Origin of the sequence: Allobosea sp. RAF48, from assembly GCF_052114025.1 — a bacterium.
Lineage (GTDB): Bacteria > Pseudomonadota > Alphaproteobacteria > Rhizobiales > Beijerinckiaceae > Allobosea.
This window is the reverse complement of sequence record NZ_JBFRDZ010000011.1, coordinates 57334-115004: the sequence shown is the minus strand read 5'-3', so window position 1 is coordinate 115004 and position 57671 is coordinate 57334. Positions and strand designations below refer to the sequence as shown.

The window sequence follows — 57671 nt, the reverse complement described above, 5'->3', positions numbered from 1 at the left end:
TTTTTCCAGGACCTCTTTCAATTCATTTTTGTCGTGAGGGGGCTTTGGCGATGGATAATCGACCTTCTCCTCTTCGTTTCGTCGCCGCAAATAAGGATGAACCATATCGCCTTGGATCGGACCAGGTCGGACGATCGCTACTTGTATGACGAGGTCGTAGAATTCCCGAGGCTTCAGCCGCGGCAGCATGTTCATCTGGGCGCGGCTCTCGACCTGGAAGACACCGAGCGACTTGCCCTCGCAGAGCATGTCGTAGGTCGCCTCGTCGCCATCCTTGAGGTCGGCGAGCGCGTAATCCTTTCCCCCGTTCGCCTTGATCAGATCGAAGGCCTTGCGGATGCAGGTCAGCATGCCCAGCGCCAGCACATCGACTTTCATCAATCCGAGCTCGTCGATGTCGTCACGGTCCCATTCGATGAAGGTGCGGTCGTCCATTGCGGCGTTGCCGATCGGCACGGTCTCGTCGAGCCGCCCGCGCGACAGGACGAAGCCGCCGACATGCTGCGAGAGATGGCGCGGATAGCCGAGCAGGCGGGTGGCGAAATCGACGGCGCGGCGGATCGTCGGATTGGTCGGATCGAGCCCGGCCTGACGGACGCGGGCATCGCCGATCTCGCTGCCCCAGCTCCCCCAATTGGTATCGGCGATGCGGGCGGTGACGTCCTCGGTCAGGCCCAGGACCTTGCCAGCCTCGCGAATGGCACTGCGCGGCCGGTAATGGATCACGGTCGCGGCGATGCCGGCACGCTCACGGCCATAGAACTTGTAGATCCACTGGATCACCTCCTCGCGCCGCTCGTGCTCGAAATCGACGTCGATATCGGGCGGCTCCTTGCGCTCGGTGGAGATGAAGCGCTCGAACAGCACGTCATTCTCGTCCGGGTCGACCGCAGTGATGCCGAGCACGTAACAGACGGCGGAATTGGCGGCCGAGCCGCGGCCCTGGCAGAGAATGCCCCTGCTGTTAGCGAATTCGACGATCTGGCGGATCGTCAGGAAGTAGCGGGCGTATTCGAGCTTCCCGATCAGATCGAGTTCCTTCGCCAGCAGCTTCTCGACCTTCTCCGACACGCCGTCGGGATAGCGGATCAGGCAGCAGCGGCGGACCAGTTCCACCAGCCAGTCCTGATCCTTCCAGCCGGGCGGGATCGGCTCGTCCGGATATTCGTATTTGAGCTGTCGGAGATCGAACTCGATGCGGGAGAACAGGGCTTGCGTTTCGGCGATCGCCTCGGGCGCGTCGCGGAAAAGACGGGCCATTTCCTGCGGCAGCTTGAGATGGCGCTCGGCATTGGCTTCCAGCAGACGCCCGGCCCGCTCGATGGTGGTGCCCTCGCGGATGCAGGTGAGCACGTCCTGCAGGTCGCACTGCCCGATGGAATCGTAGAGCGCATCATTGGTCGCGATCAGCGGCGTGCGAGTCGCTGCCGCGATCACCTTCAGGCGCGCAAGGCGGCGGCGGTCGTCGCCGCGCCGGTGCATGCTGGCGGCGAGCCAGACAGCGCCGGGCGCAGCATCGTCCAGCTTGGCGAGCAATGCAGACAGGCCATCGAGGCTGCGCGCAGGCATCAGGATCAGCAGCAGGTCGCGGGCATCGTTCAGGAGGTCGTCGAGAACGAGATGGCACTCGCCCTTCTTCACGCCGTCCTTCAGGTTGCCATGGCTGAGCAAACGGCAAAGGCGGCCCCAGCCGACGCGATTGGCGGGATAGACGACGATGTCGGGCGTGCCGTCGGCGAAGACGAGACGGGTGCCGGTCGCGAGCTTGAAGCCATCGGCCTTCGCTTTCATCTCCTCGGGCGTGAAGGGCAGAGCGGCGAATTCGGGGTTCTCGGCCCAAAAATACTCCCCTGGGCTGCCGCCTTCCCTGACCTTGTCGGGCGCCGGCAGACCGTACTCGCGCACTTGCTTCAGTGCCGCCCAGGCGCGCACGACGCCGGCCACCGTGTTGCGGTCGGCGATGCCGATGCCGGAATAGCCGAGCAGCAGCGCCGTCAGCACCATATGCGGCCCCGGGGAGGCTCCGCGCAGGAAGGAAAAATGCGTGGCGGCAACAGGTTCGGCGAAGGCATTCGCAATCTGATTCATGCGAAGAGCCCGTGCAGGAACCAGCGCGGCGGGGCGCTGTCGGCCTCGTAAAAGCCGGTGCGATAGAGCCAGAAGCGACGGCCTTCGGCGTCTTCGACGCGGTAGTAATCGCGCATCGGCTCGTCGCTGCCGTCGCGCCACCATTCGGGCGCGATGCGCTCCGGCCCCTCGGCGCGGGCGACGTCATGGATGAGGCGGCGCCAACGGAAGCGGATCGGCGGGCCGTCCGGCACTTCCGCGATGGCCTCGACCGGCTGCGGCGGTTCGAAGAGCTGGAGCGGACGGGCCGGCGGCTCCGCCGGCTCGGGCTCGGGCCAGATCGCTTCCGGCAGAGGCGCGGCGGCCGAGAGCGCTTTCGCAGCGCGGACGGGATGGTGCGTGTCCTGCACCGCGAAGCGCAGCACCCGGTCACGGCCAAAGCGGGTGACGAGCCGGTCGACGAGATCGGCCACGGCCTCCTCCTCGACGGCGCGGCCATCGAGGCTGTGTTGCGGCGTGTTCAGCGGTTCGCAAACGGGCACGGCGAGCTTGATCGCATCGAAACCGAAGCCCGGGTCCAGCGGATCGGCCAGCGTCTCGACACGCTCGCGATAGAGCCGCAGCAGCGCCTTGGCGTCGCGCGACGGGCGGCCGGTCTCGATGGCGAGACGGCGGACAGCGCCGTCGCTGCGGAAGAAGCCGATCTCGAAGAGGCGCCCGCCTTCGCCACGTGCCTCCAGCACACGAGCCGCCTCCCCTATCAGGCGGATGACCACCGCCTCGAGGCTCGCAGTATCGGCGAAAGGCTCGGCGAAATGGCGCTCGACCACGCAGTCCGGCGGCTGGCGCAGGGGTGTGATGCGCCGATCCTCGCGGCCGAGGATGCGCCTGAGCTTCGTCGCCAACGCCTCGCCGAAGCGGGAGGACAAGGTTTCAGAGGGGCGCTCCGCGAGATCGGCCAGGCTCTTCAAGCCGGCGCGGGAGAGTGCAATCACGGTCTCTGCTTCTGCCTCCAGAGCCGCGACCGGTAGCGGGCGAAGCGCCGCTTCGTCCCGCCCCGGCGGGATAATGCCGCCCCGGGCGAAGCGGGCGCAGGCGCGGGCGGCGTCGGGCGTGCCTGCGATGGCGGCTTTCAGGCTCAAGCCCATCCGGTCCATCACCCGCCGCACAAGGCCGACCATCCCCTCCTCGCCGCCGAAGAGATGGGCACAGCCGGTGATGTCGAGCATGAGGCCATGCGGCTCGTCGCGCGCGACCAGCGGGGTGAAACGGTCGCAGAAGGCAGCGAGCGCCTCGATGAATGCGCTGTCGACCTGCGGCTGCGCCTCCAGCGCGACGAGATCGGGGATGCGGGCGCGGGCATCGGCCAGCGTCATATCTCGCGTCAGGCCGAGATCTATGGCGCGCTTGTCGCAATCGACCAGGCGCAGCGCGTTATGCTGCGTCTCGACCAGGACATACGGCTTCTCAGCCGGCGCGCCGAAGGCCGGAATCGCGCCCATCCGCCGCAACCTGTCCGTCGCCAGGAAGGGAAACCAGAGGGCGAGATAGCGGCGCGGCATGGTCTGTCCGGGAAGCCCGTCTGTCGGATCGGTCGAAAAGGCTGCGTTCCGCGAAAGATCGTCGGTCACGGTCCCACTCCACACGCCACTCACGTTCCGCCGCGCCGCCGCGCTGGCGCAGCAATCTCACCGCAAAAGCCGGGGCACCCGGGGCATTGGCCTCCAGCGCCCGCGATGCGAGCGCCCGGACCTGCCAGCGCGTGCGCGCCGCGCTCGGCGCCTCGGCCGCCGCCACGCGCAAAAGCAGAACCGGCACGCCCGAGCTCTCCGCCGCCAGGGCGAGGCGGCGGCTCGCCGTCAGATCGAAGGAGCGCGGCTCGCCCCAGGGTTCGATCAGCACGGCACCGAGCGCGGGGCAGCGCGCCGCCTCGGCGCCGGCCCGTAGCGCGCTTTCGCCGTCGCGCGCCCGCACCAGGAGCAGGCGCGCCGGATCGAGGCCGAGCTCGTTCAGGCCCGGTGCATGGAGCCGCCCAGCCTCGGCATCGACGAAATCCTGCCGCGCCCAGAGGATGGGGCCTCCGCCTCCCTTCCATTCGATCCGCCCCGCCCGCAGCGCGAGGCCGAGCGCGAAACCGGTCGCGGCGGCGAGATCGGCAACCTCAGCGGCGTAGACCTCGTGCAGCGCCGCCCGCGCGAGCCCGCCATTCAGGGCCTCGTCCAGCGAAGCCACGCCCAGACCGATCCGCGCCTGCGAAGCCGGGCCGGCGCGCAGGGCCGCCTCGGCAAGACTACGGCGCAGATCGGACAGGGTCGGGGCGGTGGTTACGGTCATGGGATGATGCAATTGTTCTCTCTTTGTTCTTTTATAGACCTCTCCCCGTCGGAAGGCGAGTCGAGTCTCGCCGCCCTCCGTCTCGCCCCTGTGTGCCAACACACGAAGTTTGTCGGCACGAGCGGGTAGTGTGTCGGCATTGGTAGCCAAAATGTGTCGGCAGCCGCTGCTCCACTTGATCTGAGCCCTTTCATCAGGTGAGTGAGAACGGGGTAGCGCGCACAACCCGGCCCAGCGCCCGCGTCGTTGACCTGACCGCGACATCGCTCGACGCCCAAGCTTTCTACACAGGTGCATATCTAACCGACCTGGAGCGAGCCGTGCGCGTTCGCTTGGCCAGCCAGATCGCAACCTCTCGGGCGGACGCTGAGCGTAGGACAGCCGAGCAAAAGGCCAATGAGGAGAGGGAACGCGCCGACCGCCAGGCCAGGCTGGAGAAGGAAAGAGCCGAACGGGAGGCCGCTGCGGCGCATGCCGAGGCGCAGCGGATAGAGGCCGAGACCCGTGCCAAGGCTGCTCGGGCCGAAAGGACCGAGCTCCTGGAGAAGACCCGAGACCTTATTCGGACGAAAACACTCGCCTGCATCGGCAAGGAAGGGGCGACGATGCTCTTAACCGACGAGAAGGCGGAAGTTGTCGCGAAGGCGGCCATGATCTTCTGCCAAAACGACATCGACGCGCTCGTGAAGGTCACCACCGAGCTGGTGGAAAACGAGTCCGGTGGGCCGTCAGATCGCTCATTGGTTCGGAAGATCGCGGAGGATCGTGTCCGGGAGGTCGTCACCGCTTATGTCATCCGGTCACGCGGCGATCTGATCGGGAAGAACCTGAAGGAGCAGCAGACGCCTTCGAAGCCAGCCGAGAGTTCCAGAAATTCCCCCACCCTCTAGCTCGGCGACCGCGGCTGCCTGTGCAGGCCGGTGGAAAGGACGCTTCATGGGATTCAGGTTTCGGCGTTCCGTTCGTCTCTTTCCCGGCGCAGGGTGAACTTCAGCCTCAGCGGTGTGAGCGTGAGCGCCGGCGTGCCGGGAGCGATGATCAACATCGGCCCGCGCGGCAGCCGTCTGACCATGGGCCTGCCCGGCACTGGCATTTCCTACACTCGCAATCTGAGTTCGCCTCGCCCCGTAAGACGAGCGTCGACCCCAGCTGAGGTCTATCTGGAGCCACCGGTTCCACCCGAGCCGATGCACCCGGACCAGAGCCGCAGCCAGGGCCCTTGGTCGGGGAGATCAAGAGCGCCGAGGTGGCGAGCCTGACCAGCCCGGACCTCGGGGGCCTAAAGCAGTTGATCAACAATGCGGCGCACCAGAAGGTCTTGCTCCAGTCGGATCTTAACGAAGCGGTCGCAGATCGGCGTCGCGCCTGGCGGAAACTGCGACGTCGCGAACAGTTGCCACTTCGCGTTGTGATGAAGTCGTCCATCCCGACCGCGCGCGTTGCTTTCGAGGAAGCGGAAGAGGAGGCCTTGAAGGTCGCGGCAGCGATCATCGCGACAGAGATCAAGGTGGAGATCGATCTCAACGATCAGACATGGGCGGCGTGGGCTGAAGTGACGAAGACGTTCGATCGGCTCTCCCAGGCCGCGAAATTCTGGGATGTCACATCATCCGTCGCTGTTGACCGCTTCCGCACCCGGTCCGCCGCTCACGAGCCATCCGCCGGAACCGATCGATCGACCAGTTCGGGAGGAAGACCGAGACGACCCGTGTCATCGCATGCCTCCAATTCGAAATCCGCGCTCTCGCCCGCCCTGGCCCTGATCAGTTCAACAAGCCAGCGCGGTCGTCCCATTCCAGGCACCGGCAACACTGTCGATGGCAGAACCGAGACGCGCCATCGGGTCATCGCCGCCGTGGGCTGACCGAAATCGGAGGCATCGACCTCTCGTCGCCATCGTCGCAGCGCGATGCCGATAGCACCTGTCCCCTCCGCAGCCAGCTGAAGGCGACGTGACGCCGTCATGGACAAGCGGGCTACCTCGCCGACGACGGAGCCCAGCCCGCCATGGCGCAGGCCCTCTTCCATGCAGGCGAGCACCGTCTTGTCATCTCCTGCCTCGACATAGATCACGCGGTCAGGGATCAGCCCCGCCTGCGCCATCGCCGGCGCGAAAAGATCGGCTCGGGTGAGACACCAGAGCACCTTGCCACGACTCCTGGCGGCAACTCCGGCGCTAAACAAAGCCGCTGCCGCACCATCAATCGCCCCATTTCCGCCGCCGGCGACTTCATGGAGTGCCCCCAGCGTTAGGCCTCCACCAGGCAAGCGCGAATCAAGCGTCGCGATTCCGAACGGCAGCACAGTCCGACCGCGGGCGCCTCGGCCCTCGATCCGCTCAATCTGGTCGCGGAGCGACTGAAATACCGGCTGTGGCCGCAACGGGCTTTACCTGCCAGAACGATGCCTGATGTTCCCTTTATGTTCTCGTTGACAGACCAAGAGTCAAGCTCGGTGTTTGGCGGGAACACAGCGACACGACGGGAGGTTGCCGAGGCACAGCCTCTTCCTCCAAGCAGGAGTACTGATGATCTCCGATGATCCAACCGAAATCGTTGAGCAGTCCTACGAGGTCGTCGCTTGGCGAGGGCTGGCACTGGCACTTCTAGCGCAGATCCTGGTTCCAACGCCGGAGAATGAAGGGGAATGCTCCCAGTTCCTTCACACCGTCTTGGCAGATATTCTCGATCAGACGGTCAACAGCGAGGCAATGCCTGCCGAACTCGATCGAGGCGCCTTGCGGGCCGAACTGGAAGGCGTGAACGAGCGCCTCCGGCAGGAGCTCGCTGAAGCGCAGCTCGATCGCCAAAAGCTCCGAAAAGAGTAGCTGAAGTCGGGAGCCAACTGATCGCCAACAGAGTATCGACGACCTTCAGGACGCCCACGTACTAGGGAGCAACGTACGTGCCGCAGCCACCAGGAACATAGAAGCTGGGAACACGCGATCGATCCGTGCGATTAATCCCGGGCCCGCAATCCTGAGCAGAGCATCATGTGAAGCGCACCTCAACGCAGCTCGCCGAATGGCCTCTCCCATCTACAATTACACTTGGATCGCCGGTCCGCGCCAAGGGAATCGAGCGGGAAATGAGGCGGCGGCTTCCTTGGTCGACGCGGAAGCACCTCACGGTCGAAACCGGCAAAGCGATCCTTCACATGCCGGACGCCGAAGCTGCTGAGTTTGACGCTCGATCTGCGATCGTAGCGGATATGTTGGCCGATATTGCCGAGTTGCCCATCCTCCCCAGCGAGGCCGAGGACATTCTCTCCATTTCATCTCGTGAGCGCCACAAGTGGCTCAATGATGGACGACTGCAGAGCGCGGGAACCAGAACGGTCAAGCTGCGTGGCCGAGCCAAAGCCGTCACATTCCACGTGTTCACCCCAAGTTTCATCGAGCAAGTCCTCGATAGCGGCCTGCCGGAAATCTGGCGGGAAGAGGATATCGCAACGACAGCAGAGAACCGGCGGCGAGCAGCAGGGAAAGCAGCTTTGACGCGCGCGGGAAAGCGTTTGGCCAAATCCCGTAAGGCAGCGACCGGTCCGGACGAACAGAAAACCGGCCTCGACGGCTGGGAAGAGTTTGAGGCTGAAGGTTTGCTTCGGTGAGGTATGCCGCCCGGAGGGACGGGAGAGAAGCTATCCAGCTATCGCCTGCACCTGTCGGCATGAGCGACACCCCGTCTGTTCAGGGCCTCCATGCGGCATAATCGCCGTATCTTTCACGCGGCGGCGGCCAGGCTGGCGATTGCGGCTGCCACACCACCCGGGCCGTGCGGGATTTCTTTGGCTTGAAGCGCCATCTCAACGGCTCCGAGCGCTCCAATAAGCGCCGCAGCGTTGAAATGACCCATGTGGGCGATCCGGAAGGCTTTGCCGTGATAATCTCCAATCCCGAGGCCGAGCGTCACGCCACAGACGTCGCGCGCGAAGGCGGTGATGACGCTTACGTCGACGTTAGGCGTTAACACCGCCGTCACAGACGGCGCTCGCTCGGATCCCTCGGTCACTCCGAAGGTGAGAGCCTGACCACTCGACCAGAGTTCGACGGCAGCATGTGTCGCCTTGGCAAGGGCGGCGTGGCGGCGCCAGATCGCCTCCAGCCCTTCCTCGAAGATCATGTCGAGCGCGGCACGCTGTCCGAAGAGGAGATGCTCAGGCGCAGTGCCGCAATGCTTCATGTAGGCCAGCACGTTCATCCGGCCACTCCAATCCCAATAGCCGGTGCGCAGGTCGGCGCGCTTATGGGCGGCCAGAGCTTTCTCGTTGGCCGCGACGAAGGCGAGGCCTGGCGAAGACATGAGACCCTTCTGCGAGGCTGAGACGCCAACGTCGATGCGCCAGGCATCCATCTCGAATTCCATGCAGCCAAGGGAGGCAATGGCATCGACCATGAACAGAGCGGGGTGACCGGCGGCGTCGATGGCCCTGCGAATGGCCGGGATATCGTTGACGATTCCTGCTGCGGTATCAATCTGAACGACCATCACAGCCTTGATCGCGTGCTGCGTATCGTTGCGTAGCCGGGCCTCGACTGCTGCGGGATCGACGGCCCGGCGCCAGCTACCGGGGAGCATCTCGACATCGACGCCCATGAAGCGGGCCATCTCACCCCAGCCGACGGCGAAGCGGCCGCTTTCGAGCACGAGAACCCTGTCGCCTCGCGACAGAACATTGCTGAAGGCCGCCTCCCATCCACCATGGCCGTTGGCGGCGTAGACGAAGGTTTCGCCGTCAGTCCGGAAGACGCGCTTGAGATCGGAGAGAACCGTTTCGGTCAGGCTCACGATGCTGTCGGAACTGAGTTCCTCAGCCGGCCGCATCATCGCCTGGAGCACGCGATCGGGAATATTGGTGGGGCCTGGCATCGCGAGTAGCGGCCGACCATTCGCCAGGGACATGCCGAATCCTCAGGACAGTAAAATCACCACAGCAGAGATCCGCCAAGCGCGTTTCCCGGGCAAGTGCGTGCGCGCATTGCTCGACATCTCGCGCTGCATGACGCGTGTGCCGACTCGATCGGCAGGCGGCGTCCAAAAATCTCTATGAGGCGTTCGGGCTGTACCTCCGTTTCAGCTCTCCGCTGTCGTCGTAGCTGGCCTCGAAAACCGGCGAAGCGAGAGTGGCGCGAACTTTCAGTGTTCCGGCTCCGCTGTTCGTAAATCCATGACGGCTGCCAGCGGGCACGATGACCGACTGGTTGGGCAAGACCGACATAACCTCGTCCTCGATGCGGATCTCGGCCTGCCCCTCAATGACCTCCAGAATTTCTTCGACCGTATGCGAGTGCATCGGCGCGCCAAGGCCTGGTTGGCAAAGCTGCTCGAAGATGCAGAGCTGGTGCGATCCGACGACGGCTGAAACCCGCATCGAGGTCAGCACGCCCTCTCGCCACTTTTCGAGCTCGGCGTTGGGCTCAATCACGCGCATGCGTTGGTTCCTTTCAGCGGCTCCCCCACCCTACGATGCAATGACCTCACGCAGGACTTTCGGAGAGAAACATGTTCACGCACATCATGATCGGCAGCAACGACCTGGAGCGATCCAAGGGCTTCTACGACGCCACATTCGTCGCGCTTGGAGGTCAACCGGGTGAGGTCGATGCCAGAGGCAGGCTGATCTACGCCCACAGCGGCGGCCGGCTGATGATAACAACTCCGATCGATGGCAATCCGGCAACCTTCGCCAACGGCGGGACTATCGGCATCGCTGCGGCTAGCCGAGAGCATGTCCAGGCCTGGCACGATGCCGGAACGACGCATGGGGGAAAGTCCATCGAGACCCCGCCGAGCGAGCGTCCCAATGGTGCTTTCGTCGCATACCTTCGCGACCCTGACGGGAACAAGCTCACCGCGCGCTCTCAGCCGACGAAGTAGGCTTGGCCCTTTAACGATGTGCAACTAGCTCGGCACCGGCGCGCCATCCCGGGTGGAACAACGGACGATTTCCACCAGCAGCCACTGACGCCTCCGCGGGCGAAAGGGTAGCCCATCCCGCGAACGGCCGCCCATCGCGCTGCTTCCGCAGGGCTCAACGCTTGGCTGCCTTGGAACAGAGGCACCGCGGGCCTTTTCCTCGTCCAGGCGATACAGCTTGGAGACGACAGGTGTGCATTTCCAACCAAGATGAATATCAAGCGGCCGTCCAGCGCCCGGCCGCCGTGAGCGACGCTCTCCGCGTTTCCGAAAAGGGCCGCGAGTTCCAGAGCCTGACTTCGGCAATTCGCGAATGGGATGAGGCCCACAAGGGTGAGAATGCGAGCGGCCCCGAGCCGGACCAGAGCCTATTACGGCCGGACGATCTCCCGTTCTGAGGGCTGCCTGGCAATCTCGGAAAGCTTCAAAAAGATTGACCATGAGCCACTCAGCCGCCGGCCAGAGCTATCTGCCAGGTTTTGGGAACGGCTTGCTCACAAAGCGCGAGCCGGCTAGGCCATATCGCCATGGCTGCTCGGCGGCTTTCGAAATCCCAATCCGGGCGCTGCAAGAAATCTCCGGCGCATGTGTTCGGTCTACGATCGAGAAAGGGCTGCGTTCCAAGCTCAATCCATCATGAGCGCTTGTTATCCCGAGCGCCTGGGCCAAGCGCCCTGGCCCATTGCAGAGATTGATCATGCTGCCGCGGCGCGCCTGCATTTCAGCCAACCCATCTGTCGGTTCGATGGCTCTGATCAAGACCGCGCCATCGCCCGCAGCGACAATGTTAAAGCACCAGTGCAGCCCATAGGACCGATAAACGTAAGCGTGCCAGGAAGGCCCAAACATAGCCGCATTCCGCGGTGTCGGGCCTCGGAAACTGTGCGAAGCTGGATCGTCAGCGAGATAGGCCTCGGTTTCGACGATGGTTCCTCCTACGCTATCAACGAGCAGCCCGACGCCAATCAGGCGTGGTGCAAGCTCCAGCGCGGTCAAGGCTTTCAGCTCGGTCAAAGTTGATGGCATTTGTTCGATTGCGGGCTTGCTGATGGCGCGGACTTCAACTCGCGCCCTGAAGCCTGCAGTAATCAGCGCAGCAGCGGGAGAATGGTGGCGGCGGCGATCGCCACGACGATGGCACCTCGAATGAGGATGCCATTGATCCGAGCCATAGAGGCATCTGAGCTGTCAGGCGTACGCATAACTTCGCCTCCCTCGAAGTGCAGCTTCGGACCCAGTACGCGCGGATGCAACCCCATGAATAGCAATCCGTCACACTCTCCTCTCGTGTGACCAGGCCGCCACGACGTTACAACTGCCCCGGCGATTCCGGTTTGCTGCGTTAATCCGAAGCTTGGATCGCACTGGGTGCAGCTGACGCCGAACAATCTGGCCTGTTAGGGATAAAGCTGGCTCGGTGCTTCGCGTCGCGGCGCAGCGCGCCAGGCCCGTATCGCGTCTCGCGATTCTGGCCGGAGCTATATCAGCCAGTGCTGCACGGTCATCGAAGTGGGGCTCGCGGGCGATTATCAGCCATCGTTGGACGAGTTAAGCTCGTCCGGCCTCAGCCCCTCATCAAGGGCTGCTGGGATCGCCTTTCTGAGTGCGTCGTTGATCCGGTCCTGCCAGCCGGGGCCGCCATCCTGAAAGTGCGCCAACACCTCGCTGTCGATCCGAAGAGTGACCATCTCCTTGGCGCCCGGCAGAACGGTACGCTTCTCGATTGACGCAGGTGGCGCCACTTTCGGCGCAGCAAAAAGGGCTTCCGCCTTGTCCCGCGCGCTCGTCGGGCGGCGCGTTCGATCGTTGCTCATGAAGTCCTCATACCCGGCACCTGATAACCGATAGTAACAGGGACTGGATGGAAAAGGGGCGTAATCCTGTACCCGCTCAATCCTGGAAAGTTGCTTCGACGGAGGGCGCCTATCACGTAGACGTCAGTGGGAACGCCACTGACCATGATGGTTCTTTGGTGGTTCGGGAATCCGGCAGTGCCAACCTCTTCCGAAGTCGCCTAGTCCTCAACAAAGCGTTCGACGAATCCCGAGGGGACGTGATCTGGATGCGAGCCGATCCACCCTCTATGACCCAGTTTTCGCGGTGCCGGCGGATCTCGACGGTTGCGCTCACTGCCTGTTCTCCCCGCCCAATTTGTTGCGGCGCAGCTCCCTCTCCACAGCCTCGGCGGATGAACCAGCGGCAGGCACGGCATCGTAAAGCCGTGCTTTGGAGACGCCGAATTTGTCGTTCCAATAGCGCACCTCGTAGTCTCATTGAGATTAACCCGCGACCGATCCTGTGCACCACGGCTGCTCTTGTCGTATGGGTGATCCTCCTGGCGCTAAGATCCCCAAAGGAACGGACGGTTCCGGCATTGGGGACACCTCCCAGGGCAGTTTCGCCCGAGCGAGTGTCCGGAGGGGAGGAACGCTGTTCCGCGGCGTCCACCCGAGTGGTCCCTGTGTTGCGCCAAGCCGAAAGGCACTCAGGAGATAATTACGCCCTCGCTTGGATCCGCTGAATCAAACCAAACTCTCGGCGAGGAACGGCCATGAGACGACTGCGTTCAAGGATCGTCTTTGGGAGATACCAGGCTATGCAGACCACCGTGACCGCCCTTCGTTTCGAGCCCTGGCGCTTCATCCCAAACAATCCCCGGCTTCCCGCACTGATCTATGAGGGGGCGTTCGGTCCCGATGCTGCCGATCTGGCGACGCTCATGGAAAAACGGTTCTCCGAAAATGGCTGGCCACCGCAATGGCGCGATGGAATCTACGATTTCGATCATTATCACTCGCAGGGTCACGAAGTGCTCGGCATCGCGGCAGGGCACGCGAAGCTGATGCTGGGGGGCGATACGGGCCGGGAGGTCAAGGTGACGGCCGGCAATGTGGTGGTTCTTCCAGCGGGAACGGGTCACCGCCAGCTCAGCCAATCTAACGATTTCCTTGTTGTCGGCGCGTACCCGCCCGGCCAGACCGGCGACATCGTCCGGGAGGAACCGACGTCGGCCATGATCCAAAAGATTTCGATCTTGAGCTTCCCGCCGCGGGATCCAGTCGTTGGAGTCGACGGCCCGATGCTTCGCCTATGGGCTGATGCGAGCGTTCCCTGAGTGATTGGGCGCATTCCAGTACGGTAGAACGATTGATGCCTCTGAACCCCTCCTCCCCGCTTGCGCAGCTCCTGAACGCTCCCATGAAGACTGGGCAGGTTGTGTGGTTGGGCATTCGGCCGGCGCGTAGCGAACCAATGGTCGCGCTCCAAAGCGCCGATTTTGACATTACCCGCGGTGTTGTTGGCGATCGCCACACCCACGCCGCGGGCAAGCGCCAGGTGACTCTGATCCAAGTTGAGCACCTCTCCGCGATTGCCAGTTACATAGCCCGTTCAAAAATTCACCCGGGCGAATTGCGACGCAATGTTGTGACCCGCGGTATCAATCTGCTCGCGCTGAAGGATAGGCGCTTCAGAATCGGTTCCGCGATCCTCGAAACCACGGGGGAGTGTCATCCCTGCTCCCGGATGGAGGAAATCCTCGGCGTTGGAGGATACAACGCCGTTCGGGGCCATGGCGGCATCACCGCGCGCATCATCGAAAGCGGATCGGCCAACGTCGGTGCTGCCGTCGCACCGTACCCAGGGTAGCTTTCACGCGATCCCGAGAAGCCCCCTAAACTCGTCAATTACGTTCAGCATGCGGTACTTCCTCCCATCATGGGTGCGGTCTTCGACGAAGTCGTAGGACCACACGTGATTGGGCCGCTCTGCACGCAGGCGGATGCGAGATCCATCCGCGAGCGAGAGGCGGCCGCGCTTGGGTTGTCGGGCCGGAACCTTCAGCCCCTCACGTCGCCAGATGCGCTCAGCCCGCTTGTCGTTGACGACCCAGCCTGCCGTCGAGCGCAGCAGCGCGGCGATCTTGCGATAGCCATAGCGGCCGTAACGGCGGGCCAGTTCGACGACGTCGGCGATGAGCTTTTCCTCGTCGTCTCGTCCATGCGGGATGCGGCGCTGTGTCGAGCGATGCTGCCCGAGCACGCGGCAGACCCGCTGCTCCGACACCTTCAGGACGACCCGGACATGCTCAATGCACGCACGGCGACGCGCGGGGCTCCGTAGTTTCCCGACGCGGCTTCCTTCAGGATCAGCTTGTCGAGCGTCAGGTCCGCGACGGCGCGACGGAGCCGGGCGTTCTCGGCCTCGAGCTCCTTCATCCGCCTCACCTGATCCGTCTTCAGGCCGCCGAACTCGCGGCGCCAGCGATAGTAACTAACCTCCGTCACGCCGATCGAGCGGATCGCGTCGGCAACGGATTGCCCCTGCGAGACCAACACATCGACCTGGCGTAGCTTCCCGACGATCTCTTCGGGCTTGTGGCGTTTCTTCGGCATCTCGGTCCTCCTGTCTGCCAAAACACATACTTCAGGGTGGACCAATTCAACGGGGGTGGATCAGCCGCCGAAATTATGTCGCTTGGAGCCATTGAAGACGATCAGTTCGCCGCCACCGATGGATTCACCACTGACTTTGGCCAAACCCAATCGCCCGAAGGCTTTGCAGGCTTCGACCTGAAGTTGAGGAGAGGTAGGAAGAACGAGCGCCCAGGGGCCGCTGACCGGATAATCGTTTGCCGAATGCGCTACCCCAGATGACAATACGAAGGCAAAAATCACGTAGAATATTCGACGCATCTCGGACCTCATGCTCAGTTCGTTATAAGTCTACGCATTGGGTTGAGAGCGAGGTTGTCACCACGCTCTCGCGTCTATTGATATGCGATAGGTCGCGATCTCTTCGAATTCTTATATTCCTGCTGGATCTCATACCATCGAAACAACGCCGTATCGAATAATCTCTCATTTACGAGCGCAGGCTCATTGCGAAGCCGGCCTTGAGGATCGTTCTGCCGAAGAGAAGCAAGCTCATACGAAGCTGCCAAGGTTGGTTGGCAATTGTATAACTTACCATCCTGACGATTGAATACGTAGGTGGCCATCAAGGGGGAAAGCATACCGTAGAGTCCAAACTGGCGTCCCTCAGAGGTGCCAAGGCCGGCTGATTTCTTGGAGACAATCGTAGGTTGACCCTCTAGGCGGACCCATTCTTCCAACGCCAGGCCCGCGAACGCCGGGGCGCATTCACGTTGGTCGCGAGAACTCCCCCAGATGTTGTGGTGCAAAATATTGTCTGTACTAAAAGATGGCGGCCCCTGCTCCGCAACCAAAGCATTCTGAGCGTCTTGTAGTTTATCAGGCGAAACAAGGACGGAGTGCATGAGTTCAAAAACCCGTCCTGGCAGATTGGGAACTGTCATGATTGCGACAAACTCGGAGCCGTCACGGTTGACGTACAAACGCCCACCAAACTCCACTTGCCAAAGGCCATCCCGGTTTCTGAAGCTGCTGTCCGTTCCGAGAAATTTATGATTGGCTGTCGGAAGATCATAGACAGATTCGACTGCCATTTTCCGCCTGATCAGCTGGTCGGCCTCTCGAACCGGTTGGCCGAGCCTTACGCCAAGTAACTCCGGCCCGTACCCTTGGGGGTCCAGCATCCGGACAGCAGGTTCGACAAGGACAGGGAAGGTGGGAAACGCGGGTTGCGGCAGCACGGGGTTGGCCGGGCAAGCGGCCTTTCGGTCCGCCGGAAACGCTTTGCAGGCACAAATGAACTCGGGCTCATTGAGACTGGCGCCTAGATCCTGGAACCCACAGGCTTCATTCGTCGCATTCCGCATGAGTTCATAGGCGTTCATCTCTTTCAGGCAAGCACCATTGGCAATCCAGAGCGCTGCGTGCGCAGCGACAAGTTTCGGGTCTGCGTCAGGCGGTGGAAAATTATGCAAGAGTTCTTGATCGGCCGCTTGAAGTCGCTTGAAGCAAATCTCAACGGAATTCGCGGCGTTTGAGCTGATCGAATTGTCGAAATATTTCGTCCGGCATTTGAGATTGTCGCCATCATCTTTGGTCGAAATCATGCAATAATTTAGAATCGTTAATCTCAGTTGCTCCGCAAATTTTACCGCCGCGACATTGTTCCAATTATATCCGGTACGCATCTGATAGACGAATTCTTCGAAATTTTTGCCAGGAAGCCCAAGCTGCCTGAGCGCGATACCTTCGCCGGCGCGTATTGTGTTCCGCCTCTCGATGGCTTGATCGATATCTCTTTGAAGAGCCGTTCTATTGGTGCAGTTTCCGCATTGATCCAGAGCCTTGCGCAACGTCAGTATACGTAGCTTAAGCTCCTCCGAAGCCTGAAGGTACTGACCAATCGCGGCGCCCGGCGCAAGCAGTTTCCCGGTCGCGGGATCTCGGCCGTCGAAGGATTGGCCAAATAATGGCTGCAGGAGTGAAGCCGAAAATAGCAAAACGAGCGCAAGCCAGAACGGCGCCCTCGAAAGGGGGCGATATCGACGTCTCCGCGTGGAGCGCGATCTCAGTAGGCTTGGGAGCTCCAGACGGAGGTGGCCGGATAGAGCAGAAAAAGCGCGCACGCTCATCGTACCCTCCTTTTCCCTTTTGACTGCCTTGTCATGTGGAACGCTGCAGCCGGCCGCATTATTACGTTAATCTGCCCATGACGCTAGGTTAAGTTGGCCCGTATGCGCCTTCAGAAGAGTGTGACTGAAACCAGATGGGGTGGATGCGCCCGCTCGTAATTTTAGGTTCGAGCAATCCCAAAATCCGCCTCTTCCGCGGTAGGCGCTGCCTTCAAGATTGCGCCACAAGCGGTCGTTGAATTAAGCCCGGAACCGGTCGCTCGCGGCTCTGATACGAGACGTCGTATTCCCGAGCTCCCAGAGCGATCATCGTGGGATCGTTGTCATGCCCCCGCTTTCCAATCCGTCCATGGCGTCCGGAAACCGCGCTGAGGCGCATCGGTCGACGGGACGGAATTTTGTCGATCTGAACGTCGCATTTCGCGCGAGCCGCAGGGGCATGCTTGGGGCTTGTGCTGTGTTAGCCCCCCCGCACGGAAAATTCCCGCTCCGCTCTGGATGACGACAGAGGGCTCTTCAACCACAGTTGTCGATCCCTGCGTTGGATCGTATCGCTACAGCTTAAACCGATCTATCAACGCTTTCGGGTTCAGCGATTGACGAGGACGATGGCGGACGACAGCAGCTCGGTGCGTAAGCGCTTGGGGCAGTTCTATACCCACAGGTCGGAGGCGGAATCACTCGCAAATTGGGCCGTTCGCACGGGGATGGAGAGAATCCTCGAGCCCAGCGCGCTGCGCGACAACCGCCGCCCCAACCGATGAGTTCGCGGCGGTCGATCTAATCTTGGTCGACGCCGATAGCCCGCCCGGAGCGCGGCGCGCTCAATCGGAGATCTACAACTTCTTCCGCTAGCGAAACCGCAATCGGCCCCGAGCAACTCTTTGCTCGGGGCCGATTGCGTTGCGCGTCCGCGCGATGATTTTCCTACTGTTTCAAGCCAGTTTTGCCGGCCTAGGGCCTCATTTCCGTGGCCAGAATGCCGACAGACTATAGCCTCAAATGCCGACAGACTTCCTGCAACGCCGAAATTCGATATCAACAATATCAGAGACTTACAAAGGCGACTGCCGACAATCTATGCGTTCCGCACACCCTGACGGGTGATGACACCGAACGGGATGCTCCGGCCTTCTTGGCCGTCGGGATGCCCCCAAACCGCCGCCATGGCGGATCGGCCGCCCACGCGCTAGCTTCACAGGCATGTGGGGGATTCTCCAAGCCTACTGGCCGCATATCCTTGCCGCCATCTCCATCGTGATGGCGGCTATCGCCGGCGCGCATGCGGTGATGACGAAGGACGAAGTGCGCGCCGCCATCGGCTGGACCGGCGTCATCATCCTTTCGCCGATCGTCGGCCCCCTTCTCTATGCGATTGCCGGCGTGAACCGCATCCGGCGCGCCTCGCTCCTCGCGCAACGGACCGGCCACGGCCGGGCAGCGACGCATTTCCACGTCGGCGACAAGGCGGTCGGGGCGCGGTTCGGGCAACGTTTCACCGCGCTCAAGACGCTGGGCGACCGTGTGGCCCGCCACCCTCTGACCACCGGCAACAGCATCGAAACCCTGCGAACCGGCGACGAAGCCTATAGCGCCATGCTGACCGCCATCGCGGCGGCCGAGCGCAGCGTCATCCTCGAAAGCTACATCTTCGACCGCGACCCGATCGGCCTGCGCATCGCCGATGTGCTGATCGCCGCGCATCGGCGCGGGGTTGCGGTGCGCGTGCTGATCGATGCGGTCGGCGCCCGCTATTCGGTGCCCAGCATCGCCGGCCATCTGCGCGAGGGCGGCGTCGCGGTCGACGTGTTCAACGGCAACATCATCATGGGCCTCAGGCTGCCCTATGCCAATCTGCGGACGCACCGGAAGATCATCGTCGTCGACGGGACCGTCGCCTTCATGGGCGGCATGAACATCCGCCAGGGCTTCACCCGCGAGTTCGCCGGCGACACCTATGCCCATGACACGCATTTTCGCCTGACCGGACCAATCGTCGCCGATCTTTTCACGGTCGCGGCGGAGGACTGGCGCTTCGCCTCCGGCGAGGCGCTCGAAGGCCCGGCATGGGAAATCACCTTGCCTGCCGCCGGTGAATTCGCCGCGCTCGTGCGGGCCGTGCCGTCGGGTCCCGACAGCTATCTGGAGACCAATCACAAGCTCTTGATGGGCGCACTTTCGGTCGCGCGGCGCTCCGTCAGGATCATGTCGCCCTATTTCCTGCCGGATCAGGAATTGATCAGCGCACTCGTCACGGCGGCGCGGCGCGGCGTCGACATCGACATCATCGTCCCCTCCGTCAACAATCTGGTGCTGGTCGACAGGGCGATGACCGCGCAATTCGACCAGATTCTCAAGAATTATTGCCGAATCTGGCGCTCGACCGGCCCGTTCGACCATTCCAAGCTCTTCGTCGTCGATGACTGCTGGGCCTATGTCGGCTCCTCCAACCTCGACCCACGTTCGCTCAGGCTGAATTTCGAGATCGACATCGAAGTGCTCGACCATCATTTCGCAGGCGGAATCGCCGAGCGCGTCGAGGCTGTGATGGCCCAGGCGACGCCGGTCACGCTTGCCGGCCTGCGCGCACGCCCTTATGTCTTGCGTCTGATGGACAGGTTGATCTGGCTCGGCTCGCCCTATCTTTGAGCCGAGCGGGTCGCAGCCCTGGCGCCACGGATATGCAAAGCTTCGTCCTGTTCGATTCGAGCGGGCCAAAGCCTCAAACGGCAGAGCGATGCAGAAGAAGAGCCCGAGCCTGCGCGCCAGCATCATCGCCTCGCTCCGCCAGCGGAAGAACCGCGATGAAGCGTCCAGGCATGGGCCGGGCGAGCGGCCGGCAGGCACGCTGGTCGCCTCCTACAATGTTCACAAATGCGTCGGCGTCGACGGCCGCTTCGATCCTGGCCGCATCGCGCAGGTGATCCGCGAGATCGCCCCCGACATCATCGCGCTGCAGGAAGCCGACAAGCGCTTCGGCGCACGCCACGGCCTGCTCGACCTTACCAGGCTGAAGGAGGAGACGGGTCTCCTCCCCGTTCCCATCGAGAGTGCCAACGCCGCCGCCCATGGCTGGCACGGCAATGTCGTTCTGTTCCGACAGGGGCTTGTGCGAGACGTCCATCAGGTCTCGCTGCCCGGGCTCGAACCCCGCGGCGCGCTGGTCGTCGACCTCGATCTGGAGGGCGGCAGGGAGGTGCGCATCGTCGCCGCCCATCTTGGCCTCCTGCGCCGCTCGCGCTCGCAGCAGACGCGCATGCTCCTCGACGTGATGAGGAACCGCGACGAACGCCCCACCCTTCTGCTCGGAGACCTCAATGAATGGCGCCTCGGCGACCGCTCGTCGCTGAAGGAACTCGGTCCCACTTTCGGCACGCTGCCGATGCCCGTCCCGAGCTTTCCCTCGGGCCTGCCGCTGCTGGCACTCGACCGGATCATCGCCAACCGGCCGGAGATGCTGTCCGACGTCACGGTCCATGATACGCCGCTGGCGCGCATCGCCTCCGATCACCTGCCGATCAAGGCCATCCTCGACCCGAGCCTCGCGGGCCTTCCCCTGCCTACTGCCGCGCTCGGGCACGCGGTCAGTCCGGCTGCCGCGATCATCGGCTTTCGGAGCGGCGCCGCGCTTGCGGGACCAGAGGAGGGTCCCTTGCCGATCTCGGAGCTTCCGGACGGAAGCGAAGGCAGCAACCGGGCGCTCGTGCGCAAGGCGGGCGACCGGCTGAAGCGCGCGGTCAAGCGGACCCTGCGCCGGGCCTGACACACCTCCTTGGAAGCTATCGCGGTCCAGCGTCATGACGCGCATGCGTTCCGACGCTGGCAACATCCGACAAATGCTGCTTTCTGGCCCTGTCAGCTGCAAGATGGCGTGGAATCAGATGCCGGATGCCTTGGCCGAGCGCCCAAGCGCGCTGCAACTCTTCCTGATCTTCGCGCGGATCGGGCTGACCAGCTTCGGCGGCGGCTTGAGCGGCTGGATGCTGCGGGAATTCGTGCAACGGCGCCGGCTGATGAGCGAAGAGGATTTCCTCAACGGGCTCTCGATCGCGCAAGCCCTACCCGGCGTCAACGTCACCAACATGGCGATCTGGATCGGCTACAAGCTCGGCGGACGCAGCGGGGCGATCGCCTGCTGGCTCGGCATCGTGTTGCCGGCCGCCATCGTCATCGTGCTGATCGGCACGCTCTTCTCTTCACTCGGCGGCTATGCAGTCACCCATGTCGCCCTCAACGGTGCCGCCTCGGCCGCGATCGGCCTCTCGCTGGCCATGGGATTGACCGCGGCACGGCGCGTGCCGCGCCGGGTCTTTCCGCTCGCGATCATGGCCGCGACCTTCTTTGCCGTCGCGATCCTGAAACTGCCGCTGCTCTGGACCGTGCTCGGCGCCGGCTCGCTGAGTGTCGCCGTGACCTATTATCGGGGCTGAGCACCGGACGATGCCCAATCTGCCGCTCAGCATCCTCGTGGTCTTCCTGCCGCTCTCGCTGGTGACGATCGGCGGCGGCCAGAGCGCCATCGCCGACATGCACCGCCAGATCGTCGACGTGCATCACTGGCTGAGCGCCGCGCAATTCGTCGACGCCTTCGCGATCGCGCGGCTGGCGCCGGGGCCGGGCTCGCTCCTGGCGACGCTGATCGGCTGGCAGATCGCCGGGTTCTGGGGCGCGCTGGCCGCGACCGTCGGCATCTTCGGGCCGACCGCCTTCCTCATCTATGGCGTCGCCCATATCTGGTCGCGCTATGAGGGCGCCCGGCTGCTACGCGCGCTGGAAAAAGGCCTGCGCCCCGTCGCGGCCGGCATGATCCTGGCCGCCAGCTATGTGCTGATCCAATCGCTCGACGGCGGCTGGCTCGGACGCGGCACCGCGCTTGTCTCGACAGCGCTGCTGATGCTGACGCCGATCAATCCGTTGCTGCTGATCGCCAGCGGCGCCGGCTGCTTCGTCGGGCTGCATCTGCTGGCGCTGATCTGAAGAAATGACGGGGCCGGGCGCGTGGTTCGTTGATCGGGCCACGCAGCTTCACTATCCCTCTTGTCGACAAGAGGTGTGCGAATGAAACCGGCGAAGACGACCACAAGCGCAGTGCCCGAGCGCAAGCGCGGCTCCGGCGTGAAGCTGGTCTACGACCTGCTGCGCGACGAAATCCTCGATCTGGTGCTGCCGCCGGGCAGCTCGATCGACGAGGTGCAGCTCGCCGAGCGCTTCGAGATGTCGCGCACGCCCATCCGCGAGGCGCTGGTGCGGCTGGCCGGTGAAGGGCTGATCGTCACCCTGCCCAACCGCTCGACGATGGTGTCGAACCTCGACTTCCTGAATCTGTCGCCCTTCTTCGACGCCCTGATGCTGATGTACCGGGTGACGACACAGCTTGCGGCGCAGAACCATCGCCCCGAGGATCTGGACGTGATCCGCGCCCGGCAGGCGGAGTTCGCCGCGGCGGTGAAGGCCCAGGATGCGCTCGCGATGATCGCGACGAATGCGGATTTTCACGCCGCCATCGCCGAAGCCGGCCGCAATCCGTATTTCAACAGCCTCTTCAACCGCCTGCTCGACGAAGGGCGCCGCTTCCTGCGGCTCTACTATCAGTCCTATGACGACCGGCTTCCGCAGCAATTCGTCGACGAGCACGAGGACATGATCGCGGCTATCGCGGCGCGCGACATGGCGGCCGCCGAACGCCTCGGCCGCGCTCATGCCGAGCAGATCATCCAGCAGATCCAAAAGCTTACAGTGGGCGACAAGCGACTGGAGATTGCCCTCTGAACTGCCTGTCGAATTCTTGTCGACAAATAATATGCAATGTGAGATAAGAGCGCCGGGGAGAGGCGGATCGCTGCGCGACACGGTTCCTCTCCCGTCCCACAAAGCCAGCAGGAGAGCGCGATGAAGGCCAAGATTTTCTCGGGCGTGATCCCCGCCCTGATGACGCCCTGCAAGGCGGATCGGACGCCCGATTTCGATGCGCTGGTGCGCAAGGGCAAGGAGCTGATCGCCGCAGGCATGTCGGCCGTGGTCTATTGCGGTTCGATGGGCGATTGGCCGCTGCTGACCGATACGCAGCGCATGGAAGGCGTCGAGCGGCTGGTCAAGGCCGGCATCCCGGTCATCGTCGGCACCGGCGCGGTCAATACGGCCTCCGCCGTGGCGCTTGCCGCCCATGCGCAGAAAGTCGGTGCGCAGGGTCTGATGGTGATCCCGCGCGTGCTCTCGCGCGGCACGGTCGTCCTCGCCCAGAAGGCGCATTTCAAGGCGATCCTCTCGGCCGCGCCCGATCTGCCGGCCGTGATCTACAACAGCCCCTATTACGGCTTCGCCACCCGGGCCGACCTGTTCTTCGCCCTGCGGGCCGAGCATCCGAACCTCGTCGGCTTCAAGGAATTCGGCGGCCCGGCCGACATGCGCTACGCGGCCGAGAACATCACCAGCCGCGACGACGACGTCTCTCTGATGATCGGCGTCGATACCGCCGTCTTCCACGGCTATGTGAACTGCGGCGCGACCGGCGCGATCACCGGCATCGGCAACGTGCTGCCGAAGGAAGTGCTGCATCTGTGCAGGCTGTCCGAGGCGGCAGCCCAGGGCGATGCCGAGGCGCGCCAGCGCGCGCTCGAGCTGGAGCAGGCGCTCGGCATCCTCTCCTCCTTCGACGAAGGCCCCGATCTCGTGCTCTATTTCAAGCATCTGATGGTGTTGAAGGGCGACAAGGAATACGGTCTGCACTTCAACGAAACGGACATGCTGACCGAGAGCCAGCGCGGCTATGCCGAGGCGCAGTTCAAGCTGTTCAACAGCTGGTATGCCGCCTGGACGAAGCAGCCCGGCGCCGTGCAGAAATACGCCGCCTGACGAGCGAGCATCGACCGCGCCTGTGGCGATGGAGGCCAGCCCCTTCGCCACGGGTTCCAAGGCGCCTCGAGAGACCGGATCCATGGCCAGCTACACCTTCTCCTGCCTCGACGGCCACACCTGCGGCAACCCCGTCCGCCTGGTCTCGGGCGGCGGCCCCAGGCTCGAAGGCGCAAACATGCTGGAGAAGCGCGCGCATTTCCTGCGCGAGTTCGACTGGATCCGCACCGGGCTGATGTTCGAGCCGCGTGGGCACGACATGATGTCCGGCTCGATCCTGTATCCGCCGACCCGGCCCGATTGCGACGTCGCCGTGCTCTTCATCGAGACCTCGGGCTGCCTGCCGATGTGCGGGCATGGCACGATCGGCACGATCACCATGGGCATCGAGAACGGCCTGATCACACCGCGCGAGCCCGGCCGGCTCTCGATCGACGCACCGGCCGGCAAGGTCGACATCACCTACCGCCAGGAAGGCCGCTTCGTCGAAGAGGTGCGGCTCACCAACGTCCCGGGCTTCCTCTACGCCGAGGGGCTGACGGCGGAGGTCGAAGGCCTCGGCGAGATCGTGGTCGATGTCGCCTATGGCGGCAATTTCTACGCCATCGTCGAGCCGCAGAAGAACTTCCGCGACATGGCCGACCATACCGCCGGCGAGCTCGTCGGCTGGTCGCCGAAGCTGCGCGCGGCGCTCAACGCGAAATACGAATTCGTCCACCCGGAGCACCCGGAGATCCGGGGCCTGAGCCATATCCAGTGGACCGGCCGGGCGACCCAGCCGGAAGCCCATGCCCGCAACGCGGTGTTCTATGGCGAGAAGGCGATCGACCGCTCGCCCTGCGGCACCGGGACCTCGGCGCGGATGGCCCAGCTCGCCGCCAAGGGCAAGCTCAAGGTCGGCGACGAATTCGTGCACGAGTCGATCATTGGCTCGCTGTTCAAGGGGCGTGTCGAGGCGGCGACCACCGTCGCCAACCGCGAGGCGATCATCCCCTCCATCGCCGGCTGGGCGCGGATGACCGGCATCAATACGATCTTCATCGACGATCGCGACCCCTTCGCGCACGGCTTCGTCGTGAAGTGAGCCCGGCGCTTCCCACCGCTTAAGCGCAAGCGCCCTCACCTCTCAGAACGACGCAATCCGACGCTGCCCGACAGATGTCGAGTGCGCCGCGCATGCGGCTCGCCTTGACTTATCGCACCTCAATAAATATCCAACCGGTTGGATATTTATTGGAAAACCCATGGGCAGGCACAGAACCATCGACCGCGAGGCGGTTCTCGACGCGGCAGAACGGGTCGTGATGCGGGCGGGAGCCGCGCATCTGACGCTGGATGCCGTGGCGGCCGAGGCCGGCATCAGCAAGGCCAGCGTCCTCTACGACTACAAGAGCAAGCGCGCACTGATCGGCGCCGTCATCGAACGTCGCGTCGGCACCGAGGAAAAGCGGATCCAGGCTTTCATCGCGGCCGAAGCCGGCAAGCCGGATGCGGATATTCACGGGCGCCTCGCCGCCGCCTCGCGCTCATCGTCGGAAGAAGACCGCGCGGTCGCCCTCAACCTCTGCGTCGCCCTGGCACAGGATGCCGAGTTGCGCGGGCCCGTGCAGAAGTCGCTGCAGAACACGCTCTCCGCCATCGCCGCATCCTCGACACATCCGCGCGGTGCACTGCTCGCCTTCCTCGCCGTCGAGGGATTGACCCTGCTCGACTGGTTCGGGCTGCTCAGCTTCCCGGAAGCCGAGCGCGACAGGTTGATCGCCGAGATCGGCTGGTTGGTCGGGCAGTCGCCGAGCGCACTTCCCCAAACCTGAAACGCAACCAGATCACATATCGAGCGCCGAGCCCGAACCCATGCCTTTCTCGTCTTTGACCCTCTCCCGCATCCTCGTCATCGCGCTGCCGCTGTTCGCGGCCGCCTGCAGCGAGGAAAAGCAGCCGACCAAGACCGCTGCCCAGATGCCACCCGTGACGGTCGGCATCGTCACGGCCGAGGCGCAGAACCTGCCGGTGACCAACAACCTGCCGGGCCGCATCGCGCCGACGCGCATCGCGGAGGTGCGCCCGCGCGTCACGGGCATCGTCGTCGAACGGGTGTTCCAGCAGGGCAGCCTCGTCAAGGAAGGCGACGTCCTCTACCGGATCGACCCGGCCCCGTTCCGGGTGCGCGTGGCCAGTGCCGAGGCGACCCTGAAGCGCGCGGAAGCGACGCAGTTGCAGGCCCGCCAGCAATCCGACCGCATCATCGAGCTGCGCGAGCGCAACGTCGCCAGCGCGCAGCAGCAGGAAAGCGCGACCGCGGCGCTGGCCCAGGCCGATGCCGATGTTGCGGCTGCTCAGGCGGGCCTCGCCGCGGCGCAGCTTGACCTGCAATACTCGGAGGTCCGCGCCCCGATCAGCGGCCGGATCGGCCGCGCGCTGATCACGGAAGGCGCGCTCGTCGGCACCGGCGCCGCCGACATCCTGGCGACGATCCAGCAGCTCGACCCGGTCTATGCCGACTTCACCCAATCCGCCGGTGAATTGCTGGCGCTGCGCCGCGCTCTCAAGCTCGGCGCACTGACGAGCTCGGACCCAGGTGCAGCCAATGTCCAGCTGCTGTTCGACAATGGCGAGCGCTATCGCCATTCGGGCAAGCTGCTGTTCTCGGAGGCCACCGTCGATGCGACGACCGGGCAAGTGACGCTGCGCGGCGAGTTCCCGAACCCGGAAGGCGATCTCCTGCCCGGCATGTATGTCCGCGTCGAGATCGAGCAGGGCGTGCAGAGCAACGCCATCGCCGTGCCGCAGCAGGCGATCCAGCGCGATGGCCGCGGACAGGCGCAGCTCTACATCCTCAAGCAGGACGGCACGCTGGAGCTGCGGCCGGTCCGCGCCGGCCGGACGCTGGACAACCGGCAGGTGATCGATGACGGGCTGAAACCCGGCGAACAGGTCGTCGTCGAAGGCTTCCAGAAGATCCGCCCGGGCGCGAAGTTCACCGGCGCACCCTGGCAGGCAGCCGCTCCAGCCAAGACCGCCGGCAAGCAGGGCTGATACGATGCCGAGCTTCTTCATCGACCGGCCGATCTTCGCCTGGGTCGTCGCGATCTTCATCATGCTCGGCGGGATCATCACGATCCCGATGCTGCCGATCGCGCAATACCCGAACGTCGCGCCGCCGCAGATCACGATCAGCACCAACTACCCCGGCGCCTCGCCGGAGGACATCTACCAGAGCGTCACGCGCCCGGTGGAAGAGGAGCTGAACGGCGTTCCCGGCCTGCTCTATTTCGAGTCCACCTCGGAGGCGAACGGCCGCATCAACCTGACCGTCACCTTCGCGCCCGGCACCAAGATCGGCGAGGCGCAGGTCGAGGTGCAGAACCGGATCAGCCGCGTCGAGCCGCGCCTGCCGCGCTCGGTCGTGCAGCAGGGCCTGCGCGTCGAGCAGGCGGGCACCAGCTTCCTGCTGCTGGTCACGTTGACGTCGGAAGATGGCCGTCTCGATGCCGTCGGGCTCGGCGATTATCTCAGCCGCAACGTGCTCGGCGAGATCCGGCGCGTCTCCGGCGTCGGCAGCGCGACGCTCTTCGCGACGCAGCGCTCGATGCGCATCTGGATGGATGCCGAGAAACTGCTCGGGCTCAAGCTGACCGCGAGCGACGTCATCGCCGCCGTGCAGGCGCAGAATGCGCAGGTCGCGGCCGGCCGCGTCGGAGCCCAGCCCAATCCGATCGGCACGCAGCTTTCCGCCACGGTTCTGGTCAGGGGCCAACTCACCACGCCGGAGGAGTTCGGCGCAATCGTGCTGCGCGCCAATACGGACGGTTCTTCAGTGCGGCTGCGCGACGTCGCGCGCGTCGAGGTCGGTGGCGAATCCTACAACTTCTCGACCCGTCTCAACGGCCAGCCGAGCGCAGCCATCGGCGTCCAGCTCTCGCCGACCGGCAATGCGCTGGCGACGGCGACGGCGGTGCGCGCCAAGATGGACGAACTCGCCCGCTTCTTCCCCGCCGGGCTGAAGCAGGAGATTCCCTACGACACCTCGCCCTTCGTGCGGGTCTCGATCGAGAAGGTGATGCACACGCTGCTCGAAGCGATGGTGCTCGTCTTCGTGGTGATGTTCCTGTTCCTGCAGAACTTCCGCTACACCGTGATCCCGACGCTGGTCGTGCCGGTCGCGCTGCTCGGCACCTGCGCGGTGATGTTCGCCGCCGGCTTCTCGATCAATGTGCTGACCATGTTCGCGATGGTGCTGGCGATAGGCATCCTCGTCGACGACGCCATCGTCGTGGTCGAGAACGTCGAGCGCATCATGGCCGAGGAAGGGCTGCCGCCAAAGGAGGCGACCCGCAAGGCGATGGGCCAGATCAGCGGCGCGATCATCGGCATCACGCTGGTGCTGACGGCGGTGTTCGTGCCGATGGCCTTCTTCCCCGGCGCGGTCGGCATCATCTACCAGCAATTCAGCCTGACCATGGTGGTCTCGATCCTGTTCTCGGGCTTCCTGGCGCTGACGCTGACACCGGCGCTCTGCGCCACCTTCCTGAAGCCGATCGCCAAGGGCGGCCATCACGAGAAGAAGGGCTTCTTCGGCTGGTTCAACCGCGGCTTCGACCGCGCGACGAACCGCTACGCCGGCGCCGTCGGCGCGATCACGCGCAAGCCCGGCCGCTACATGGTGATCTATCTCGCGCTGCTCGCCGGTCTCGGCTGGGGCTTCCTGCGCCTGCCCTCGGCCTTCCTGCCGAACGAGGACCAGGGCTATCTTCTCGTCGACATCCAGGCGCCGCCGGAAGCCAGCGCCAACCGCACGCTCGAAGTCCTCCAGCAGGTCGAGAAGATCGTGCTGGCCGAGCCTGCGGTCTCCCGCATGGTCGGCATCTCCGGCTACAGCTTCGCCGGCGCCGGCGAGAATGCGGCGCTTGCCTTCATCACCCTGAAGGACTGGAGCGAGCGCGGCCCGAACGATTCCGCCGCGGCGATCGCGCAGCGGATCAACGGCAAGATGTTCCAGATCAAGGACGCGCAGACCTTCGCGCTCTCGCCGCCGCCGATCTCGGGCCTGGGCAACTCGACCGGCTTCAGCTTCCGCCTGCAGGATCGCGGCGGCCTCGGCCAGGAGGCACTGTCGGCGGCGCGCACGCAGCTGCTCAATGCCGCCACGCAGAGCCCGGTGCTCGCGGGGGTGCGCGTCGAGGGACTGGCCGACGCCGCCCAGGTCAACCTGATCATCGACCGCGAGAAGGCGAATACCTTCGGCGTCGCCTTCGCCGACATCAACGCGACGATCTCGGCCAATCTCGGCTCCTCCTATGTCAACGACTTCCCGAACGCCGGCCGCATGCAGCGCGTGACCGTGCAGGCCGATGCGAGCCAGCGCATGCAGGCGGCCGATCTGCTGCGCCTCAACGTCCGCAACGTGCATGGCGGCATGGTGCCCTTCTCCGCCTTCGCTACGGTCGAATGGCAGAAGGGGCCGACGCAGGTCGTCGGCTACAACGGCTATCCGGCCGTGCGCATCGCCGGGCAGGCCGCACCGGGCTATTCGTCGGGCGCGGCGATCGCGGAGATGCAGCGGCTGGCGCGCGACCTGCCGCAAGGCTTCGGCTACGAATGGACCGGCCAGTCCCTGCAGGAGATCCAGTCGGGATCGCAGGCGCCGTTCTTGATCGGGCTCAGCATCCTGTTCGTCTTCCTGCTGCTCGCGGCGCTCTATGAGAGCTGGTCGATCCCCATTGCGGTGATGATGGTGGTGCCGCTCGGCGTCATCGGCTCGGTCGCGGCGGTGACGCTCAGGGCGATGCCCAACGACGTCTACTTCATGGTCGGCCTGATCGCGATCATCGGCCTCTCGGCCAAGAATGCGATCCTGATCATCGAGTTCGCCAAGGACCTCCATGCCGAAGGCAAGCCGCTGCTGGAGGCGACGGCCGAGGCCGCGCGGCTGCGCTTCCGCCCGATCCTGATGACCTCGCTCGCCTTCACGCTCGGCGTCGTGCCGCTGGCAATCGCGTCCGGTGCGAGCGCGGCGAGCCAGAACGCGATCGGCACCGGCGTGCTCGGCGGGATGATCTCGGCGACGGTCCTCGCGGTCTTCCTCGTCCCGGCCTTCTTCGTCTTCGTGATGAATCTGTTCCGCCGGGAAGAAAGCTCCAAGCGGGCGCCGCTGGAGATCGTGGAGCAGAAATGAGGGCTGGGGGCGGCGTTTCAGCCGCCCCTTTGCCTGTCGAAGCGCAGCCAGCGATGCTCTGCCGAAGAGGCGACCGCGCATTCGATGAAGCGGACGCCGCGGGCGCCGTCGACCACGGTGGGGTAATCGGCATCCAGAGGATCGGCCACGCGCCCCGCCTGACGGGCGCGGATATCTGCGAAGACGCCGCGATAGATGTTGGCGAACGCCTCGATGAAGCCTTCCGGGTGACCGGGAGGGATCCGCCCTGCCCGGCGTGCCGATTCACACAGCCAGGGCGACGCGCGCGTCAGGACCTGCATCGGGCCGTCATTGCGGTGATGGACGAGCCGGTTCGGCTCCTCCTGCCGCCATTCCAGCGTTCCGAGTTCGCCCGAGACGCGCAGCCGGAGGTCGTTTTCCAATCCGGCATTGATCTGCGAGGCGACGAGCACGCCCCGCGCCCCGCCGGCAAGGCGCAGCAGGATGCTCGCGTCGTCATCCAGCGCCCGGCCGGGCACGAGCGCACCGAGATCGGCGACGAGTTCCTCGATCGCGAGCCCCGTCACGGCCGAGACAAGGTTTTCGGCATGCGAGCCGATATCACCCAGCGCTCCGGCGATGCCGCTGCGGGCGGGATCGGTGCGCCACCCAGCCTGCTTGTTGCCAGTCTTCTCCAAAGCGGTGGCAAGCCAGCCCTGATTATACTCGACTACGACCTTGCGGATGGCGCCGAGCGCGCCGGAGCGCACCATCTCGCGCGCCTGCCTGATCATCGGATAGCCGGTGTAGTTATAGGTCACGCCGAAGACCGTTCCGCCTGCCGTCACCGTTTCGACCAACGTATCGGCCTGGGCGCTCGTATGAACCAACGGCTTGTCGCAGACGACGTTGAAGCCCGCTTCGGCGAAGGCCTGCGCGATCGGGAAATGGCTATCGGTCGGAGTGACGATGACGACGGCATCGACACGGGCCTCCGGCGGGCGCTCCAGTTCCGCCTCGAGCAACGCCTGCCAGCTTGCATGGTTGTTCATATCGCTGAGGCCGAGAGCGCGCCCGGAGGCCAAGGCCTTCTCCGGCGTCGAKGACAGCGCGCCGGCCGTCAGCTCCGCCTGCCCGTCGAGGGCGATGGCATGGCGGTGCACGGCGCCGATGAAGGCGCCGTGACCGCCGCCGACCATGGCATAGCGCAGCCGGGTGGGAAGTGCGTCGGTCATCGGCCTGTCCATGCGTGAACTGGTGGCCGCCCCGGAAACGGAGCGGCCGGGAAGAGATCCGAAACGCCTTCAGAACGGCGAGTCGGGGAAGTAGAAGTCCTTGGCGTTGCTCTTGTCGATCAGCACCGAGGGGATAATCGTGGTCGCCGGCAGCTTCTCGCCCTTCAGCCGCGCCTCAGCCGTCAGCTTGATCGCGTCGTAGATGAACTTCGGCGAATAGCTGACATTGGCCTGGATGCGCGGGTCCTTATTGTCGAGGATGACCTTGACCATGTCCTTGGCGCCGGCCCCGCCGAAGATGATCTTGATATCCTTGCGGTTGGCCTGGTCGATGGCGCGGATCGCGCCGAAGGCCATGTCGTCATCCGCGGCCCAGAAGGCGTCGATGTCCTTGAAGCGCGTCAGGAAGTCCTGCGTGACCTTGTAGGCGTCGTCGCGGTTCCAGTTGGCGAACTTGGCGTCGAGCAGCTTGATGTCGGGATGGCCCTTCAACACGCCGTTGAAGGCGTCCATGCGCTCGGTGTCGAGCGTGGTCGGAATGCCGCGCAACGCGACGACCGTGCCTTTCCCGTTCAGCGTCTTGGCGATGTACTCGGCCGGGATCTTGCCGAAGGCGGTGTTGTCACCCGCGACATAGGCGTCCTGGGCGGAGGTATCGGTGAGGCCGCGGTCGACGACCGTCACATAGGCGCCCTTCGCCTTCACATTGGCGACCGGCCGCGTCAGCGCCGCCGACTCGAAGGGGAAGACGACGAGCGCATTGATCTTGTTGACCGTGCTCAGGTCCTGAAGCTGGTTCGCCTGCTCGGTCGCGTTGGCCGCCGTGCGGATCGTGATCTTGAGGTCCTTGTGCTTGGCCTCCAGATCCTTCTTCGCCTGGTTCGCCCAGTAGTTGATGCCGCCCATGAAGCTGTGGGTCGCGGCGGGGATCGAGACACCGAGATTGACAGGCTCGGCGGCGGCACCGCTCGCCGCGAAAGCGAGGCCCGCTGCCGTGGCGGCGAGCAAGAGGCTGCGTCTGGTCTGCGTGGACATCGCTTCTCTCCCTATCCGGCTCGCCTTCAGCGGCGGCCTTTCTGCAAAAACGCGACGGTGATGATGACGAAGCCCTGCACGGCAGCATTGAGATAGACGCTGATCAGGCTCGTCAGGTTGAGGATGTTGCTGATCACAGAGAGCAGGATCGCGCCGATGACCGTGCCGGTGATGCTGCCCTGCCCGCCCTTGAGCGCGGCGCCGCCGACGATGACCGAGGCGATGGCCTCCAGCTCCCAGAGCAGGCCGGTGGTCGGCGATGCCGAGCCGAGACGCGGCACATAGAGCAGCGTGGCGATGCCGACGCAGATGCCGAGCAGCATGTAGGTGAGGATCTTCACCCGCTCGACATCGACAGCCGCATAGCGCGCGACCATCTCGTTGGAGCCGATGGCCTGGACGTGGCGGCCAAAGGGCGTCTTGTTCAGGATCAGCGCGCCGATGACGGCGACCAGCAGGAAGACGATGACGGGTACGGGCACGCCGGCGAGGCTGCCGTAATAGACCGGTGCGTAGATGTCTGCGAGGCTGTTCTCCAGCGTCAGCGCGCCGCCATCGGCGAAATAGGTCAGGTAAGCGCGGAAGATGCCGAGCGTGCCCAGCGTGACGATGAACGGCTCGATGCGCCCCTTGGCGATCAGCACGCCATGGATCAGGCCGAAGACCGCGCCGAGCAGCACGGCGAGCCCAGCCCCGCAGAAGACCGCGAGCAGAGGCGAGCCCAGTGCGCCTGCCGCCCAGTTGATGAACATGATGACGCAGCCGGCGATCAGTGCCGCCATGGAACCGACTGAAAGATCGATGCCGCCGAGGATGATGACGAAGCACATCCCCACCGCGATGATGCCGATGAAGGCGGTGCGGGTCAGCACGTTGAGGCCGTTGTCCAGCGTGGCGAAGTCGCCGTTGAGCAGCGCGCCCAGGCCGCAGAGCAGGATAAGGCCGACGATAGGGCCGATGCTGGCGATGCGCTCGGCCAGCGGCGTTCCCGCCTCGCGACGCGCTGCTGCGGGTCCGGCCTGCAAGGTCTCAGGCTGCGACATGGCGCGCTCCCGTTGCGTAGGCGATCATCGTGTCTTCCGTCATCTCGTCGCCGGTCACGGTCGTCACCAACCGTCCCTCGCGCATGATCGCGACGCGATGGGCTAGCCCGATCAGCTCGATCAGCTCCGAGGAGATGACGACGACAGCGAGCCCCTGTGCCGCCAGCTTCTGGATCAGGAAGTAGATTTCACGCTTGGCGCCGACATCGACACCGCGCGTCGGCTCGTCGAGCACCAGAACTTTCGGCTGCGGGTGGAGCACCTTGGCGAGCGCCAGCTTCTGCTGATTGCCGCCCGAAAGGGAGCCTGCGCGCACCTCCAGCGACCCGGTACGGATGCCAAATTCGGCGACAGCCGTCTTCAGCGCCTCGCGCTCGGCGCCCTGGTCGAGCCAAGGTTTGGCGTAACGCTCCAATGCCATGAGGGTCAGGTTCGGACGCAGCGGAAAGGCGACGTGCAGCCCCTTTCCCTTGCGATCCTCGCTCAGATAGGTGAGCCCGTTGCGGGCAGCGTCGCGCGGCGAGCGCAGCGTGATCGCCTTGCCGCCAAGCCGGATCGCGCCGCGGCCGGCCCTCAGCCCCATGATGCCCTCGAACAGCTCGGTGCGGCCAGCCCCGACCAGCCCGGCAAAGCCGAGAATCTCGCCCGGCCGTACCGCAAACGAAATATCCTGCGCCCAGCCAGGTACGGTGAAGGCCTCGACCTGCAGCGCCGGCGCGGCCGAGGCGTCCGGTTCGATCTTATCGGGAAAGAGATCGGAGATCGCGCGGCCCACCATCATCGTCGCCATATCGTGGCGGGTCAGCGAGGCGGTGGGTGCGCGGCCGACCAGCCTGCCATCCCGCATCACCACCACCTCGTCGGTGATGCGCTCGACCTCGTCGAGCTTATGCGAGATGTAGACGATGGTGACGCCTTGCGCCTTCATCCGCTCGATCAGCCCGAAAAGGCGCGCCACCTCCGATGGCGTCAGCGTCGCGGTCGGCTCGTCCATGATGAGGAGGCGTGCCTTGCGCGAGAGCGCCTTGGCGATCTCGACCAGTTGCTTCTCGGCGACGATCAGGCGGCGCACCGGTTCGTCCGGGTCGCGGGCAAGACCGACCTCCGCGAGCGCGGCTTCAGCTTCGCAGCGCATGACGCGCTCGTCGAGAAACCAGCCCTTGCGGCGCTCATGGCCAAGGAAGATGTTCCCGGCGATCGTCAGATCCTCGGCCAGGTTGAATTCCTGGTGGATCAGCACGATGCCGCGCGCCTCGGCGTCGCGGGAGCCGGAGAAGGAAACGGGTTCTCCGTCGACCAGCACCAGGCCTTCGCTCGGCTGCTCATAGCCGGCGAGTATCTTCATCAGCGTCGACTTGCCGGCGCCGTTCTCGCCGAGCAATCCGTAGACACGGCCGGGCTCGAGCGCGAAGGAGACGCCGTGCAGGACCTGGACCGGACCAAAGCGCTTGACGATGCCGTCAAAGGCGACCGAGAGACCCGCCCGCTCCTGCCGCGTTCCGCTCATGCCGGGCTCCCGCTGCGCAGGGCCTCGCGCATCGCGAGCACGCCGGCGCCGATCAACCCCGTCTCGGAGCCGAGCGGGGCGGCAGTGATTTCGAGATGGCGGGTCGAGAGGGCGAGCGAACGCTGGTTCACGCTCTGGCGGATGGCGGCAAGAAACATCGGGCCGATCGCTGCGACGCCGCCGCCGATGAAGATGTGGGACGGGTTGTAGAAATTGACGAGCGCCGCCAGCACCTGGCCGATCAGCCGGCCGGAGCGCCGCACGATCGCATCGGCCTCCGCATCACCGGCGCGGCAGGCCGCGCCGACATCGATCGCTTCCACCCTGCCCTTTCCGGCGAGCTTCGCGGCAAGCGCCGGGCTGCGTCCGCTCCGTGCAGCCTCCGTGCCCATCGCCCCGATCGCGGGCGCCGCTGCCATGGCTTCGACGCAGCCACGATTGCCGCAGCGGCAGAGCGGCCCCTCAGGATCGGCGCAGATATGGCCGATGTCGCCGGCTGAACCGGTCGAGCCGCGATAGAGTTCGCCATGGCAGACGATGCCGCAGCCGATGCCGGTGCCGACCTTGATGACGAGGAAATTGTCGATCTGCTTGCGCTGCCGCCAGAGCACGCCGAGCGCCATCAGATTCACGTCGTTGTCGACGAAGACCGGGGCATCGGTGATCTCGCCGAGATCGTCGCGGATCGCGTAGCTGTCCCAGCCCGGCATCAGCGGCGGATTGACGAGCTGGCCAATGGCGAAGTTGACCGGGCCGGGCACGCCGATGCCGATGGCGAGAACACGGTCCGGCTCGATGCCGTTCTGCGCGAGCATCGCGGGCAGCAGGCTGCGCAGCCGGGCCATGATCGGGCCTGGCCCGGCTCCGACATCGGCCTCCTGCGAATGGCGCGCGATGATCGAAAGGTCCGGCTGGAGCAGAGCCACGTCGAGGCTGGTCGCGCCGATGTCGACGCCGACGAGGATGCCGATCCGGCCATTGACCCGCAGCGTCTCGGGGCGGCGCCCGCCGGTCGAATGCTGGACCCCGGCCTCGTCGAGCAGGCCCTGATCAAGCAGTCCAGCTGCCAGCGCATTGGTCTTGCTGCGCGAGAACTGCAGCGTGTCGGCCAACGCATAGCGCGCAACGCCCCCGGACCAGAAGGTCGCTTCGAGCAGCGCGAGCTCATCCGGGCTCAACCTGTGCCAGGGCAAGGCTATGACCGTCCTCCCCATCCATTCGATCTTGTCGCGACCGATTGCCGAACAGGCTAGGAAAGCTGCCGCGTATGCTCAAGACCGAACTTCGGCCAGATTACGGCAAAAGAGAAACGGAAGGCATCGCCCGGGCTTGCGGGGCCCCGGGATGATGTGATCGGGCTGCTCGTGCTGGCGCAGCCGAAATGCTCGACGAGCCCGCCAAAGGGGCAGAGGAACCGAGCCGTCCATGCATCGAGAGCGCGAAGCGGGCACGATCGCCGGACCGGCCTGATCGAAGGCGGAAGCTTCGCGATGGCTGAAGCAGGAGCCTGCGATCTGACAGAATAGGCCTCGGCCAGGCTGCATCGGACGTTCCTGCGCCACTGCTATTGCGGCACCGCAAACTCCTGCCAATGCAGTGTCACAGGGACTGCAAGCCCTCAGACGGCCCGGGCTCCGTTTTTGCGCCCGTGGCAAACCCGGAGACTTCGATCCGTTAAAAGCGGCTATTCTTCGATCCCTGATGAACTCATCAGACCTGATAGACGCTGACGGCGGACTTCAAGAGCGTTTTGTCCGCATCTGCGGAGGAGAACTGGGAATTGTTGTTCGCCGGCTGCAGCTGCAATGCGTTGTTCATTCCCCAGATCGCAGCCTGTGTTCGGTTCTGAACCCGGATCTTGCGCAGGATGGCTTTGACGTGGACCTTTACGGTCGCCTCGGCGATATCGATCTTTCGCGCGATCGACTTGTTGGCGTCCCCTTCGATCAGACAACGCAAGATCGCCATTTCCCGCGGAGAAAGCAGCGGTGCGCCCGCGCTCTCCGGTGGAGAGCATGGCAAAACCGGCTCGTCGTCGACGGGAACGGGGACGGCTTTAGGGCGGCGATTTTTTTTGACGGAGGACGTCGATGACGGGAACGTCGGGGGGAACACCGTCTCACCCAGCATCACCAGTTCAATCGACTTGACGAAGGAGTCGCAGGAAATGACGTTGGCGAGGTAGCCGCTGGCCCCGGCCTTGAATGCCAAAGCTGGCTCGTTCGGCTCGTAGTGATCCGTGACAACAGCGATCGGCACGTCCGGATGCTGGTCCTTTACAAGCTCGATTTCCGCTACCGCGAGGTCGAAGTCATCGCTGGTGTGAGCGATGAGAAACATGAGCCTCTGGGCACGAAGCTTGCTCGCCAATTGCTCTTCATAGGACGCCGAGGAAAGGATACGAAAATTCTTCTCCAGTAAAACCCGGGCAATGCCCTCTTTCATCAGGGAGTATTTTCCGATGAGGACGATACCATACGCTTTACTCTCCCGCATTCGTCCCTCCTGAACCATCAGGAAAACTCATATCCCCTCTAGGTAGGCCAGGCATCGGCTTTAGTCGTCAGCGGAAATCTTTATATATCGAAATTGCAAGATTATATTCTAACGAAATCCATCTCGCCTATATTCGACGAATAATTACTCATCGACGCAAATTTTTGACGGTCGATATTCGATCGGCCTTTTAATCGCCTCAGATCGTTAGGGAAACTTTCAGCCAGTGAAATGCCCGTAACGTGTCAGTCATCAGCTCGACGTGGAGTCGAACGGTCGGCATCGGCAGAACTTATTATTAGCTAAAATTCGCACGGCCGGCAAGCCAATTAGCAAATCATTAACTCTCGCACCAAGGCTTCGCACTGACGATGCCCTTGCGTCATGCCGCATCGAATGTCGAATAGCGAATTGTTTTTTATCGATTAAATTCTGAAGAGCGGCGGATTAACCTAAAATATGAATGACAGACCGTCCCCCGCGTTAGAGTCCTGTCTCTGAGCCGATAGCTCAGTGTCGCCGCAACATAGACAGCTGCAAGCTCATCCGGCCCCGGGCGTAAGAAAAATGCCGCTCCGCGCGATCGAAATCGGCTCTTCAATCTGCGACATGGCCGCCGACCGAACATGCCGACCACCAAGAATCTCGTAAATTGCCCAGCGTGGTTTCCCAACACACCGCCCGCCCGAGATTCCATGAAGCAGCGCCGGGCGTGCTTCACACTCAACTTTCTCGCCCGGAGCGAGCTCCGGGCCAGATTGAGCCCACCCTCAAGGTCGAGTGTCATCCCCCTTTCGATGTCGCGCGCGCACCTCTCAGCATATAATGCAGACGAATTCGTCCACTTAGCATCCGGAACGTTTCCTTCGGATTCAGGATCAAATCGAATGCCTTTGCCGCGATACCGACAGAAAGCTTACGCCCATCAAATTGATACCCAAGCTCTCGCAAGCGCTCCGCATGGTAATCCCAGAATTTCTTGTCCTTAAATTTGAAAGCACTGGCAGAAAGATAAGAATAGTACTGATCCAACAGCTCTCCGACGCGCTCTTCACGCTCACGCTTGGTCAAGTACCAGTCGCCATACTCTTGGCAGTCGCTGATTTCTGCCGAGACATAGGCATTGAATTCGAGAGAGGAGGTCGTTGCCCTCTGGTAGTGAATTCGCTCGTGCGCAAGAACCTGATGCACAAAGCCGAAATCCGCATATCGCAGATGCTTCAAGCAGGCACTGATATCCGCTTCCTGGGTCGGATTTGGAAAGAACTCGTCAGTATTCCGCATCAGATCTGACCGATACAGAACCGAGGTCGGGTTTCCCAGCACTCTCTGCGCCCCGAGCAGGTGAGCGCGACAGATATCTCGACCCGAAACCACGGTTTGCGAATACGGCAACCCAACGTTCCGAACGTACCAGATGTCTTTGGCACCGCTCAGTTGATAGGCGCCGACGATCCCTACCGACGGATTCTCCTCGGCGACACCGACCATCTTTTCAAGGCACTCCGGGTAGATCCAGTCGTCACCCGAGACCACTTTGCAATACTTGCTGTCTGCGGAAATCAGGCCAAACGCCTTGTTATGGTTTGCTATAATCGGCAACAGAGTTTCATTGCTGACAACACGAATGCGGCTGTCCCGCCGACGATACTCCTCAGCAATGTCGAGCGTCCCATCGGTGCTGGCATTGTTGAGAATGATGTATTCGAAGTTCTCGTAGGTCTGAGACAAGACGCTTTCGATACACTCCCGAAAAAACTCTCCGCCATTGTATACAGGCGTCACAACGCTAACCAGCGGACCAGCTTTCGTGTTCATCTTAGGCCCCCTCTTGAGAATAAGTCGTTCCCTCGGCGTAGTTTTCTTTGCTTTCCAGGAGCAAATTATCGAACTGCAGATTTAACTGCGATCGAAATTGCTCGGCGCGACTGCCGATACGAGCCTTGACCTCGTCCATATTGGCTATCAGGCGATCGGCCATAGCCGTCAGCCCTTCCGCATCGGATCGGGAAATTTCGACGCAGTACTCTGCCAAGCCCAAGCTTTCCATCAAAGTGGTAACCTTGGGATGCGGCGCCAAAGCGATAGGCGGCACGTTCGACAACGACGCAAATATCACGCCGTGAAAGCGGCATGTCACGTAAAAATCCACATGCGAGAGCGCCGCAAACATGTCGTTGATGTTTTCGACAGGTTCTCGCGTAACACGATCCGACGCCAAGGTCGGGCAATTCTTGCGGATCGCCGCATCAAGATCTGCAATCGCCTGGGAATCGAACCAGATGTCGCTGCTGAAGAGCTTGATCCGATAGCCTCGCGCCAGCATTCGGCCGCAAAATTCGACCAGGTTATCGATCAGGTGCCGATAGCCTTGATTGTCGTTGACCCAATGCCGGGAGGAGTCGCCGTAGGCCATCGGCCCAATGCCGATCACGCGCTCTTCTCCCAACTCGATCGGCTTCGTCGCCGGCGGGTCAGGCAGCCGAAGCCCCCATACCGCGTCCGCGACAACCTTCATCTTGCCCCGGAAGCCGATCTTGCGGAGCAGCTTGCCCGATGCCTGATCTCGCAGAGACACATAATCGGCCATGTCGAGCGTGCGCCTGACGAACCAACGGCTAAGCGAGGAATCCAGCGGACCTGCACCGCTGTTCAGGAAAACGCATTTGACGTTCAAGCACTTGGCGAGAAGTATCCATTTGAACAGCGTATAGGGAAACGCCCAGGGGCCGCCCCAATCGAGGAGCTGCCCTCCTCCGCAGATGATGATCATATCGAGTTCGCTGACAAAAAGAAGCGAACGCCCTAGAAACAGGATCTCGCGAATGAATTGAGCGGGTCGTGTGATCAGCACGTCCTTCATTGTCTTGGCCACGAGAAACAGGGGCCCGGCCTTCTTGGCAGCGGCCTTCAGCCTGCTCGCAAACCTGCCGGGATCAGCAGGAGGCAACGCCGATGACCATTCCTGCTGGAACGGGAAAACGCTTTGGCGCATCGCGACACAGGGGATTCCGTGCCGGCGCGTGGTGTCTGCCGGATCCATCGAGAGGCCGACGACGGAGACCTCGGGGGACCTGCGCGTGATGTTATCGAGCACCGCGGCTATGGAAGCCTCATCGCCCAGATTGCCCGTGCCGCAATGCGCCAAAAGCCCGATCCGGTTGGGCTTCTGGATCGCTGCATCCGCGGATTTGGCGCAGCTCTCCTGCTGCCCGGACCAGGGTCGATCGACGGCCTCGGCGGCGCGAACATAGATGTCGATCTTGTCGCTCATGCAGAACGCACTCGCTGCTGAACACGAAACGCCGCAAATCTCGATAGCGCCGCCGCTGCCGCGGCCTCCCCGCTTTTGAAGCTTTCGTCGGTCCACATGTAGCCCCAGTCGCCATAGCGACCGCAGTATGAGATCCCGATATCATCGAGATAACCGTGGACCGTCTTGAGGGCTGCGGCGCGATCGAGGTCGAATATTATGTTGGCATAAGGCAGATACATCGCCGTGCTGAACACGACCTGGTCGCTGTCGCGCAGCAGACCGCATCGGCGGAGATCGTCGATGACCGGCTGCACCCAGTCGTCAGGCTTCCCAGTGAATGGCTTGTATTTGTCAGAGAAATAGATCTCCGCCTGAATGCTCCCCATACCCTTCGGGGCATTGTTCTCGGAAAGCATGTGAGGGAAGCCGAGCCGCGTGAAGCAAATGTCTTCGTCGTAGAAATACGACATATGCGCGCTGGAGATGTCCTCACGATCCACGCCGATATTGACCAGAACGCATGACGAGCAGGCAAGCTTGCGCGATGCTTCCAGGACGTCGCTCGGCGCCCCCTCGATCATGCGAATGAGGTCGGGAAGCGGTACGGACGAAATCAGGGCGTCGTATTCCGTCCGCACGCCGTTCGAGAATTCGAGCACGCGCGTCTGCGGATTGACGGACACCAGCTCGTGATTCAGCTGGATACTTCCGAACGGCACGAATTTCTGCAGATAGGATACGAATCCGCCCTGCTTCGGATAGCGGAAATGCGTGATGTAATGAATGTTCGGCGACGACGCCGAAATCGCGCCGCGAAGCACTTCTTCCAGCGTCGGCCGGTAGATACGCGGCCCCAGCCAATCGGTGCTCATGTTCTCGGCTGTGGTGAGATGATACTTGCGCGTATACTGTTTCGGGAAGAGCTCGGCGAAAGTCGATCCGAAGCTGGCCACCAGCCAGTCGTTATAGTTGTTGATCGCCCCGTCAGGTTTTTGCCGTTCCTCCACGAAGTCCGCGATCACCTTCACGATCACATCTTCCGGAAGGCCATGCAGGTGGAGCTGGACAGGATGTTGCGGCCAGTAGCCCCGCCAGTAGTTGTTCAGATTGATCTGGATGGTTTCATAGAGCTGGTCGACACTGTCGGCGAACAGCTCCTGAATGCGTTCGTCCTTCGTGAAGGAAATATGCGGTCCGATATCGAAGACGAAACCGGGCTCGTGACGAAACGACATCGTATGGCCGCCATAGTACGAATTCTTGTCGTACATGATCGGCGTGATGCCTTCTTCCCGGAGTCGGTGTGCTGCACCGAGGCCGGCCATTCCAGTTCCAAGCACGACGACGTTTGGCATTGATGCACGTCCTTTGGGTTGCCGCGCTGTTGCGGTGTCAACCTTCGGCCATCGGGAGCATAGGCATCGGAGCGGCTGCTTTCGGTCGCGCAGCGTGAGCGTTCTGGGCGGCATAGTCCTGCAGCAGATATTCGTAGCGCTCGATCTGCCGGCGCGTGAGGGATTGGAGATCCTGCCCCGCCTGAAACGCGTGATACCATTCGACGATCCAGGCCAGGCTCTGGTCGAGCTGGAGAACCGGGTGCCAGTCGAGAGCTGCCCTCGCCTTGGCGGTATCAAGGCGCAGCAGCTGCGCTTCGGCGGGATGTGCCGCTGCGTCGAGCGTCCAGGAAGCCCCCTCGCCCCATAGCGTCACGAGCTTGTCGACGATCCAGGACACCGGCTTGGCATCCGTCTCCAACGGCCCGAAATTCCAGCCCGACGCGTAGCGGGCTCCGTCCTCGGCAAGCCTCTCGCACAGCAGCAGGTAGCCGTGGAGCGGCATCATGACGAACTGCCACGGCCTGATTGCCGAGGGGCTGCGGATGCGGCAGGGCCGGCGACCCAGAAAGGCTCGGACAAGATCCGGGATGAGCTGGTTGGCTGTCCAGTCGCCGCCTCCGATGGCATTTCCGGCGCGGACGCTCGCCAGCGCGACGCCATGTTTGGACAGGGTATCCGGCGAGAAATACGAGTCGCGATAGGCGCTGTTCACCAGCTCCGCGCAGCCCTTGGAATTGGAATACGGGTCGTGACCACCCATCGGGTCGCTCTCGCGATAGCCCCAGACCCATTCCTGGTTCTCATAGCATTTGTCGCTGGTGACATTGACGACGACGCACGGACGCTTGAGCTGGCGCACCGCCTCCAGCAAATGGACCGTACCCATGACGTTCGTCGCATAGGTCTCGACCGGTTCTTCGTAGCCGTAGCGAACCACGGATTGGGCCGCCATGTGGATGACGACATCGGGCTTGCATTCGGCGAGCGCGGATTTGAGATGGGCGTAGTCCCGAACGTCGCCACGGATCGAGCGCACGCATTCGCCGACCCTCGCCTGCTCGAAGAGGCTCGGCTCGGACGGCGGCTCGAGCGCGTAGCCCGTGACGTCCGCCCCCAGCGCATCCAGCCACAACGACAGCCAGCTGCCCTTGAAGCCCGTATGTCCGGTGACGAACACTTTGCGGTTCTGCCAGAAAGAACGGTTCAGCATGACTGACCTAGCCCCGCGGTAAAAAGGTTATCCGGTTATTCCTGAGCGCTTCCGAACTCCGCGCCGGTGAGACTGTTCGCGCAGCGACTTGCCCGGTCACGAGGCCGCCGCGACGAGGACACGATGCGGCGAAGCTTCCACTTCGCGCATCGGCCACCGCAGCTGCTGCTCGCGCCAGAGCACATCGGCCCGGCGCCCTGCCGGCAGGATGACATCGTCGAACGAGACGACGTCGTCCTTCTTCCGGTCGCGCCGCAAAATGCAGTTTTCGGACAGACCGATCGGCAGCGCGTCTGCCGCGCGCGCATCGACGGCGTTCTCGATCAGGCCGTATGCGCAGAACCCGCCGATGCCGTCGAGGCGTTCGCCGGCCTTCAGATCGCGCTTTGCGACCGTGACGACCTCGCAGACCGGTCCCGCCAGCGGCGCCACGGTCGGATCGTGCTGGATGACCGCGCGCCCGATGGTCGAGGCGATCTGAAGATGCGGCAGATGGAACGGTGTGTAGAAGACGTAGAACGGCCCCTCGCCGAGCTTGTAGTAGGCGAGCTGAGCCTTCTTCAGCGGCGACTCTTCGTGCACGACGACAAAGGCGCCGGTGTGGGGCGCCGCGCCCAGAGCATAGTCCACCAGCCCCGTCTCAAGCATCGCGTCCGCGGGCAGGCGTTCTCCGATCTCCCGAACGTCCTTGCAGGCCGGTCCGAACATCCCGCGGCGACCGACGCGGAAACCGGTCGCATTGGCCAGCACCGTCGTTTCCATCGACAGCTTCGTGGCATCGGCGAACGAGGTGACCTTGCGGGCATCCTGATCGTTCTTTTCGGCGAAGGCCCGCTGCGTGTCGGGGTTCCGATAGTAGTCAACCATTCCCTTGATGTTGCCGGCGGCAACCGGCCGCAGCCCGAGCGTCCGCAGATAGCGCAGCAGCGTCATGGCAACGCCTGGTTCATCGCCATCCGTGTTGGTGAGCACCACGCCGGCTTCGCGAGCGCGCTCGTTCAGAATGGGGCCAATCAACGAGTCGAGCTCGGCATTGACCATCACCACATGCTTGCGATGCGCGATCGCGTCGAGAACCACCGACGCACCGGCCTCGACCGTCCCGGTGACCTCGAGGATGATGTCGATGGCCTTGCACGCGGTCAGCACGCTCGGATCGTCCGTCAGAACCGGCGTTCCGCCGGCTATGGCCCGCTCGGCCTCCAACGCCGACGAGACACGGCTCCAGCCGTGGATGTCCGCTTCGCGGAATGCCCGCTCAGCATTCGCGACGGTCCGGTTAGCGATTGCGACGAGGCGCATTCCCGGCACCGGAGTGCCAAGCTGGAGAGCGATCGCGCGGCCGGTAGCGCCCGCTCCGACCATTCCCACGCGGATCGGGTGCCCCGCAGCCTCGCGCTCCCGCAAAACGGTATCGACAGCCATAGCCTGGTCCCCCCATCCGATCACGCCAGCAAAAGCAATCACACGGTCACGTACGGAGCAGATGCGACATGGCTGGGCACAGGTATTGCCGGCGGCCAGTTGCGGTCCTGCTCTGAAATTTCGGTCACTTCCAAGGGCCACACGATGYCGAAGGCCGGATCGTCGAAGCGCACGCCCCTGACGGCGGCCGGCGCATAGAAGGCCGAGGTCATGTAGTGCATCTCGGTATCCGCCTCGAGCGTCTGGTATCCATGCGCGCAGCCCTCGGGCAGGTAGAGCATGCGTCCGTTGTCGCCGCTCAGCACCACGCCGTACCAGGCGCCGTAGCTCGACGATTCCGGCCGCAGATCCAGGACGACGTCGAATATCGCCCCCCGCGTGCAGCGCACCAACTTGGCCTCTCGGGCAGGCGCTTCCTGGAAGTGCATGCCCCGGACCGTCCCGCGCTTCGTGCTGAGCCCCATATTCGCCTGGACAGGCTCGAACGCCATGCCCTGATCGGCGAATTCCTTGAGGCACCAGGCGCGCATGAAACGCCCGCGGCTATCGGCGTACGGAGCGGGGTCGATTACCATCGCCCCATCGACACTTGTCTTCGCGAAGTGCATCCGCCACCTCTGGAATTCAGGCTCCTATACAAGAATAATGCCGGACATATTGCCGGAGTTCCGGCGCAGAACTACGCCGGGCCAGAGATTTGCTTTATGGATCAGAGAGTTTCGCGACCGCGCCCGCCCGGCATGCCGGAGTCCGTCTTGACGGGCGGTCAATCAGGCGGATTTCGCAGCTGCATCAGACGGAGGGCGTGGCTCTCGCATCGCGAAAGAGGTCGAGATACAGCGCCTTCTCACCTGCGATGAGAAGCAGGGCTGCGACATAGGCTGCGCCGAACGAGCCGACATCCAGCATGAGACGCAACACCGGCGACAGCGCCAGCGCGGCGAGTCCATGCACCACATAGGCGATCGCTCCCGCGACCAGGCTTGCGGCCAGCGGGCTCGCCAGTGCCCCGACGAACTCGCGGTATCGAACCCCGGTGCCGTACAGCGCCCAGATGGTGATCGGAATCACCTTGAGCACCATGACCGTGGAATACGCCATCGCGACACCGCGCGGACCGTAGGGAAGCCCGATCAGCACGCCCGTGATCATGAGCGGGGCAGAGAACAACCCGATATGCACACCGCGCTTGACCATGCCGAGCGCATTGAGCAGCCAGCCGAGCGGACTGGAAATCGCGAACACCATGATCGTCGGCGCGAGAATCCTGAATATCTCAACGGCACTCGTCCATTTCGGTCCGAGGATGACGATGATCAGATCATCGGCGAAGAGCGTACAGACGATCGTCAGAGGCAACGTCAGCGTCACCACCAGCGAATAGCCCTTCAGGAAGTAGCGCCGGAAACGATCGGGATCGCCCTTGGTCCGCGACAGCGCGGCAAACGCGACCTCTCCGATGGTGGAGTTCAGATTCTCGGTCGGGAAATTGATCAGGTAGAAGCTCCGGCTGTAGAGGCCGGTCGCCTCCGTGCCCCATACGCGGCCGAGCAGAAGCTTGTCGATGTTGTTGGTGATATAGGACAAAAATCCGATCAACGTTGTGCCGACACCGAACCGCAACATGGAGCGGAGCCCGGCGACGATCCGCGGCCGGCCGGGGATCCAGCCGCTCGACAACCACAGCCCGATGGTCGTGGCCAGCGGCAGGGTGATGGTCATCGAGACGATCGCCCAATAACCATAGCCGCTCACCGCCATCCCGATCGACACAGCTGTCGCGATCAGGAGCGAGCTGATCTCGATCTTCGCCGACGTCCCGAACGCCATGCGCCGCTGAAGCAGCACGCCGTGTTGAACGCCCGCCGCCGTGATGACGAAGGTGAAGGCGATCACGTCCATGATCGCCAGCAAACGCGGCTCGCGATAAAACGCGCTGACCAGGGGCGCAGCGACGATGGCCGTCAGCGTGAGTGCTGCGCCAAATGTCAGATTCAGCCAAAACAGCGACGACGACTCGTCTTCGCTCAGCGTGTCGCGCTGAATGGCGGCCTGAAACAGGCCGAAGCAGCCGAACATGTTCAGCACGCCCGTGAAGGCTGTCACCATGGTTACGAGCCCGTAATCGTCCGGAGTCAGCAATCGCCCGAGAACCATGAGCGCACCGATACGAACCGTGAAGCCGAGTCCGCGCGAGCCGACATTGATAAGTCCGGCGCGAACGGTCTTGTTCTTCAAATCGTGCATGACGTTCTCGATTGCCGGTTCAGAGCATCAGCTTCCGGGCATAGAATGCCTCGGCATATCCGCTGGGCGCGTTGCATTCCATTCCGCGCAGCCGCATCAGTGCCATGAAGGTCGAGCGGTCAAACCAATGCTTGTTGCTTTGGGACTTGAAGGTATTGAGGATCAGATCGACTTTCTTTTCGCAGACATCGTCTGAAAGAGCATTGAAGACGATCGGCTGCCCGAGATCCCCGTCATACTTCGGAATCTCGTATTCCAGGATCAGGTGACTGCGAAACGTGTTCCAAGTCAGCTCGGCGATCAGCCGGTGGTCCTGATGCGAATCGTGACGGTTGTGCGTGAAGATGATGTCCGGCGACACCTCTCGCTTGAGCTCTTCGAAGACATTCTTGATGTCGGCTCCGGCGAAAGGCATGTAGCCATCCTGAAAGTCCTTCAGGACGACCCGTTTCATGCGGGCGGGGTCGACGAATTGTCGCGCCCCGTTTTCCGCTTCCGCTGCGCGAACCCCGTTCGCGCTGAAGACAACCCAATGGAACACCGCGTCCGGGCGCTCCGCTGCGAGCTGCAGCACTGTTCCGCCGCAACCGATCTCAATGTCGTCGGAGTGGCAGCCCAGGCACAGGACCTGCAAAGGGGCAGCACCGCCGCCATCCGGCTTCAGGCGAAGCATGGTCACGCCACCTGCGTCATCGTGGGAGCCGCTTGCGGCATGGCGGGAGCCCCTTGCGGCATCACGGGAGCCGCTTGCGTTATCACGGGAGCCATTTGCGGAATCACGGGAGCCGCTTGCGGTATCGCGGGAGCGACCTGCGTCATCGCGGGGTATGAGACGGCGGCGCAGTCCTTCCACACCTTCCACGGTGGATTGGTGTCATTGAGTTCCTCAAGGCGCTGCTTGTCCTTGAAGGTGTCCATGCACTGCCAGAAGCCGGTGCACTTATGCGCCAACAAGGCTTGTTGCTGGATGAGCCGCGCGAACGGCTCCCGCACCAGCTCGTCGCCGGGATTGATGTAGTCGAAGATCTCGTTCCGGAAGACGAAGAATCCGCCGTTGATCCAGATGTCCGAATGGCTCAGCGCCGACACCTCGGCGATCTTGCCGTCCGGCGCGGTCCTGACGATGTCGAAGCTCGCCGTCGGCTGCACGAGAAGCAGGGAGCCAACTGCGCTGCTCTGCTGCATCTCCTCGATCATCGTCGGCAGGTGCAGATCGCTGAGACCGTCGCCGTAGTTCGCGAGGAAATACTCCTCGCCGCGCAGATAGGGCTGCACGGCCTTCAGGCGTTCACCGATCGTCGCGTGCAGGCCGGTCTCCACGAAGGTGATCGTCCAGTCGTCGCTATCGCGATTGATGAAGTCGATCTTCTGGCCGCCGCGGGACCAGACGAAGTCGTTCGAGATCGACTCGTCATACTTCAGGAAATAATCCTTGATGGCATAGCCCTTGTGGCCCAGGCAGAGAATGAAGTCCTTGTGACCGAAATGGGCGTAGTACTTCATCAGATGCCAGAGAATGGGGCGCGAGCCGATTTGCACCATCGGCTTCGGCACATCATCCACATAGCCCCGGAGCCGCATGCCGGCACCACCGCAAAAGAGTACGACCTTCATGATACTCTCCTTCCGTAAAAGCCCGCGGACCGTGGCCCGGTTTTTCTTATCTCAGGAAGCGGTAACGATCTTCATTTCTTCAGGCCGCCTGTATCCATAACGTTTCATCGTCGCTTCATCGGCCATGTTGAGGACCGTGCCGATAAATTTAGGCCGGGCCTGACCGGTGGATTGAAAAGCCTGCCGGACAAGCTCGGATTCCGTCGCTCCCCATTTCACGACGAGCAGGAAGCCATCCAGCGACTGGGCAGCGGCCCGCACCTCGGGGCCAGCCACGAGCGACGGCATGTCGACGATCACCAGGTCATAGGAGCCTTCCGCAGTTCTCAGGATGTCGTCCAGCAAGTCGCGCCGCATTGGACGGAGCCGTCCCTCGGGCCGTTCGGCCAGCGGGAGGACATGCAGCCCTGCCTGCGCCTTGACGATGCAGCCGAGCACTTCGGTCTCCTGATCTGCTCCAGAACCGAGCGGAGAGCGCGAGAGGCTCGCAACCCAGCGCGAGACAGAGGGGTTTTCCGGTACGGCGTCGATCAGCAGGACACGCTTTCCCGAGGCTGCCGCCATCTTCGCCAGACCGATGGCAAGCGTCGTGGCCCCCTCACCCGGCAAGGTCGACGTCACACCGATCGTCCGCGGTCCGCGCAGGGAGGTGTCCTGCAACGTGGCAGCCACGCGTCGCAACACCTGGGCTTCGGATGCGAGCAGATGCCGGGCGGCGGTGTCCTCGCCCGATGAACCGAGGCTCTGGAAACGGGGCACGACCCCCAGGCACTCCAGATCGAGGACGTATTCCATCTGTTGTGCGCTGCGGATCGTATCGTTGATCACGTCGAGCAGGATGGCGGCGGCGGCGGCCGCGCCCAGGCCGAACAACGCCGCGGCAGCAAGGATCAATATCGCCGGCGGTCCGTCTGCCTTGACCGGCGGCTCCGCTTCCGAAACCACCTGAGCGCTCGGGCCAAGGCTCTGATAGAGCTCACGCAGCGTTGGCGCCTTCGACGAAGCCGCATCCGACGCCCGCCCGCGCTCCTGCAAATAAATACGGATCACGCTGTTGACGATGCGAGCGGCCTTCTCGGGGTCCGAGGCTTTGAAACTCACCGTGATCATATGGCTCGTTCCGACCTGGCGAACACCGAGTTTGCTGTTCATCGCTTTCAGCGCTGCGCCATAGGCCGAGCCGTTCTGGCCAGCGGCCGCCGAAGACTGCGCGGTATCGGCCTTTTGCGGCTCGGACGGCGCCCGGCCGTCGGCCGTGAATTCAGGGTCCTTGGTCAGTTGCAGCTCGTCGATGACCTTGACCAGCACGTTGCCGGACCGAAGAAGCTCCATCTGGTTCTGGACCATCGGGAGATCGGCCCGGCCTGGCAGGACCGCCATATCGGGTCCGGTCAGGACCTGCCTGATGTAGACGAGCACCTGGCTGGAGGCGGTGTATGTCGTCGAGCGGGATCCGACATAGAAGCCGGCGATCGCCAGACAGAGCAAGGCACCGATACCCAGCAGCCGCTTGCGGCTCCGGAGACTTCCCAGACCGAACGACGGCCGCGGCCGCGTATCGATCCGGTAGTCGGACCTCTCCGTGCTATCTGTGACCGGTGGGTAGCTGCTCTTGTCCAGCATGGGGCTCAATCGAAAAGAGGGCCTCGGTTCCGATGCCGGTTCGGCTCGACAGATTTGCGGATGAGGAGAAGCACCCTGCCGGCGCGGTCGCGTCGTGATGCGACGGTAACTTTAGCGCCTGCCCTTCCCCCCACCCGGCGCCGTCCGCCTGCAGTGGCATTCATAGAGCAAACGCCGGACGGTCAGCCCCCGTTCCTGCGGCGCATGCTTCAGAACTGCATTGAAACGCCTGACGGACAGGGGAAGATGAAAGGCAGAGGCCAGGCCGGTCGGTCAGGTGCGGATGGGCCGGAGCCTGCGGCCGAAGCGAGATCGTTCGGCAGCGAAATCGGCAGGCGGCTTTCGTCCGATCACTGCCCGCCGCAGGGGTGCTTTCCAGCCGCTATATGACCTTCCGACGACTTCTACCGGGCGCCGCAAGCATTTCTTCCCGGCGGATCCAGGCATAGATCGTGCCCATGACAAACCAGAAGTACCAATTGAAGGACAGATAGAAGTGCATGTTGTCCGAATAGGACTCGAGCACATAGGTCATCAGGACACACAACATGACCAGAAGTCCGGGCGGATCGCGCGGCAGCCCCCTCACCAGGCGATAGGCCACCCAACCGATGAGCCAAGCGAATGCAAGAAGGCCAAGAAGCCCGAGTTCGAAGCTCATCTGCAGATAGAAATTATGGCCGTCGATGCCCTGGGGGCCAATCAGCGGAAAGAAGCCAGGCGTCGCCGGCTTGAACGACTCCAGACCATGACCCAGGAGAGGCCGTTCCAGCGCCTGGGGAATGGCGGATTCCCACAGCGCCTGCCGCCAGACGTAGGAATTCAGCCGGTTGCTTTCGTTGAGCTGCGCGAAGTTGTCCACCTCTGTTGCTGCGGTGACATCCGTCAACCGGTCCATCAGGCTCGGATATGCGACGAACAGCACCGGCACCAGCAGAAGGCCAGCGAGAAAACGGCGGTCGATCTTGAGCGCGTACACCAGAAACATGAGCCCGCAGACCCCCCAGGCGCTGCGCGTTTTGGTGAGCATCAGAAATGCGGTCAGGAGCGGGATGTAGAGCGTAACCAGCATGTAGATGCGCGGGCTCACGCGAATGATCCGCGATGCTCTGACGTAAAGCGACAGCCCCAGCACCAGCACGAGATAGAAGGCATAGATGTTCGGATGCGAGAACGTGCTCTGCAGGCGGAATTCGGTCAGATCGGACAGCCCGCGCGCAATGTCGACGAAGGCGTAAAGCGTGGGTGGGATGGACGATCCGATCACCACGAGGACGAACAGGGAGACATCGCGGGAAGACCGCAAGATGAAGAACGGAATCGCGAAGAACGCCCAATAGGATACCAGCACGAAAGCAAGGCGCGCCGCGGCCGTGAAATCCGGCGCATAAAGTGTCGAGCCAAAGGCGATCAGGAGGAACGGCCCCCATAGCGCCAAGACAGGAAATGGCGCCCTCAACGGCTCCCGCGCGAGAAAGACGATTGCAAGCGCGATCACGAGTACGTTGAAGAGGGCGCCCACGCCCATAGACGAGGCGCCGGCGTCTCCTGCCAGCAGATTGAAGATCGGGTCGGAAGAGGCCCGGATCAGCAGAACGCCGAACACCGCAGCACGCAGGAATCTCCAGATCGCTTCATTGTTGGCTGCTCGCACAGAGGCCGTCTGCCAGACGCGATCCCCGTCGCCCTGAAGCGTGCCGCCATGGACAGCGCCGACCGAGCCGAATGTCGGTTTCATGCTTCCCGCTCCCTGGCGCCGATCCATGCTCGAGGACGCTCCGCGCTCACCTGGCTGGCATCACGGATCGGTTGCAGCCAGAGCTCGACCTCCTGACGCCAGGAGACCGGAACGGCGGCGGCGGCCCGAGCCTGTCCGACCCGATCCGTCATCTGCGGCGCGATCAGCGCGGCGGCTACCCGCGGCAGTTCCCGCCATTTGCCGTGCCTGAACGCGAGCGCCGTGAAAATGGATGCGGCCCGCCACCGCGCGCCCCCGCGCAGAAGCTGCCTGGCGAGATAGCGCTCGTGCCCCGCCTCGTCCGAGCTGACGCCATAGGCCGCCGCCAGTACCGCGTATCGCTCCGCAATGACCACACGCCCCGTCCGCATGGGATTGATGTTCATCGAGAGCGATTGCCGGCCCAGGCGATAAGCGATCAAGGGCCGGTCGACGGCCGCCAGCTGCGAATGCTGGGCCAGCCTGATCCAGAGATCCCAATCCTCGGAGCCGCGCAGCGCGGTGTCGAAGCCTCCGACCTCCCGGACAAGATCGCGTTCGGCGATCACCGTCGATCCCGTCGGGATCCGGTTGCTTTCAAGCAGGCCCGCCAGCACGTCTCCACCCTCGACGCGGTGGTGACCGATGATTTGCAGGTTCTCGTCGACAACCGCGACACCCGTGCACCCCCACCGCGCCGAACCGGCACGCAATGCGGCAAGCTGCGTCGCCAGCTTGTCCGGCGCCCACAGATCGTCATCGTCGCAGAAGGCCACCCATCGCCCGGTGGCGCGAGCAAGGCCGGCGTTCCGCGCGCCCGATATGAAGCGCGGCTGTGCGTGGTGCACGACCGTGACCCGCGGATCCGCTGCAGCGAGGCGATCGAGCCAGGACCGTGTTTCGTCGGTCGAGCCGTCGTTGACCACGACGAGTTCAATCGAGACGCTGTGCTGGCGCAGGATGGAATGGACTGCCTGAGGCAGCATGTGCCGGCGATTATGCGTCGGAACGATGACGGTGACATCAACCACTCAGGCGCTCCTCGTCCGTTTCATGCACACCACCGCTTGATCACCCATTCGCCCAGGCGGAGTGGCCGGGCCTAAGCGTGACCACGTTGTCCGCTCTCGCTCCCTGGCCATCGGCGACCGCTGTCTCATAAGCGGTCGCGGGCTCTTCGACCTGCTCGGCCCCGTCGATAGGAGTCGGCATCTCCAGGCCCTCCGCCCTGAAGAGAGCGGCCAACCTCCGGCATTCCTGGACGATGTCGTGCTGCTCCAGCACACGCTTTCGCCCTGTGGCGCCCATGGCCTTCACGACAGTGTCGGGCGTATCCAGGCATTGTCTGATGGCGCCTGCGAGCTGATCGATGTTTCCGGCCGGAACGAGCCAGCCGCAGGCCTGGTCCGTAACCAACTCCGGAATGCCTGCGACATAGGTCGTGATGACCGGGCGGCCGAGCGCCAGCGCTTCCATCAGGACGACCGGCAACCCCTCGGCGAAACTCGGCAGGACCAGCGCCCTTGCCTCCCGTATGGCGGCGCGCACCTGAGCGTTGCTCATCCAGCCCGCCAGCACAACCTGCTGTTCCAGCCCGAGCTCCCGGATGCTTCGCTCCAGTTGCGGCCGCAGCGGACCGTCTCCGACCATGGTCAGCCTGAACGGCACGCCCTCACGCGCGAGAACGGCAAGGGCATGGAGCAAAACCAGTTGCCCCTTCTGTTCGCTCAGGCGGCCAACGGTCACGAGCTGAGATTTGGGAACGATCTTGAGCGGCTGCGTGCTCAGGAAATCGGAGTCCAGTCCGCAGCGCACCAGCTTGATCTTCGCCCACTCCTCCGGAGGTATCCAACGGCAGAGCTGGCTTCCAGTAAACGAACTCACGACACAGACGAACGCGGCATGCTTCACCTTGGCGGGCAAGCCCAGATACTCTGGCCTGTCGAATTCGTCCGGACCATGCACGGTGAAACTGTACGGCACACCGGTCAGAATATGGCAGAGCATGGCGACTTCCGCGCCATTCGTTCCAAAATGCGCATGGACGTGCTGGATGTTCTCCTGCATCACCCACCGCGCAAGGACCAGCGCTTCGGCAAGATAGGCCAGGTGGAGCGGCGCCGGACGACTTGAGCGCCGCATCATTTTCAATGCAGCCCAGGTGGTTTTCGCCAGAGCTTTTGGCCTTTGCACCAAGGCGTCGGCAAAGGCCGCAGCAAACTTGGCAAGGTTGCCGTCGAAGATGTAGCGCGTGCGCTCCCTCTCGCGGACATCGTCCGGATCGACCAGCTTGCGGCCATTATTTCGAAGCGAAACACGGAGAACCGAAATTCCGTTCCGCTCGAGCTCGACGATCTCCCGCCGAATGAAAGTGTGCGAGACCGCGGGATATTCGGACACGAAGTAACAGATCCGCATCGACGCTTCCCTTGTCGCTCAATAGGCGTTGGTGTACGCGCGCTTCGATATGACGGTCAGGACCATGATCTTCAGATCGAAGAAGAATGACCAGTTATCGACGTAGTAGAGATCGTGTTCGATCCGCTTCTGCATCTTCTCGAACGTATCGGTTTCGCCCCGAAGGCCATTGACCTGGGCCCAGCCGGTGATGCCCGGCTTGACGTTATGCCGGCGGAACATCCTGCGGATCTGGTCCGCGAACATGTGATTATGCGCGACGGCATGCGGCCGCGGCCCGACGATGGACATCTCACCCCTGAGGACGTTCAACAGCTGGGGTAGCTCGTCGATGTTGGTCCGCCGCAGCACCCGTCCGATGCGGGTCACGCGCGGATCGTTCCGGACGGCCTGACGAAACTCGTTGGTCGCGTCGTCCAAAGTCGTCATGCTTCGGAACTTCAAAACCAGAATTGGCTCATTGTTGAAGCCAAGACGGGTCTGCCGAAAGAGCACCGGGCCGCGCGAGTCGAGCTTGATCAAGGTGGCGATGACAACGAACAACGGCCACAGAAGCGTCAGCGCCGACGCGGCGACGACGATATCGAAAGTGCGCTTCAGCAGCCGGTCCCGCAACGAGCACGGCCCGCAGAACAATTCGAGCACCCGCTGTTGGCCATAATGTCCGATGCGGCTGCGGCGCATGAGCTCGGCCAGTTCCACCGGCAAAAGCTGGATGCGGACAGGAAGCTCCGACAGCGCCCCAACTGTGCCGGCGACAACCTCCATATTGTCCGAGCCGAACAGAATGAGCACCGCGTCGATAGGCAACGCCCGGCATTCACGCCGGATCTCTGAGAGCTGCTCCTCCAAGGAAGCATTCCCACCGGCCTGCCCGGACGCAGAGGGAAAGTCGTACCACCGCAGAATATGCTCGTGCCGTGCCGCCAGCCGCGCGCGAATATCTCCCACGGCCTGTGCGCCGGGCATGATCAATACGACCATGCTTTCCCGACGCCATTGCCCGCGCCGGCGCACATGATCGATGACTTGCCAGAGAACCGCTCTGATGGCGATCTGGCCCAGCAGCGCGGCCACCAGCTGCGCGAGGAACGTGCCGCGAGAATAATCGTCGAGATTGTCGGTCACGTAGCCGATCGTCAGCAGAATGACGAATGAAAGACCGATAGCGGCGCCGCCCCGCGAACGGCTGTGCTCGTTCCATTCCGGGCCAAGCAGATCGTACTGGTTGTCGGCAATGCAGAGGGCGACGTACAGCGCTCCCGCCGCGACGGAAGCCAGGGCGTATTCGGCCCGGAAGAAGATCACGCCGTAAACAGCCGCCGAATAGGCGACAAATGCGCCGTATGCGCAGGCGACGACCACGACCATCTCGAGGCAGGCCACCACCACGGTCCAAAACACCTGCGTCCTGTGACTGAGCGCAGTTGCGGAATGATGCTGGGTTCCGGGAGAAACAACATTTGTTGACATTGGCTCGCCAAACGCTCCCGCAGTTTTCCAAAGACTCTCGACGCCCGCAGAAGCTCAATGCGGGCGAGAGGCGCGGGTTCTTTACGTTCGGTGAAATTTGGTTTTCGCACGAGATCGTGAGCGTAATCGACGACCAAAAGCGCAACAGGTTGCGCTTTTTGGTCGTCGCGTTTCGTTGAGTGACGCAACGTCACTATTTTGCTTTCTTGGCGATGGACCAGATCATCCCCAAAAGCGGCAAGTCCCTCACCGCGAACAAACCATCGGCTTCGACCGTTAGCTCTTCAGACGGCGTGCAACGCAACGCGCGACGGCCTCCCGCCGCGACGGCTGGTGATTCAGCCATTGCCTTCGCTTGAGGACTTTTGCCTGAGGGATTTTCCATGCCGTCAGACACAGTTCAGCTTCCCGCATCTGAAGCAATACGGCCCAGTCAGACCCAGATTCTCAACGGTCGCTTCGACAAGCTCTCGGCAAAGCAGACCGTGGAAGAACTCATTCGAGCCATCCACGCAGGAGAACGCGGCGTCCTGTCCACGGTGAACGTCGCGATCCTGATGATGATGCGATCCAACGCACGGCTGCAGCGCTTCGTCGATTCATCGCGCTGGACGGTCGCCGACGGACAGCCGCTCGTCTGGGCATCGCATCTTTGGCAACAGCCCTTGCCTGAGCGCGTCACCGGGATCGATCTGATCGATCAGCTATGCGCGCGCGCAGTGCAGGAGCGCATCGGCGTCTATTTTCTCGGCGCCGAGAGCAGCACGGTGCGCGCGACCGTCGACGTGCTCCAGAACCGACATCGCGGCCTCGATGTCCGTGGCTATGCCGATGGCTATTTCGGGCCCGAGCAGGCCGAGGCACGCGCGAAAGCCGTGGCGGAAAGTGGAGCCGAGCTTCTCTTCATCGCGATGGGCGTGCCGCGGCAGGAATATTTCATCGAGGAGCAATGGGACAGTCTCGGCGCCCGGATCGTCATCGGGGTCGGCGGCAGCTTCGATGTCATCGCGGGACTGCGAAAACGGGCGCCTGCCTTCGTCCAGCGCGTCGGGCTCGAGTGGGCCTATCGCCTCGCCCAGGAACCTCGCCGGTTGTTCAGGCGCTATCTGGTCACGAACTCGCAGTTCCTCGGCCTGATTTCCTGGAGCGCCATCGCCCAGGCCTCCCATTTCCGACGTATGACCCCGCGACCCTAAACGAGGGCTGAGATGGCTCCCCGCAAACGAATTCTTGTCGTGATGGGCACCCGGCCCGAGGCAATCAAGCTCGCCCCCCTCATTCTGACGGCGAAGGCCGACCCCGAGCGCTTCGAGGTTCTGGCCGTGCGCACCAGCCAGCATCGCGAGATGCTCGATCAGGTCGTGGCCTATTTCGACCTGCCCATTCTCGCCGACCTCAACATCATGCGCAAAGATCAAGGCCTCGCGCATGTGACGATGGCAGCCCTCGAAGGCCTGCAACGGGTGATTACGGAAGTCCGGCCGGATGTCGTCGTCGTGCAAGGCGACACCACGACGAGCTTCGTCGGCGCGCTCGCAGCGTTCTACGAGAACGTCCCCGTCGCGCATGTCGAGGCCGGGCTGCGAACCTACGACAAGCGGGCCCCCTTTCCGGAGGAGGTCTATCGCCGCCTGACGAGCGTCATCGCAGACTATCATTTCGCTCCGACCGAAACGGCCAGGTACAATCTGCTGAAGGAAAATGTGCCGGCAGAGACGATATGGGTCACCGGCAATACGGCGATCGATGCGCTTTTTCTGACACTCGCGAAAGCCCGCCCCGCGGCGCAGGTACGAGCGCCCTCTCCCACCCTTCTGCTGACCACGCATCGCCGGGAAAACCACGGAGAACCGATGCAGCGCATCTGCGAGGCGGTCCTGATCCTGCTGGAGGGTTTCCCGGATCTGCAGGTAGTCTGTCCGGTGCACCTCAGTCCGCGCGTCCGGCAGGTGGTCGGCCCGATGCTGGGTTCTCATCCGCGCGTTTCGCTCATCGAACCGCTCGGCTACGAGCAGTTCGTGCTGGCGATGAACGGCGCCCACATCATCCTTTCCGACTCCGGAGGCGTTCAGGAAGAAGCGCCCGCGCTCGGGAAGCCGGTTCTTGTCCTCCGGGACACCACCGAGCGCCCGGAAGCCGTCGAAGCCGGCACCGCGCGCCTCGTCGGCACGGAAGTGGACGCGATCGTTTCGGCCTGCAAGGAGCTGCTAACGGACCCCGAAGCGT

51 protein-coding genes and 2 pseudogenes (2 of these 53 only partly in view) are annotated in these 57671 nt (G+C 63.2%); 20 read left to right on the top strand and 33 right to left on the bottom strand.

Annotated elements, in window-relative coordinates; translation table 11 throughout:
- The 3 genes in view from AB4Z10_RS19645 to AB4Z10_RS19635 are tightly spaced (each overlapping or abutting the next) and all read right to left on the bottom strand, a layout consistent with a single transcriptional unit that may run on beyond the window.
- Nucleotides 1-2088, bottom strand: partial view of an error-prone DNA polymerase gene (locus AB4Z10_RS19645; RefSeq protein WP_441472069.1) — the 5' portion only. The gene continues 1326 nt to the left of window position 1, outside the view; the window shows 2088 of its 3414 coding nt (coding positions 1-2088); its start codon is at nt 2086-2088; the stop codon falls past the left edge of the window.
- The gene (locus AB4Z10_RS19640) at nt 2085-3629 is read right to left on the bottom strand and encodes a Y-family DNA polymerase (protein ID WP_441472068.1); all 1545 of its coding nucleotides are present in this window, start codon (nt 3627-3629) and stop codon (nt 2085-2087) included. The genes AB4Z10_RS19645 and AB4Z10_RS19640 overlap by 4 nt, the downstream gene beginning before the upstream one ends.
- Complete coding sequence (locus tag AB4Z10_RS19635) at nt 3535-4401, bottom strand: ImuA family protein (protein ID WP_441472067.1); 867 nt, start codon at nt 4399-4401, stop codon at nt 3535-3537. The genes AB4Z10_RS19640 and AB4Z10_RS19635 overlap by 95 nt, the downstream gene beginning before the upstream one ends.
- A 320-nt stretch (nt 4402-4721) precedes the next feature.
- On the opposite strand from AB4Z10_RS19635, the gene AB4Z10_RS19630 reads away from it, so the two are divergent.
- Entirely contained in the window at nt 4722-5291 is a 570-nt protein-coding gene (locus tag AB4Z10_RS19630) for a hypothetical protein (protein WP_441472066.1), read from the top strand.
- Between the two features lie 53 nt (nt 5292-5344).
- Here AB4Z10_RS19630 and AB4Z10_RS19625 read toward each other — a convergent pair whose 3' ends face one another.
- Nucleotides 5345-5488 (bottom strand): hypothetical protein, encoded by a 144-nt coding sequence (locus AB4Z10_RS19625; RefSeq protein ID WP_441472131.1) that lies wholly within the window; start codon nt 5486-5488, stop codon nt 5345-5347.
- Between AB4Z10_RS19625 and AB4Z10_RS19620 the strand changes: the two genes are divergently transcribed.
- Nucleotides 5436-5660, top strand: coding sequence for a hypothetical protein (locus AB4Z10_RS19620; protein ID WP_441472126.1), 225 nt, complete (start codon nt 5436-5438; stop codon nt 5658-5660). The two genes, AB4Z10_RS19625 and AB4Z10_RS19620, sit on opposite strands and share 53 nt — an antisense overlap.
- Nucleotides 5661-6048: 388 nt before the next feature.
- Here AB4Z10_RS19620 and AB4Z10_RS19615 read toward each other — a convergent pair whose 3' ends face one another.
- Nucleotides 6049-6783, bottom strand: a complete 735-nt coding sequence (locus AB4Z10_RS19615; protein ID WP_441472065.1) for an ImuA family protein — start codon at nt 6781-6783, stop codon at nt 6049-6051.
- 145 nt (nt 6784-6928) lie between these two features.
- Here AB4Z10_RS19615 and AB4Z10_RS19610 point away from each other — a divergent pair, with 145 nt between their 5' ends.
- Together AB4Z10_RS19610 and AB4Z10_RS19605 are read left to right on the top strand one after the other, a co-directional pair.
- A complete protein-coding gene (locus AB4Z10_RS19610) occupies nt 6929-7228 on the top strand; it encodes a hypothetical protein (RefSeq protein ID WP_441472064.1) in 300 nt (99 codons plus the stop codon).
- 167 nt (nt 7229-7395) lie between these two features.
- The gene (locus AB4Z10_RS19605) at nt 7396-8010 is read left to right on the top strand and encodes a hypothetical protein (RefSeq protein ID WP_441472063.1); all 615 of its coding nucleotides are present in this window, start codon (nt 7396-7398) and stop codon (nt 8008-8010) included.
- Nucleotides 8011-8123: 113 nt separating this feature from the next.
- Here the strand turns inward: AB4Z10_RS19605 and AB4Z10_RS19600 are convergent, their stop codons facing one another.
- Together AB4Z10_RS19600 and AB4Z10_RS19595 are read right to left on the bottom strand one after the other, a co-directional pair.
- Nucleotides 8124-9302, bottom strand: a complete 1179-nt coding sequence (locus AB4Z10_RS19600; RefSeq protein ID WP_441472062.1) for a pyridoxal-phosphate-dependent aminotransferase family protein — start codon at nt 9300-9302, stop codon at nt 8124-8126.
- 142 nt (nt 9303-9444) lie between these two features.
- Nucleotides 9445-9831, bottom strand: coding sequence for a cupin domain-containing protein (locus AB4Z10_RS19595; protein WP_441472061.1), 387 nt, complete (start codon nt 9829-9831; stop codon nt 9445-9447).
- A 71-nt stretch (nt 9832-9902) separates the two neighbouring features.
- On the opposite strand from AB4Z10_RS19595, the gene AB4Z10_RS19590 reads away from it, so the two are divergent.
- The gene (locus tag AB4Z10_RS19590; protein ID WP_441472060.1) at nt 9903-10277 is read left to right on the top strand and encodes a VOC family protein; all 375 of its coding nucleotides are present in this window, start codon (nt 9903-9905) and stop codon (nt 10275-10277) included.
- Between the two features lie 230 nt (nt 10278-10507).
- Nucleotides 10508-10714 (top strand): hypothetical protein, encoded by a 207-nt coding sequence (locus AB4Z10_RS19585; RefSeq protein ID WP_441472059.1) that lies wholly within the window; start codon nt 10508-10510, stop codon nt 10712-10714.
- A 67-nt stretch (nt 10715-10781) separates the two neighbouring features.
- Here AB4Z10_RS19585 and AB4Z10_RS19580 read toward each other — a convergent pair whose 3' ends face one another.
- The 3 genes from AB4Z10_RS19580 to AB4Z10_RS19570 all read right to left on the bottom strand — a co-directional run bounded on the left by AB4Z10_RS19580 (nt 10782) and on the right by AB4Z10_RS19570 (nt 12577).
- Nucleotides 10782-11342, bottom strand: a complete 561-nt coding sequence (locus tag AB4Z10_RS19580; protein WP_441472058.1) for a DNA-3-methyladenine glycosylase — start codon at nt 11340-11342, stop codon at nt 10782-10784.
- A 503-nt stretch (nt 11343-11845) separates the two neighbouring features.
- The gene (locus AB4Z10_RS19575) at nt 11846-12130 is read right to left on the bottom strand and encodes a BrnA antitoxin family protein (RefSeq protein ID WP_441472057.1); all 285 of its coding nucleotides are present in this window, start codon (nt 12128-12130) and stop codon (nt 11846-11848) included.
- 312 nt (nt 12131-12442) lie between these two features.
- Nucleotides 12443-12577, bottom strand: a complete 135-nt coding sequence (locus AB4Z10_RS19570; protein ID WP_441472056.1) for a DUF3606 domain-containing protein — start codon at nt 12575-12577, stop codon at nt 12443-12445.
- A gap of 335 nt (nt 12578-12912) precedes the next feature.
- On the opposite strand from AB4Z10_RS19570, the gene AB4Z10_RS19565 reads away from it, so the two are divergent.
- Together AB4Z10_RS19565 and AB4Z10_RS19560 are read left to right on the top strand one after the other, a co-directional pair.
- Nucleotides 12913-13431: a cupin gene (locus AB4Z10_RS19565; protein WP_441472055.1), complete on the top strand. Its 519-nt coding sequence runs from the start codon at nt 12913-12915 to the stop codon at nt 13429-13431.
- An 83-nt stretch (nt 13432-13514) separates the two neighbouring features.
- Nucleotides 13515-13964: an MOSC domain-containing protein gene (locus AB4Z10_RS19560; RefSeq protein ID WP_441472054.1), complete on the top strand. Its 450-nt coding sequence runs from the start codon at nt 13515-13517 to the stop codon at nt 13962-13964.
- Nucleotides 13965-13991: 27 nt separating this feature from the next.
- On the opposite strand, the pseudogene AB4Z10_RS19555 reads toward AB4Z10_RS19560, so the two are convergent.
- The 3 genes and pseudogenes from AB4Z10_RS19555 to AB4Z10_RS19545 all read right to left on the bottom strand — a co-directional run.
- Nucleotides 13992-14710: pseudogene (locus AB4Z10_RS19555) on the bottom strand (transposase); the annotation flags it as partial.
- Nucleotides 14711-14770: 60 nt separating this feature from the next.
- Nucleotides 14771-15022: a hypothetical protein gene (locus tag AB4Z10_RS19550; protein WP_441472053.1), complete on the bottom strand. Its 252-nt coding sequence runs from the start codon at nt 15020-15022 to the stop codon at nt 14771-14773.
- 62 nt (nt 15023-15084) lie between these two features.
- Nucleotides 15085-16821, bottom strand: coding sequence for a hypothetical protein (locus AB4Z10_RS19545; protein ID WP_441472052.1), 1737 nt, complete (start codon nt 16819-16821; stop codon nt 15085-15087).
- A gap of 1203 nt (nt 16822-18024) precedes the next feature.
- Here AB4Z10_RS19545 and AB4Z10_RS19540 point away from each other — a divergent pair.
- The 10 genes and pseudogenes from AB4Z10_RS19540 to AB4Z10_RS19495 all read left to right on the top strand — a co-directional run bounded on the left by AB4Z10_RS19540 (nt 18025) and on the right by AB4Z10_RS19495 (nt 29848).
- Nucleotides 18025-19470: a phospholipase D-like domain-containing protein gene (locus AB4Z10_RS19540; RefSeq protein ID WP_441472051.1), complete on the top strand. Its 1446-nt coding sequence runs from the start codon at nt 18025-18027 to the stop codon at nt 19468-19470.
- 88 nt (nt 19471-19558) lie between these two features.
- Nucleotides 19559-20356 (top strand): annotated as a pseudogene (locus AB4Z10_RS19535) (endonuclease/exonuclease/phosphatase family protein); the annotation flags it as partial.
- 346 nt (nt 20357-20702) lie between these two features.
- Nucleotides 20703-21251, top strand: coding sequence for a chromate transporter (locus tag AB4Z10_RS19530; RefSeq protein WP_441472050.1), 549 nt, complete (start codon nt 20703-20705; stop codon nt 21249-21251).
- Nucleotides 21252-21261: 10 nt separating this feature from the next.
- A complete protein-coding gene (locus AB4Z10_RS19525) occupies nt 21262-21798 on the top strand; it encodes a chromate transporter (protein WP_441472049.1) in 537 nt (178 codons plus the stop codon).
- Nucleotides 21799-21879: 81 nt separating this feature from the next.
- Nucleotides 21880-22590 carry a GntR family transcriptional regulator gene (locus tag AB4Z10_RS19520; RefSeq protein WP_441472048.1) on the top strand — a complete coding sequence of 237 codons (711 nt, stop codon included), beginning with the start codon at nt 21880-21882 and terminating at the stop codon, nt 22588-22590.
- A gap of 120 nt (nt 22591-22710) precedes the next feature.
- The gene (locus AB4Z10_RS19515) at nt 22711-23673 is read left to right on the top strand and encodes a dihydrodipicolinate synthase family protein (RefSeq protein WP_441472047.1); all 963 of its coding nucleotides are present in this window, start codon (nt 22711-22713) and stop codon (nt 23671-23673) included.
- An 82-nt stretch (nt 23674-23755) separates the two neighbouring features.
- A complete protein-coding gene (locus AB4Z10_RS19510; protein WP_441472046.1) occupies nt 23756-24757 on the top strand; it encodes a 4-hydroxyproline epimerase in 1002 nt (333 codons plus the stop codon).
- Between the two features lie 160 nt (nt 24758-24917).
- Nucleotides 24918-25487, top strand: coding sequence for a TetR/AcrR family transcriptional regulator (locus tag AB4Z10_RS19505; RefSeq protein ID WP_441472045.1), 570 nt, complete (start codon nt 24918-24920; stop codon nt 25485-25487).
- A 40-nt stretch (nt 25488-25527) separates the two neighbouring features.
- Complete coding sequence (locus AB4Z10_RS19500; protein ID WP_441472044.1) at nt 25528-26709, top strand: efflux RND transporter periplasmic adaptor subunit; 1182 nt, start codon at nt 25528-25530, stop codon at nt 26707-26709.
- A gap of 4 nt (nt 26710-26713) precedes the next feature.
- Nucleotides 26714-29848: a multidrug efflux RND transporter permease subunit gene (locus AB4Z10_RS19495; RefSeq protein WP_441472043.1), complete on the top strand. Its 3135-nt coding sequence runs from the start codon at nt 26714-26716 to the stop codon at nt 29846-29848.
- 17 nt (nt 29849-29865) lie between these two features.
- On the opposite strand, the gene AB4Z10_RS19490 is transcribed toward AB4Z10_RS19495, so the two are convergent.
- The 20 genes from AB4Z10_RS19490 to AB4Z10_RS19395 form a co-directional block, all read right to left on the bottom strand.
- Nucleotides 29866-31044 (bottom strand): Gfo/Idh/MocA family protein, encoded by a 1179-nt coding sequence (locus AB4Z10_RS19490; RefSeq protein ID WP_441472042.1) that lies wholly within the window; start codon nt 31042-31044, stop codon nt 29866-29868.
- A gap of 69 nt (nt 31045-31113) precedes the next feature.
- A complete protein-coding gene (locus tag AB4Z10_RS19485; RefSeq protein ID WP_441472041.1) occupies nt 31114-32079 on the bottom strand; it encodes a substrate-binding domain-containing protein in 966 nt (321 codons plus the stop codon).
- Between the two features lie 26 nt (nt 32080-32105).
- Nucleotides 32106-33122: an ABC transporter permease gene (locus AB4Z10_RS19480; RefSeq protein WP_441472040.1), complete on the bottom strand. Its 1017-nt coding sequence runs from the start codon at nt 33120-33122 to the stop codon at nt 32106-32108.
- A complete protein-coding gene (locus AB4Z10_RS19475) occupies nt 33109-34629 on the bottom strand; it encodes a sugar ABC transporter ATP-binding protein (RefSeq protein ID WP_441472039.1) in 1521 nt (506 codons plus the stop codon). The genes AB4Z10_RS19480 and AB4Z10_RS19475 overlap by 14 nt, the downstream gene beginning before the upstream one ends.
- Complete coding sequence (locus AB4Z10_RS19470) at nt 34626-35843, bottom strand: ROK family protein (RefSeq protein WP_441472038.1); 1218 nt, start codon at nt 35841-35843, stop codon at nt 34626-34628. Before AB4Z10_RS19470 ends, AB4Z10_RS19475 begins: the two co-directional genes overlap by 4 nt.
- Before the next feature lie 496 nt (nt 35844-36339).
- A complete protein-coding gene (locus AB4Z10_RS19465; RefSeq protein ID WP_441472037.1) occupies nt 36340-37125 on the bottom strand; it encodes a LuxR C-terminal-related transcriptional regulator in 786 nt (261 codons plus the stop codon).
- A 783-nt stretch (nt 37126-37908) separates the two neighbouring features.
- Nucleotides 37909-38943: a glycosyltransferase family 2 protein gene (locus AB4Z10_RS19460; protein ID WP_441472036.1), complete on the bottom strand. Its 1035-nt coding sequence runs from the start codon at nt 38941-38943 to the stop codon at nt 37909-37911.
- Between the two features lies 1 nt (nt 38944).
- Nucleotides 38945-40399 (bottom strand): polysaccharide pyruvyl transferase family protein, encoded by a 1455-nt coding sequence (locus AB4Z10_RS19455; RefSeq protein ID WP_441472035.1) that lies wholly within the window; start codon nt 40397-40399, stop codon nt 38945-38947.
- A complete protein-coding gene (locus AB4Z10_RS19450; RefSeq protein WP_441472034.1) occupies nt 40396-41736 on the bottom strand; it encodes a protoporphyrinogen/coproporphyrinogen oxidase in 1341 nt (446 codons plus the stop codon). The genes AB4Z10_RS19455 and AB4Z10_RS19450 overlap by 4 nt, the downstream gene beginning before the upstream one ends.
- A 37-nt stretch (nt 41737-41773) precedes the next feature.
- Nucleotides 41774-42928: a CDP-glucose 4,6-dehydratase gene (rfbG, locus tag AB4Z10_RS19445; RefSeq protein ID WP_441472033.1), complete on the bottom strand. Its 1155-nt coding sequence runs from the start codon at nt 42926-42928 to the stop codon at nt 41774-41776.
- Nucleotides 42929-43024: 96 nt separating this feature from the next.
- Entirely contained in the window at nt 43025-44494 is a 1470-nt protein-coding gene (locus tag AB4Z10_RS19440; protein WP_441472032.1) for an NAD(P)H-dependent oxidoreductase, read from the bottom strand.
- The gene (gene rfbC, locus AB4Z10_RS19435; RefSeq protein WP_441472031.1) at nt 44392-44961 is read right to left on the bottom strand and encodes a dTDP-4-dehydrorhamnose 3,5-epimerase; all 570 of its coding nucleotides are present in this window, start codon (nt 44959-44961) and stop codon (nt 44392-44394) included. The genes AB4Z10_RS19440 and rfbC overlap by 103 nt, the downstream gene beginning before the upstream one ends.
- Before the next feature lie 184 nt (nt 44962-45145).
- The gene (locus AB4Z10_RS19430; protein ID WP_441472030.1) at nt 45146-46600 is read right to left on the bottom strand and encodes a lipopolysaccharide biosynthesis protein; all 1455 of its coding nucleotides are present in this window, start codon (nt 46598-46600) and stop codon (nt 45146-45148) included.
- A gap of 19 nt (nt 46601-46619) precedes the next feature.
- The gene (locus AB4Z10_RS19425) at nt 46620-47273 is read right to left on the bottom strand and encodes a PIG-L deacetylase family protein (RefSeq protein ID WP_441472029.1); all 654 of its coding nucleotides are present in this window, start codon (nt 47271-47273) and stop codon (nt 46620-46622) included.
- Between the two features lie 2 nt (nt 47274-47275).
- A complete protein-coding gene (locus AB4Z10_RS19420) occupies nt 47276-48214 on the bottom strand; it encodes a glycosyltransferase family protein (RefSeq protein WP_441472028.1) in 939 nt (312 codons plus the stop codon).
- A 51-nt stretch (nt 48215-48265) separates the two neighbouring features.
- Nucleotides 48266-49837 carry a tyrosine-protein kinase family protein gene (locus AB4Z10_RS19415; protein WP_441472027.1) on the bottom strand — a complete coding sequence of 524 codons (1572 nt, stop codon included), beginning with the start codon at nt 49835-49837 and terminating at the stop codon, nt 48266-48268.
- Nucleotides 49838-50219: 382 nt separating this feature from the next.
- Nucleotides 50220-51575, bottom strand: coding sequence for an O-antigen ligase family protein (locus tag AB4Z10_RS19410; RefSeq protein ID WP_441472026.1), 1356 nt, complete (start codon nt 51573-51575; stop codon nt 50220-50222).
- Complete coding sequence (locus AB4Z10_RS19405) at nt 51572-52585, bottom strand: glycosyltransferase family 2 protein (RefSeq protein WP_441472025.1); 1014 nt, start codon at nt 52583-52585, stop codon at nt 51572-51574. The genes AB4Z10_RS19410 and AB4Z10_RS19405 overlap by 4 nt, the downstream gene beginning before the upstream one ends.
- A gap of 40 nt (nt 52586-52625) precedes the next feature.
- Nucleotides 52626-53972 (bottom strand): glycosyltransferase, encoded by a 1347-nt coding sequence (locus AB4Z10_RS19400; RefSeq protein ID WP_441472024.1) that lies wholly within the window; start codon nt 53970-53972, stop codon nt 52626-52628.
- An 18-nt stretch (nt 53973-53990) separates the two neighbouring features.
- Nucleotides 53991-55376, bottom strand: a complete 1386-nt coding sequence (locus tag AB4Z10_RS19395) for an exopolysaccharide biosynthesis polyprenyl glycosylphosphotransferase (RefSeq protein ID WP_441472023.1) — start codon at nt 55374-55376, stop codon at nt 53991-53993.
- A 452-nt stretch (nt 55377-55828) separates the two neighbouring features.
- Between AB4Z10_RS19395 and AB4Z10_RS19390 the strand changes: the two genes are divergently transcribed.
- Nucleotides 55829-56641, top strand: a complete 813-nt coding sequence (locus AB4Z10_RS19390) for a WecB/TagA/CpsF family glycosyltransferase (RefSeq protein ID WP_441472022.1) — start codon at nt 55829-55831, stop codon at nt 56639-56641.
- 12 nt (nt 56642-56653) lie between these two features.
- Nucleotides 56654-57671, top strand: the 5' portion of a protein-coding gene (gene wecB / locus AB4Z10_RS19385; RefSeq protein WP_441472021.1) for a non-hydrolyzing UDP-N-acetylglucosamine 2-epimerase. Its footprint extends 242 nt past the window's final position; 1018 of the gene's 1260 nt are visible here — the first part of the coding sequence; it begins with the start codon at nt 56654-56656; its stop codon lies beyond the right edge, outside the window.

Bases quoted from the DNA above. Each gene is read 5' to 3' on its own strand.
- AB4Z10_RS19640 (WP_441472068.1), bottom strand. From the start codon at position 3,629: ATGCCGCGCCGCTATCTCGCCCTCTGGTTTCCCTTCCTGGCGACGGAC.
- AB4Z10_RS19635 (WP_441472067.1), bottom strand. From the start codon at position 4,401: ATGACCGTAACCACCGCCCCGACCCTGTCCGATCTGCGCCGTAGTCTT.
- AB4Z10_RS19620 (WP_441472126.1), top strand. From the start codon at position 5,436: ATGATCAACATCGGCCCGCGCGGCAGCCGTCTGACCATGGGCCTGCCC.
- AB4Z10_RS19610 (WP_441472064.1), top strand. From the start codon at position 6,929: ATGATCTCCGATGATCCAACCGAAATCGTTGAGCAGTCCTACGAGGTC.
- AB4Z10_RS19600 (WP_441472062.1), bottom strand. From the start codon at position 9,302: ATGTCCCTGGCGAATGGTCGGCCGCTACTCGCGATGCCAGGCCCCACC.
- AB4Z10_RS19595 (WP_441472061.1), bottom strand. From the start codon at position 9,831: ATGCGCGTGATTGAGCCCAACGCCGAGCTCGAAAAGTGGCGAGAGGGC.
- AB4Z10_RS19590 (WP_441472060.1), top strand. From the start codon at position 9,903: ATGTTCACGCACATCATGATCGGCAGCAACGACCTGGAGCGATCCAAG.
- AB4Z10_RS19580 (WP_441472058.1), bottom strand. From the start codon at position 11,342: ATGCCATCAACTTTGACCGAGCTGAAAGCCTTGACCGCGCTGGAGCTT.
- AB4Z10_RS19575 (WP_441472057.1), bottom strand. From the start codon at position 12,130: ATGAGCAACGATCGAACGCGCCGCCCGACGAGCGCGCGGGACAAGGCG.
- AB4Z10_RS19565 (WP_441472055.1), top strand. From the start codon at position 12,913: ATGCAGACCACCGTGACCGCCCTTCGTTTCGAGCCCTGGCGCTTCATC.
- AB4Z10_RS19560 (WP_441472054.1), top strand. From the start codon at position 13,515: ATGAAGACTGGGCAGGTTGTGTGGTTGGGCATTCGGCCGGCGCGTAGC.
- AB4Z10_RS19550 (WP_441472053.1), bottom strand. From the start codon at position 15,022: ATGAGGTCCGAGATGCGTCGAATATTCTACGTGATTTTTGCCTTCGTA.
- AB4Z10_RS19545 (WP_441472052.1), bottom strand. From the start codon at position 16,821: ATGAGCGTGCGCGCTTTTTCTGCTCTATCCGGCCACCTCCGTCTGGAG.
- AB4Z10_RS19540 (WP_441472051.1), top strand. From the start codon at position 18,025: ATGTGGGGGATTCTCCAAGCCTACTGGCCGCATATCCTTGCCGCCATC.
- AB4Z10_RS19530 (WP_441472050.1), top strand. From the start codon at position 20,703: ATGCCGGATGCCTTGGCCGAGCGCCCAAGCGCGCTGCAACTCTTCCTG.
- AB4Z10_RS19525 (WP_441472049.1), top strand. From the start codon at position 21,262: ATGCCCAATCTGCCGCTCAGCATCCTCGTGGTCTTCCTGCCGCTCTCG.
- AB4Z10_RS19520 (WP_441472048.1), top strand. From the start codon at position 21,880: ATGAAACCGGCGAAGACGACCACAAGCGCAGTGCCCGAGCGCAAGCGC.
- AB4Z10_RS19515 (WP_441472047.1), top strand. From the start codon at position 22,711: ATGAAGGCCAAGATTTTCTCGGGCGTGATCCCCGCCCTGATGACGCCC.
- AB4Z10_RS19510 (WP_441472046.1), top strand. From the start codon at position 23,756: ATGGCCAGCTACACCTTCTCCTGCCTCGACGGCCACACCTGCGGCAAC.
- AB4Z10_RS19505 (WP_441472045.1), top strand. From the start codon at position 24,918: ATGGGCAGGCACAGAACCATCGACCGCGAGGCGGTTCTCGACGCGGCA.
- AB4Z10_RS19500 (WP_441472044.1), top strand. From the start codon at position 25,528: ATGCCTTTCTCGTCTTTGACCCTCTCCCGCATCCTCGTCATCGCGCTG.
- AB4Z10_RS19495 (WP_441472043.1), top strand. From the start codon at position 26,714: ATGCCGAGCTTCTTCATCGACCGGCCGATCTTCGCCTGGGTCGTCGCG.
- AB4Z10_RS19485 (WP_441472041.1), bottom strand. From the start codon at position 32,079: ATGTCCACGCAGACCAGACGCAGCCTCTTGCTCGCCGCCACGGCAGCG.
- AB4Z10_RS19480 (WP_441472040.1), bottom strand. From the start codon at position 33,122: ATGTCGCAGCCTGAGACCTTGCAGGCCGGACCCGCAGCAGCGCGTCGC.
- AB4Z10_RS19475 (WP_441472039.1), bottom strand. From the start codon at position 34,629: ATGAGCGGAACGCGGCAGGAGCGGGCGGGTCTCTCGGTCGCCTTTGAC.
- AB4Z10_RS19470 (WP_441472038.1), bottom strand. From the start codon at position 35,843: ATGGGGAGGACGGTCATAGCCTTGCCCTGGCACAGGTTGAGCCCGGAT.
- AB4Z10_RS19465 (WP_441472037.1), bottom strand. From the start codon at position 37,125: ATGCGGGAGAGTAAAGCGTATGGTATCGTCCTCATCGGAAAATACTCC.
- AB4Z10_RS19460 (WP_441472036.1), bottom strand. From the start codon at position 38,943: ATGAACACGAAAGCTGGTCCGCTGGTTAGCGTTGTGACGCCTGTATAC.
- AB4Z10_RS19455 (WP_441472035.1), bottom strand. From the start codon at position 40,399: ATGAGCGACAAGATCGACATCTATGTTCGCGCCGCCGAGGCCGTCGAT.
- AB4Z10_RS19450 (WP_441472034.1), bottom strand. From the start codon at position 41,736: ATGCCAAACGTCGTCGTGCTTGGAACTGGAATGGCCGGCCTCGGTGCA.
- rfbG (WP_441472033.1), bottom strand. From the start codon at position 42,928: ATGCTGAACCGTTCTTTCTGGCAGAACCGCAAAGTGTTCGTCACCGGA.
- AB4Z10_RS19430 (WP_441472030.1), bottom strand. From the start codon at position 46,600: ATGCACGATTTGAAGAACAAGACCGTTCGCGCCGGACTTATCAATGTC.
- AB4Z10_RS19425 (WP_441472029.1), bottom strand. From the start codon at position 47,273: ATGCTTCGCCTGAAGCCGGATGGCGGCGGTGCTGCCCCTTTGCAGGTC.
- AB4Z10_RS19420 (WP_441472028.1), bottom strand. From the start codon at position 48,214: ATGAAGGTCGTACTCTTTTGCGGTGGTGCCGGCATGCGGCTCCGGGGC.
- AB4Z10_RS19415 (WP_441472027.1), bottom strand. From the start codon at position 49,837: ATGCTGGACAAGAGCAGCTACCCACCGGTCACAGATAGCACGGAGAGG.
- AB4Z10_RS19410 (WP_441472026.1), bottom strand. From the start codon at position 51,575: ATGAAACCGACATTCGGCTCGGTCGGCGCTGTCCATGGCGGCACGCTT.
- AB4Z10_RS19400 (WP_441472024.1), bottom strand. From the start codon at position 53,972: ATGCGGATCTGTTACTTCGTGTCCGAATATCCCGCGGTCTCGCACACT.
- AB4Z10_RS19390 (WP_441472022.1), top strand. From the start codon at position 55,829: ATGCCGTCAGACACAGTTCAGCTTCCCGCATCTGAAGCAATACGGCCC.